The sequence below is a fragment of the Kitasatospora sp. NPDC089509 genome, assembly GCF_044749365.1.
Lineage (GTDB): Bacteria > Actinomycetota > Actinomycetes > Streptomycetales > Streptomycetaceae > Kitasatospora.
Genome location: NZ_JBIVHS010000004.1, coordinates 311,953 through 369,623, shown reverse-complemented (window position 1 = coordinate 369,623; position 57,671 = coordinate 311,953). Strand labels below are relative to the sequence as shown.

At 74.3% G+C, this 57,671-nt stretch carries 40 protein-coding genes and 1 pseudogene (1 of these 41 running past the window's edge); 12 read left to right on the top strand and 29 right to left on the bottom strand.

Annotation, left to right across the window (positions count from 1 at the left end):
• The first annotated feature begins 70 nt into the window (after window positions 1-70).
• Together ACIP4P_RS11355 and ACIP4P_RS11350 are read left to right on the top strand one after the other, a co-directional pair.
• Complete coding sequence (locus ACIP4P_RS11355; protein ID WP_400916923.1) at window positions 71-3,643, top strand: CDP-glycerol glycerophosphotransferase family protein; 3,573 nt, start codon at window positions 71-73, stop codon at window positions 3,641-3,643.
• A gap of 302 nt (window positions 3,644-3,945) precedes the next feature.
• Window positions 3,946-6,468 (top strand): CDP-glycerol glycerophosphotransferase family protein, encoded by a 2,523-nt coding sequence (locus ACIP4P_RS11350; protein ID WP_400916922.1) that lies wholly within the window; start codon window positions 3,946-3,948, stop codon window positions 6,466-6,468.
• A gap of 52 nt (window positions 6,469-6,520) precedes the next feature.
• On the opposite strand, the gene ACIP4P_RS11345 is transcribed toward ACIP4P_RS11350, so the two are convergent.
• The 6 genes from ACIP4P_RS11345 to ACIP4P_RS11320 form a co-directional block, all read right to left on the bottom strand.
• Complete coding sequence (locus ACIP4P_RS11345; protein ID WP_400916920.1) at window positions 6,521-7,009, bottom strand: 2'-5' RNA ligase family protein; 489 nt, start codon at window positions 7,007-7,009, stop codon at window positions 6,521-6,523.
• Between the two features lie 62 nt (window positions 7,010-7,071).
• Window positions 7,072-8,067: a tryptophan--tRNA ligase gene (trpS, locus tag ACIP4P_RS11340; RefSeq protein WP_350511507.1), complete on the bottom strand. Its 996-nt coding sequence runs from the start codon at window positions 8,065-8,067 to the stop codon at window positions 7,072-7,074.
• A 75-nt stretch (window positions 8,068-8,142) separates the two neighbouring features.
• A complete protein-coding gene (locus ACIP4P_RS11335) occupies window positions 8,143-9,468 on the bottom strand; it encodes a hemolysin family protein (RefSeq protein WP_350511255.1) in 1,326 nt (441 codons plus the stop codon).
• 106 nt (window positions 9,469-9,574) lie between these two features.
• On the bottom strand, window positions 9,575-10,567 hold the full coding sequence (locus ACIP4P_RS11330) for a malate dehydrogenase (protein ID WP_350511256.1): 993 nt from the start codon (window positions 10,565-10,567) through the stop codon (window positions 9,575-9,577).
• A gap of 240 nt (window positions 10,568-10,807) precedes the next feature.
• The gene (locus tag ACIP4P_RS11325) at window positions 10,808-11,233 is read right to left on the bottom strand and encodes a DUF3017 domain-containing protein (protein WP_350511257.1); all 426 of its coding nucleotides are present in this window, start codon (window positions 11,231-11,233) and stop codon (window positions 10,808-10,810) included.
• Between the two features lie 19 nt (window positions 11,234-11,252).
• A complete protein-coding gene (locus ACIP4P_RS11320) occupies window positions 11,253-12,107 on the bottom strand; it encodes a bifunctional methylenetetrahydrofolate dehydrogenase/methenyltetrahydrofolate cyclohydrolase (RefSeq protein WP_350511258.1) in 855 nt (284 codons plus the stop codon).
• Between the two features lie 513 nt (window positions 12,108-12,620).
• On the opposite strand from ACIP4P_RS11320, the gene ACIP4P_RS11315 reads away from it, so the two are divergent.
• Entirely contained in the window at window positions 12,621-13,229 is a 609-nt protein-coding gene (locus tag ACIP4P_RS11315; protein ID WP_400916917.1) for a hypothetical protein, read from the top strand.
• A 93-nt stretch (window positions 13,230-13,322) separates the two neighbouring features.
• Here the strand turns inward: ACIP4P_RS11315 and purH are convergent, their stop codons facing one another.
• Entirely contained in the window at window positions 13,323-14,900 is a 1,578-nt protein-coding gene (gene purH / locus ACIP4P_RS11310) for a bifunctional phosphoribosylaminoimidazolecarboxamide formyltransferase/IMP cyclohydrolase (protein WP_400916915.1), read from the bottom strand.
• Complete coding sequence (gene purN, locus ACIP4P_RS11305; protein ID WP_400916913.1) at window positions 14,897-15,556, bottom strand: phosphoribosylglycinamide formyltransferase; 660 nt, start codon at window positions 15,554-15,556, stop codon at window positions 14,897-14,899. Before purN ends, purH begins: the two co-directional genes overlap by 4 nt.
• A gap of 380 nt (window positions 15,557-15,936) precedes the next feature.
• On the opposite strand from purN, the gene ACIP4P_RS11300 reads away from it, so the two are divergent.
• Window positions 15,937-16,581, top strand: a complete 645-nt coding sequence (locus ACIP4P_RS11300; protein WP_400916911.1) for a hypothetical protein — start codon at window positions 15,937-15,939, stop codon at window positions 16,579-16,581.
• A 58-nt stretch (window positions 16,582-16,639) separates the two neighbouring features.
• On the opposite strand, the gene ACIP4P_RS11295 is transcribed toward ACIP4P_RS11300, so the two are convergent.
• The gene (locus ACIP4P_RS11295; RefSeq protein ID WP_400916909.1) at window positions 16,640-18,064 is read right to left on the bottom strand and encodes a DUF6350 family protein; all 1,425 of its coding nucleotides are present in this window, start codon (window positions 18,062-18,064) and stop codon (window positions 16,640-16,642) included.
• 132 nt (window positions 18,065-18,196) lie between these two features.
• On the opposite strand from ACIP4P_RS11295, the gene ACIP4P_RS11290 reads away from it, so the two are divergent.
• The gene (locus tag ACIP4P_RS11290; RefSeq protein WP_400916907.1) at window positions 18,197-20,134 is read left to right on the top strand and encodes a LuxR C-terminal-related transcriptional regulator; all 1,938 of its coding nucleotides are present in this window, start codon (window positions 18,197-18,199) and stop codon (window positions 20,132-20,134) included.
• 119 nt (window positions 20,135-20,253) lie between these two features.
• Here ACIP4P_RS11290 and sucD read toward each other — a convergent pair whose 3' ends face one another.
• The 5 genes from sucD to ACIP4P_RS11265 form a co-directional block, all read right to left on the bottom strand.
• The gene (sucD, locus tag ACIP4P_RS11285; protein WP_350511265.1) at window positions 20,254-21,138 is read right to left on the bottom strand and encodes a succinate--CoA ligase subunit alpha; all 885 of its coding nucleotides are present in this window, start codon (window positions 21,136-21,138) and stop codon (window positions 20,254-20,256) included.
• An 18-nt stretch (window positions 21,139-21,156) separates the two neighbouring features.
• Window positions 21,157-22,329, bottom strand: coding sequence for an ADP-forming succinate--CoA ligase subunit beta (gene sucC, locus ACIP4P_RS11280; protein WP_350511266.1), 1,173 nt, complete (start codon window positions 22,327-22,329; stop codon window positions 21,157-21,159).
• Between the two features lie 293 nt (window positions 22,330-22,622).
• A complete protein-coding gene (locus tag ACIP4P_RS11275) occupies window positions 22,623-23,849 on the bottom strand; it encodes a VWA domain-containing protein (RefSeq protein ID WP_400916905.1) in 1,227 nt (408 codons plus the stop codon).
• Between the two features lie 23 nt (window positions 23,850-23,872).
• Window positions 23,873-26,227, bottom strand: coding sequence for a DUF5682 family protein (locus ACIP4P_RS11270; protein ID WP_400917155.1), 2,355 nt, complete (start codon window positions 26,225-26,227; stop codon window positions 23,873-23,875).
• Entirely contained in the window at window positions 26,185-27,267 is a 1,083-nt protein-coding gene (locus tag ACIP4P_RS11265) for an AAA family ATPase (protein WP_400916903.1), read from the bottom strand. The genes ACIP4P_RS11270 and ACIP4P_RS11265 overlap by 43 nt, the downstream gene beginning before the upstream one ends.
• Before the next feature lie 157 nt (window positions 27,268-27,424).
• Between ACIP4P_RS11265 and ACIP4P_RS11260 the strand changes: the two genes are divergently transcribed.
• Complete coding sequence (locus ACIP4P_RS11260; RefSeq protein ID WP_400916901.1) at window positions 27,425-28,723, top strand: SWIM zinc finger family protein; 1,299 nt, start codon at window positions 27,425-27,427, stop codon at window positions 28,721-28,723.
• 11 nt (window positions 28,724-28,734) lie between these two features.
• On the top strand, window positions 28,735-30,348 hold the full coding sequence (locus tag ACIP4P_RS11255; protein WP_400916899.1) for a DUF5691 domain-containing protein: 1,614 nt from the start codon (window positions 28,735-28,737) through the stop codon (window positions 30,346-30,348).
• An 89-nt stretch (window positions 30,349-30,437) separates the two neighbouring features.
• On the opposite strand, the gene ACIP4P_RS11250 is transcribed toward ACIP4P_RS11255, so the two are convergent.
• Window positions 30,438-30,845 carry a cobalamin B12-binding domain-containing protein gene (locus tag ACIP4P_RS11250; protein WP_350511272.1) on the bottom strand — a complete coding sequence of 136 codons (408 nt, stop codon included), beginning with the start codon at window positions 30,843-30,845 and terminating at the stop codon, window positions 30,438-30,440.
• 344 nt (window positions 30,846-31,189) lie between these two features.
• On the opposite strand from ACIP4P_RS11250, the gene ACIP4P_RS11245 reads away from it, so the two are divergent.
• Window positions 31,190-31,993: a M23 family metallopeptidase gene (locus tag ACIP4P_RS11245; RefSeq protein ID WP_400916896.1), complete on the top strand. Its 804-nt coding sequence runs from the start codon at window positions 31,190-31,192 to the stop codon at window positions 31,991-31,993.
• Between the two features lie 10 nt (window positions 31,994-32,003).
• Here the strand turns inward: ACIP4P_RS11245 and pcrA are convergent, their stop codons facing one another.
• The 3 genes from pcrA to ACIP4P_RS11230 all read right to left on the bottom strand — a co-directional run bounded on the left by pcrA (window position 32,004) and on the right by ACIP4P_RS11230 (window position 36,744).
• On the bottom strand, window positions 32,004-34,640 hold the full coding sequence (gene pcrA / locus ACIP4P_RS11240; RefSeq protein ID WP_350511274.1) for a DNA helicase PcrA: 2,637 nt from the start codon (window positions 34,638-34,640) through the stop codon (window positions 32,004-32,006).
• 84 nt (window positions 34,641-34,724) lie between these two features.
• On the bottom strand, window positions 34,725-35,402 hold the full coding sequence (locus tag ACIP4P_RS11235) for a response regulator transcription factor (RefSeq protein ID WP_350511275.1): 678 nt from the start codon (window positions 35,400-35,402) through the stop codon (window positions 34,725-34,727).
• Complete coding sequence (locus ACIP4P_RS11230) at window positions 35,395-36,744, bottom strand: PspC domain-containing protein (protein ID WP_400917153.1); 1,350 nt, start codon at window positions 36,742-36,744, stop codon at window positions 35,395-35,397. Before ACIP4P_RS11230 ends, ACIP4P_RS11235 begins: the two co-directional genes overlap by 8 nt.
• Window positions 36,745-37,007: 263 nt before the next feature.
• Between ACIP4P_RS11230 and ACIP4P_RS11225 the strand changes: the two genes are divergently transcribed.
• Complete coding sequence (locus ACIP4P_RS11225) at window positions 37,008-38,444, top strand: PspC domain-containing protein (protein ID WP_400916894.1); 1,437 nt, start codon at window positions 37,008-37,010, stop codon at window positions 38,442-38,444.
• Window positions 38,441-38,650, top strand: a complete 210-nt coding sequence (locus ACIP4P_RS11220) for a hypothetical protein (RefSeq protein ID WP_350511277.1) — start codon at window positions 38,441-38,443, stop codon at window positions 38,648-38,650. Before ACIP4P_RS11225 ends, ACIP4P_RS11220 begins: the two co-directional genes overlap by 4 nt.
• An 83-nt stretch (window positions 38,651-38,733) precedes the next feature.
• On the opposite strand, the gene ACIP4P_RS11215 is transcribed toward ACIP4P_RS11220, so the two are convergent.
• The 8 genes and pseudogenes from ACIP4P_RS11215 to ACIP4P_RS11180 all read right to left on the bottom strand — a co-directional run bounded on the left by ACIP4P_RS11215 (window position 38,734) and on the right by ACIP4P_RS11180 (window position 51,310).
• Window positions 38,734-39,174 carry a Rieske (2Fe-2S) protein gene (locus ACIP4P_RS11215; protein WP_400917151.1) on the bottom strand — a complete coding sequence of 147 codons (441 nt, stop codon included), beginning with the start codon at window positions 39,172-39,174 and terminating at the stop codon, window positions 38,734-38,736.
• A gap of 42 nt (window positions 39,175-39,216) precedes the next feature.
• Window positions 39,217-39,750, bottom strand: a pseudogene (locus ACIP4P_RS11210) (DoxX family membrane protein); the annotation flags it as partial.
• Window positions 39,751-39,922: 172 nt separating this feature from the next.
• Window positions 39,923-41,518 carry a glutamine-hydrolyzing GMP synthase gene (guaA, locus tag ACIP4P_RS11205; RefSeq protein ID WP_350511279.1) on the bottom strand — a complete coding sequence of 532 codons (1,596 nt, stop codon included), beginning with the start codon at window positions 41,516-41,518 and terminating at the stop codon, window positions 39,923-39,925.
• A gap of 1,005 nt (window positions 41,519-42,523) precedes the next feature.
• Window positions 42,524-44,422, bottom strand: coding sequence for a DUF3824 domain-containing protein (locus ACIP4P_RS11200; protein ID WP_400916891.1), 1,899 nt, complete (start codon window positions 44,420-44,422; stop codon window positions 42,524-42,526).
• Between the two features lie 119 nt (window positions 44,423-44,541).
• Entirely contained in the window at window positions 44,542-46,347 is a 1,806-nt protein-coding gene (locus ACIP4P_RS11195) for a GMC oxidoreductase (RefSeq protein ID WP_400916889.1), read from the bottom strand.
• A gap of 56 nt (window positions 46,348-46,403) precedes the next feature.
• On the bottom strand, window positions 46,404-48,047 hold the full coding sequence (locus ACIP4P_RS11190) for a succinic semialdehyde dehydrogenase (RefSeq protein ID WP_400916887.1): 1,644 nt from the start codon (window positions 48,045-48,047) through the stop codon (window positions 46,404-46,406).
• Between the two features lie 146 nt (window positions 48,048-48,193).
• Window positions 48,194-50,026, bottom strand: coding sequence for a protein kinase (locus tag ACIP4P_RS11185; RefSeq protein WP_400916886.1), 1,833 nt, complete (start codon window positions 50,024-50,026; stop codon window positions 48,194-48,196).
• A 162-nt stretch (window positions 50,027-50,188) separates the two neighbouring features.
• Window positions 50,189-51,310, bottom strand: a complete 1,122-nt coding sequence (locus tag ACIP4P_RS11180) for a protein kinase (protein ID WP_400916884.1) — start codon at window positions 51,308-51,310, stop codon at window positions 50,189-50,191.
• Window positions 51,311-51,367: 57 nt separating this feature from the next.
• On the opposite strand from ACIP4P_RS11180, the gene ACIP4P_RS11175 reads away from it, so the two are divergent.
• Window positions 51,368-51,913 carry an SHOCT domain-containing protein gene (locus tag ACIP4P_RS11175; RefSeq protein ID WP_350511285.1) on the top strand — a complete coding sequence of 182 codons (546 nt, stop codon included), beginning with the start codon at window positions 51,368-51,370 and terminating at the stop codon, window positions 51,911-51,913.
• A 41-nt stretch (window positions 51,914-51,954) separates the two neighbouring features.
• On the opposite strand, the gene ACIP4P_RS11170 is transcribed toward ACIP4P_RS11175, so the two are convergent.
• A complete protein-coding gene (locus ACIP4P_RS11170; protein WP_400916882.1) occupies window positions 51,955-53,967 on the bottom strand; it encodes a protein kinase in 2,013 nt (670 codons plus the stop codon).
• A gap of 253 nt (window positions 53,968-54,220) precedes the next feature.
• Between ACIP4P_RS11170 and ACIP4P_RS11165 the strand changes: the two genes are divergently transcribed.
• Window positions 54,221-54,787, top strand: coding sequence for a hypothetical protein (locus ACIP4P_RS11165; RefSeq protein WP_350511287.1), 567 nt, complete (start codon window positions 54,221-54,223; stop codon window positions 54,785-54,787).
• A gap of 89 nt (window positions 54,788-54,876) precedes the next feature.
• Here the strand turns inward: ACIP4P_RS11165 and ACIP4P_RS11160 are convergent, their stop codons facing one another.
• Both ACIP4P_RS11160 and guaB read right to left on the bottom strand, forming a co-directional pair.
• A complete protein-coding gene (locus ACIP4P_RS11160; RefSeq protein ID WP_350511288.1) occupies window positions 54,877-56,004 on the bottom strand; it encodes a GuaB3 family IMP dehydrogenase-related protein in 1,128 nt (375 codons plus the stop codon).
• Window positions 56,005-56,175: 171 nt separating this feature from the next.
• A protein-coding gene (guaB, locus tag ACIP4P_RS11155) for an IMP dehydrogenase (protein ID WP_350511289.1) crosses the window boundary here: on the bottom strand, window positions 56,176-57,671 show its 3' portion. It continues 7 nt past the right edge of the window; the window shows 1,496 of its 1,503 coding nt (coding positions 8-1,503); the start codon falls outside the window, past its right edge — the gene reads right to left on this strand; it ends in the stop codon at window positions 56,176-56,178.

Here is a 57,671-nt window from a genome sequence, read left to right as displayed (position 1 = left end):
GCACCGATCCAAGTGCGGTCAGACCCCCAGCGGGCTGCCACGCTCCTCCCGAGAAAGGCCTGCGTAGCCGATGGCTCCCCGCCTCTCCATCGTCGTTCCGATCTACAACGTCGAGCGCTATCTCGTCGAATGCCTGGACTCGATCGCCGCCCAGACCTTCACGGACTTCGAGTGCGTCATGGTCGATGACGGTTCGAAGGACGACAGCGCGGCGCTCGCCGAGGCGTACGCGGCCAAGGACTCTCGGTTCCGGCTGGTCCGGCAGGTGAACAAGGGCCTCGGCGCGGCCCGCAACACCGGCATCCGGCACATCGACCCGGACGCCGAGTTCCTGTGCTTCGTGGACAGCGACGACTCGATGCCGCCGAGTGCGTACGAGCTGATGATCAACACGCTGGACGAGACCGGCTCGGACTTCTGCACCGGCAACGTGCTGCGCTTCCGCGCCGTGGGCTACTACCAGTCCGGCGGGCACGTGAAGCCGTTCAAGGAGACCAAGCTCAAGACCCACATCACCGAGATCCCGGCGCTGGTCACCGACCGCACCGCGTGGAACAAGGTGTACCGCCGGTCCTTCTTCGACGCCGCGGGCCTGCTCTACCCCGAGGGCATCCTGTACGAGGACGCGCCGGTCAGCGTGCCGCACCACTACCTCGCCAAGAGCGTGGACGTGCTCTCCGAGCCGATCTACCACTGGCGCGAGCGCGAGGTCGGCGAGATGTCGATCACCCAGATGCGCACCAACCCCAAGGGCCTGGTCGACCGGGTCACCTCGGTCGAGCTGGTCCGCGGCTGGCTGAAGAAGCAGACCGAGCCGCGCTTCGCCGAGTACCTGCGCTCCTACGACGAGAACACCCTCGTCGAGGAGATCCCGATGTTCTTCTGGTCCGTCGTGGACGGTGACCAGGAGTACCGGGCCGCCTACGTCCAGAGCGTCAGCCGGCTGCTCCGGTCGATCGGCCAGGAGCAGGTCCGCAAGCTGCGCGCGCCGCTGCGGCTGAAGTACCACCTGACCCTGCAGAACCGGGTCGACGAGCTGGTCGAGCAGATCAAGTACGAGGGCGAGAGCGGCGGCGGCGTGCAGGCCCGCGGCCTGCTGCGGCCGTACGCGGACTACCCGTTCCTGCGCGGCGGGCGCAAGAGCGTGCCCGCCGGCGTGCTCAAGCTGGACAACTCGCTGGTCATCCGCAGTCGGCTGTACGAGAGCGCCTGGGTGGGCGGCAAGCTGGAGCTGACCGGCCACGCGTACCCGGAGCAGCTGGGCTCGGCGAACAAGCACGACATGGTCCGCACCCTGGTGCTGCGCGAGACCAAGGGCCGCCGGGTGATCGCGGTGCCGATGAAGACCCAGTACAGCCCCGAGGCCACCGCGAGCTGCAACCACGACCTGTACAGCTGCGACTGGTCCGGCTTCAACGTCGCCCTGGACCCGAAGAAGCTCAAGCACCGCGGTCAGTGGAAGGACGGCCACTGGCGCCTCCTGGTGGCCGGCGCGGGCAAGGGCGGGGTCTACAAGGGCCGGATCTCGGCGGGCTGGAGCGACACCGCCGAGTACGTCCCGGCGCACTGGGTCGAGCCGGACGTGCGGATAGTGCCGTGGGTCCGGGACAACTTCCTCTACCTGCACGTGGAGGTCGTCAAGGCCCGGGTGACCGGCCTGGCCGCGCACGGCGGCCGGGTGGAGGTCTCCGGTGCGGCCCGCTCCGGGGTGAGCTTCGCCGGGGCCCGGCTGCGGCTCACCCACATCGAGTCGGACCGCGAGCTGTCCTTCCCGGTCGAGCTGGGCACGCCGGTCGGCACCCTGCAGCCGTTCAGCGCGTCCTTCCCGGTGGCCGAGCTGACCGCCGTCCGCGAGTCCTGGGCGGAGCTGGACCCGGTGGCCGCCGAGCGCAGCCGCGACCGCTGGAACAGCGCGCTGGTGCTGGCCGACGGCAGCGTCGTCAAGCTGGTCTGGGACGACCGCAACGCGCCCGAGCAGCTGCACCTGCCGATCGACCGGCCGTCCGCGGACGCACCGCACCGGGCGCTCTACTCCAAGCCCTCCACCGGCGGCCACCTGCAGTTCTGCGACCAGCTGCTGCAGCCGCTGGTGGACGAGGTGTCCGCGCGCGGCGCCGACGGCTTCCAGATCGCCGGCACCTTCCCGCTGCCGGGCACCCACCGCTGGGAGCTGGTGGTCCGGCACAACTGGCGCGAGGAGGAGCACGTCTACCCGGTGGAGATCTCGGACGGCCGGTTCCGCGCCGCCCTGCCCACCGTGCCGACCGCCTCCTTCGCCGGGTCGGTGCCGCTCGTCGCCGGCACCTGGAGCGTCTTCTTCCGCCCGGTCGGGACCCCGGTGGGGGCCCTGCCGGACTCCACCGTGCTGGTCACCCCGGACTGCTTCGGCGCCCTGCCGCTGGAGGTGGAGTCCCGCGGCAAGCGGATCGTGCTGGAGCGCCGCCACCACGACGGGCTGTCGCTGGAGTCGCACTCGGCGCTGCTCCCCGAGGAGCGGTCCGGTTACCGCCAGCGCCTGCTGCGCACCGAGCGCTACCCGGCCGCCCGCCGCGAGCCGCTGCGCGACACGGTGCTCTACAACGCCGGGCAGGGCAGCGTGTACGCCGGCTCCCCGAAGGCGGTGCACGAGGAGCTGGTCCGCCGCGGCCTGCCGCTGGAGCACCTCTGGGGCAGCGACGACCTCCAGGCCGAGCTGCCGCGCACCGCGCGGGCGCTCCGGCTCTGGAGCCCGGAGTGGTTCGAGGCGCTGGCGACCGCCAAGTACGTCGTCACCAGCACCCACCTGCCCGACTTCTTCGTCCGCCGCCCCGGCCAGGTGGTCGTGCAGACCTGGCAGGGCAGCCCGCTGAAGCAGATCGGCTTCGACTTCGAGAAGGTCTGGTTCACCGACTCCAACTACCTCAAGAGCCTGGCCCGCGAGGTCCCGAACTGGAGCCTGCTGGTCGCCGGCAACAGCTGGTCGGCCCCGGTGCTGCGGCGCGCCTTCGACTACCAGGGCGAGATCCTGGAGAGCGGTTCGCCGCGCAACGACCTGCTGTTCGCGGCCGACCGGGAGAAGACCGCCGAGCAGGTCCGCGAGCGGCTCGGCCTGCCCGAGGGCAAGAAGGTCGTGCTCTACGCGCCGACCTGGCGCGAGGACCGGCGCCGTCCCAACGGCGGCTACCAGATGGACCTGCGGCTCGACCTCGCGGCGGCCAAGGAGGCGCTCGGCGGCGACCAGGTGCTGCTGGTGCGCCGGCACACCCTGATGTGCGGCCAGATCCCGGGCGCCGGCAACGGCTACATCTGGGACGTCGGCAGCTACCCCGACATGGCGGAGCTGCTGCTGATCGCGGACGTGCTGGTCACCGACTACTCGTCGAGCATCTTCGACTTCGCCGGCACCGGGAAGCCGATGCTGTTCTTCACCCACGACCTGGAGCACTACCGCGACAACCTGCGCGGCTTCAGCCTGAACTTCGAGGCCGAGGCCCCGGGCCCGCTGCTGGCCACCTCCGGTGAACTGGTCGACGCGCTCGGCCGGGTGGACGAGGTGGCGGCCGAGTACGCGGACAAGGCGGCCGCCTTCCGCGAGGCGTACTGCGACCTGGACGACGGCAAGGCCGCCGGCCGGGTGGTCGACGCGATGCTCCGCAAGGAGTAGCCACCGGCCCGCACCGAGGCGCCCGACGCGATCCGCGTCGGGCGCCTCGGCGTTTTCCGGGGGCCTCCAGGGGGACTCCGGAGGCCCACATGCGGGCCCCCGGGTGGAGCAGCGGTGCTCGAACCCGCGCTCGACTCACGAATTCCTGATGAATTTCCCACGGACAGCACAGGTGACATCTGGTGTCATTTCGGCACCGGACGCCCGGACGGCCCCGAGCCCGTCGTTATCGGTTCGGCGTCCTCTCCCGTCCGCCGCGTCCACCGCCCCGGCCGGGATCCCGTCCCCGAAAGGGCCCCGCCTTGCCCGCGCTGACCCGGTTCGTCCTGCCGCACGCCACCCCCCGTACGGCCCCCGGCCGTCCCGTCGCCGACGAGGACGTGCGGTTCGGACTGCTGCGCGCCCGCTGGCAGCGCCGCGGCCTGGAACTCACCGGCTTCGCCCGGCCGCTGGACCTGGACACCGGCCGCCCCGGCTCGGCCTGGACCTGGCTGACCCTGCGCCACCAGGACCCGGCCCGGCCGCCGCTGCACCTGCCCTCCCGCCCCCGCCGGACGCCCGAGGTCACCGACGACAGCGCCCAGTCCGCGTTCAACCACGACTGGTCCGGCTTCACCGCCCTGATCCGGCCCGCCCGGCTGCGCCGCCACGGCCGCTGGCTGCTCGGCGACTGGCGGATCGACGCCACCCTGTTCACCCTCCCCCGCCCCGGCCGGCCGCGCCGCCGGTACGGCGCCCTCGCCCCCCACTGGTGCGGCTCCGGCGAGTACCCGCCGGCCCGCTGGGTGGACCGCGACGTGCGCCTCCAGCCGTACTTCGCGGACGGCCGGCTGCACCTGCGGCTGGAACGCCCCGCCGTCCGGCTCGACCGCGCCGAACCCGCCGCCGACGGCATCCGGCTGGACGGGACCGCCGACCACTGCCCCGCCGGCACCGTGCTGCGCCTGCGGCACCGGCAGAGCGACACGGTGATCCGGCGGCCGCTCACCCGGAGCGGCAACACCTTCACCGTCGAGCTGCCGTACCGGCCGTTCACCGCCGAGGGCCGTGGCCGCGGCGAACTGGAGCACTGGGACGCCGAGTTGGTGCGCCCCGACGGCGGAGCCGAACCGCTCTGGCCGGACCGGCGCGGCGGCCCGGTGACCGGCCAGCACCCGCTGCCGGACGCCCCGGGCCGGGTGCTCTACCTCAAGCAGCTCGCCGACGGGCGGCTGCAGCTCTGCGTCCAGCCCGCGGCCGGGCTGGTCGACCGGGTCCTCGTCCGGGCCGACGGCTTCGAGCTGTCCGGCCACTGCCCCGCCCCGGCCGTCGACCGGCTGGAGCTGGTGCTGCGGCACGGCGGCACCGCCGATGCCGTCCGCACCCCGGTCGAGGCCGGACCGGACGGCCGCTTCCGGGCCCGGGTGCCCGCCACCCGGACCGGCTCGGACGGCGTCCCGCTGCCGCTGCGCAAGGGCGTCTGGACGGCCGCCCTGGAGCCCGCCGACGGCACCGGCCCGGCCCGGCCGCTGCTCGCCGCCCCCGCCGTCCTGCCCGACCTGCCGGCCGCCACCACGGCCGGCACCGCCCCCGGCGGCAAGCGGGTGCTGCTGGAGCGCCGCTGGCACGACACCCTGCTGGTGGACTCCACCCCGGTGCTGGACGCCGCCGAACGCAGCGCCTGGACCCAGGCCCGGCTGCGCGCCGAGCACTACCCGGCCGCCCGCCGCGAACCGCTGCGCGAGGCGGTGCTGTACGACGTGTTCGGCGGCCGCGGCTACGCCGACTCACCGCGCGCGGTGCACGCCGAACTCGCCCGTCGGGGAACGGCGTTGGAGCACCTCTGGGTGGTCGACGACGCCCAGGCCGCACTGCCGGCCGGGGTCCGCCCGGTGCGGGTCTGGAGCCCGGAGTGGTACCGCGCGCTGGCCACCTGCCGGTACCTGGTCGGCAACACCCACTTCCCGGACTTCCTGGAGCGCCGCCCCGGCCAGGTCGTCGTGCAGACCTGGCACGGCGCGCCGCTCAAGCGGATCGCCCACGACGTCGACAACCCCTGGCTGGCCGACCGCGGCTACCTGGCGGCGCTCGACCGGGAGACCCCGCAGTGGAGCCTGCTGCTCTCCCCCAGCCCGTTCGCCACCCCGATCCTGCGGCGCGCCTTCCGCTACCGCGGCGAGGTGCTGGAGTCCGGCTACCCGCGCGGCGACGCGCTGGCCCGACCCGACCCGCGGCTCGCCGCGGCCGTCCGCCGCCGGCTCGGCGTCCCCGCCGGCAAGCGGGTCGTGCTGTACGCGCCGACCTGGCGGGAGGACCAGCAGCGCGGCGACGGCGAGGGCTTCCGGCTCGACCTGCGGCTGGACCTCGACCACGCCCGCCGGCTGCTCGGCCCCGACCACGTGCTGCTGGTCCGCCCGCACGCCCACGTCCGGGAGCCGCTGCCGGGCGACGGCGACGGCTTCCTGTTCGACTGCGGGGACTACCCCGACCCGCAGGAACTGCTGCTGGTCGCGGACGTCCTGGTGACCGACTACTCCTCGATCATGTTCGACTTCGCGATCACCGGCCGTCCGATGTACTTCTTCACCTACGACCTGGAGCACTACCGCGACACCCTGCGCGGCTTCTCCTTCGACTTCGAGTCGGACGCCCCCGGCCCGCTGCTGCCGGACTCGGCCGAGCTGCTCGACGCGCTGCGCGCACTCGCCGACAGCGGCGCGCAGTCTCCCCCCGGGTACGCCGGGCGCCTTCGCCGCTTCCGGGCCGAGCACTGCGTCCTGGACGACGGCGGCGCGGCCCGCCGGGCGGTCGACCGGATGCTCGAACTCGGCCTGCCCGCAGGCTAGTTCAGGAGCCGTGCCGGTTCAGGAGCTGTGCCGATTCAGGAGCTGTGTTGATTCAGGAGAAGCGGTAGGCCCGCCAGGGCCGCCAGACCTGGTCCGCGTCGAACCGGGAGAGCGAGAAGCCCGGCACCGGGAACTCCGCCCGGAATCCGCGCGCCTGCTCGTACGCCTGGTCCAGCACGTCCTCCGACAGGCCGTGGGCGACCGTGACGTGCGGGTGGTACGGGAAGGCCAGCTCGCGGGCCAGCGGGCCGGAGCGGACGTCCGCCTCCAGCAGCCGGCACTCCTGGGCGCCCTCCTCGACCCGGACGAACACCACCGGGGAGACCGGGCGGAAGGTGCCGCCGCCGCGCAGCACCATCCGGAACGGCCGGTGCGCGGCCGCCACCGCCGCCAGGTGCTCCTCGATCTTCGGCAGCGCCTCGGCGGGCACCTCGGTCGGCGGCAGCAGGGTCACGTGCGTCGGTATCGACCGGGCCTGCGGGTCGCCGTGGCCGGCCCGGGCGTCCTGGATCCGCGCGCCGTGCGGCTCCGGAACGCTCACGGACACGCCGATGGTGAGGAGGTCCGGGACCTCCTCACCATCGGGCAGGCGCGTGAGCGGATTCACCGCTTGGCGGCCGGGAGGAAGCCGATCCGGTCGTACACCGTCGCCAGCGTCTCGGAGGCGACCGCGCGGGCCTTCTCCGCGCCGATCGCCAGCACCCGGTCCAGCTCGGCCGGGTCGTCCAGGAAGCTGCTGGTGCGCTCCTGGAAGGGGGTCACCCACTCGGTGAACAGCTCGGCCAGCTCGGTCTTCAGGGCGCCGTACATCTTGCCCTCGAAGTGCTCGACCAGCTGCTCGACCGACTGGCCGCTGAGCGCGGAGTGGATCCGCAGCAGGTTGGAGACGCCCGGCTTCTGCTCCTCGTCGTAGGAGACCACGGTGCCGGTGTCGGTGACGGCGCTCTTGAACTTCTTGGCGCTGACCTTCGACTCGTCCAGCAGGCTGACCAGGCCCTTGGGCGAGGAGGCCGACTTGCTCATCTTGATGCCCGGGTCCTGGAGGTCCATGATCTTCGCCGTCTCCTTGAGGATGTACGGCTTGGGGATCGTGAAGACCGGCGCGTAGCGCGAGTTGAAGCGCTCGGCGATGTCCCGGGTGATCTCGACGTGCTGGCGCTGGTCCTCGCCGACCGGGACGGCGTCCGCCTGGTAGAGCAGGATGTCCGCGATCTGCAGGATCGGGTAGGTGAACAGGCCGACGGTGGTGCTGTCGGCGCCGTACCGGGACGACTTGTCCTTGAACTGGGTCATCCGGGAGGCCTCGCCGAAGCCGGTGAGGCAGTTCATCACCCAGGCGAGCTGCGCGTGCTCGGGCACGTGCGACTGGACGAACAGGGTGCAGTGCTCCGGGTCCAGGCCGGCCCCGAGCAGCTGGGCGGCGGAGACCCGGGTGTTCTGGCGCAGGATCACCGGGTCCTGCGGCACGGTGATCGCGTGCAGGTCGACGACCATGTAGAAGGCGTCGTTCTCCTTCTGCAGGTCGACCCACTGGCGCACCGCGCCCAGGTAGTTGCCGAGGTGGAACGAACCGGAGGTGGGCTGGATCCCGGAGAGCACCCGGGGACGGTCCTTGACCGGACCAGTGACCGCTGCGTTGACCATGCGGGTCATTCTTCCAGTTCCCCCGGTCGCTCAGGAAACCTCCGCCCCCGCAGCCCCGTCCGGTGTGACCGCACTCACCCTCACCCGGGCGATCCGCCGGCCCTCCACCTTGGCCACCGTCAGCAGCACCGTCGTGCCGCCCTCGACCGGGACCCGGGCGTGGTCGCCGTCCCGGGGCAGCCGGCCGAGCGCGGCGACCAGACAGCCGGCCACCGTCTCGTACGGGCCCTCGGGCAGGGCGACGCCGGTCTCCTCCTCGAAGTCGCCGAGGTTGAGCAGGCCGTCCAGCTCGATCCCGCCGCCGGCCAGCCGGCGGGTCGGGGCGGACTCCGGGCGGTCGTACTCGTCCCGGATCTCGCCGATCACCTCCTCGACCAGGTCCTCCAGGGTGACGATGCCGGCGGTGCCGCCGTACTCGTCGATCACGATGGCCAGGTGGTGGCCCTCCCGCCGCATCTCGCCCATCGCCTCCAGCACCCGCTTGGTGCCGGGCAGCAGCTTGACCGGGCGGGCCAGGTCGCGGACCTTGGCGGCCTGCTCGCCGCGGGCGCCGTACAGGTCCCGGACGTGGACGAAGCCGACCACCGCGTCGGCGCTGCCCTCGACCACCGGGTAGCGCGAGTGCGGCGAGGTCTCCGCCTGGTGCCGGACGGCGGCCAGCGGGCGCTCCGCGTCCAGGAAGGTCACCTCGGTGCGCGGGACCATCACCTCGCGCAGCTGGCGCTCCCCGGCGGCGAACACGTCCGCGATCAACGCCCGCTCGTCGCTGCCCAGTTCGGTGTTGGAGGCGACCAGCCCGCGCAGTTCCTCGGAGCTCATCGAGCCGCGCCCGGCGGCCGGATCGCCGCCGAACAGCCGGACCATCAGGTTGGTGGAGTGGCCGAGCAGCCAGATCACCGGGCGCAGCGCCACCGACATCACGTCCACCACCGGGGCGGCCACCACCGCGATGGACTCGGCGCGCTGCAGGCCGATCCGCTTGGGAGTGAGCTCGCCGAGCACCAGCGAGACGTAGCTGATCACCAGGGTCAGGCCGACCAGGGCGCCGGCGTCCGCCACCCCCTGGGAGAGCCCGGCCCGGACGAACAGCGGCGCGACCTTGCCTGCCAGGGTGTCCGCGCCGAAGGCGGCGGACAGGAAGCCCATGCAGGTCACGCCGACCTGGACGGCGGCCAGGAAGCGGTTGGGGTCGGCGGCCAGGTGCGCCGCCCGGGCCGAACGCCGGGTGCCGCGGGCCTCCAGCGTCCGGATCTGGCCCTCGCGCAGCGAGATCAGCGAGATCTCGGCGACGTTGAACAGCCCGCCCAGCAGGATGAAGACGAGGACGAGCGCGGCGTCCCCGAGGGTTTCGTTCACAGCGGGCCAGTGTAGGCGCCGCGGACGAACCGCTCCGGGAACGGCGGCGGCCCGCCGCCTCCCGGAGGTGGGAGGGGCGGGCCGTCGGAAGGCCGTGCGGCGGGGCTCAGATGAGGCCCAGCTCCTGCACCGCGTCGCGCTCCTCGGTCAGCTCCTTGACCGAGGCGTCGATGCGGGCGCGGGAGAAGTCGGAGATCTCCAGGCCCTGGACGATCTCGAACTTGCCGTCCTTGGTGGTGACCGGGAAGGAGGAGATCAGGCCGGCCGGGACGCCGTAGGAGCCGTCGGAGACGACGCCCATGGAGGTCCAGTCGCCCTCGGCGGTGCCGTTGACCCAGGTGAAGACGTGGTCGATGGCGGCGTTGGCGGCCGAGGCGGCCGAGGAGGCGCCACGGGCCTCGATGATGGCCGCGCCGCGCTTGGCGACGGTCGGGATGAAGTCGTTCTCCAGCCAGGCCTGGTCGCTGCCGACGGCCTCGAAGGCCGGCTTGCCGGCGACCTCGGCCTGGAAGATGTCCGGGTACTGGGTCGCGGAGTGGTTGCCCCAGATGGTGACGCGCTTGATGTCGGAGACCAGGGCGCCGGTCTTGGCGGACAGCTGGCCGACGGCGCGGTTGTGGTCCAGGCGGGTCATCGCGGTGAAGCGCTCGGCCGGGACGTCCGGGGCGTTGCGCTGGGCGATCAGGGCGTTGGTGTTGGCCGGGTTGCCGACGACCAGGATCTTGACGTCGTCCGCGGCGTTGTCGTTGATGGCCTTGCCCTGCGGGCCGAAGATGCCGCCGTTGGCCTGCAGCAGGTCACCGCGCTCCATGCCCGCGGTGCGCGGACGGGCGCCGACCAGCAGGCCGACGTTGGTGCCGTCGAAGGCCTTGTTCGGGTCGTCGGTGATGGTGATGTCCCGCAGCAGCGGGAAGGCGCAGTCGACGAGCTCCATGGCGGTGCCCTCGGCGGCCTTGAGGCCCTGCGGGATCTCCAGGAGGCGCAGGTTCACCGGCACGTCGGCACCGAGCAGGTGGCCCGAGGCGATGCGGAAGAGCAGCGCGTAGCCGATCTGGCCGGCCGCTCCGGTGATGGTGACGTTGACGGGGGTGCGGGTCATTTCTACCTTCTCCAGCAAATCGCCAGGTGCCCCAGGCACACCGGCGCACTGGAGCCGAGGATGATCTCTCGACGTCGAGAGACCGGCGTCAGGTTATCGCAAAGGGAAGCGTACGCCGCGTGTGCGGGCGTGGCTGATGCGTCACAGGCGCAGCGCGGCCCCGCCCGGGAATCCGGACGGGGCCGCGGTCGGCACGGTGCGGCGGCTCAGTGCTCGGGCCGGCTCGGTGCTCGGGCCGGCTCAGTGCTTGGGCCGGCCGATCAGCTGGCCGATGTTGTCCAGCAGTGGGAACTCCAGCCACGGGTTCGGCTGAGCGACCAGGGTCAGCAGCACGATCGAGGCGCCCAGGAAGGCCAGCACGATCACATCGGTGAACCGGCTGCGCACCGCCAGCATCCCGACCTCGGGCAGCACCAGTCGCAGCACGGCGCCGAGCAGCACCCCGCAGCCGAGGATCAGCAGCCCGTACTTGAAGCCGTCCTTGAAGTCGGCGAACCAGGTGACCGCGAGGCCTGCGCCGACCACCGACAGGACCAGCGTTATCGGCCACTGCCGGACCGGCAGGGCGTGGTCGCGCCCGAGGGCCGGGGAAGCCCCCTCGGGCGGCAGGGTGCCGGTGGTCTTGACCGGCCGTTGCCGGGACCGCGCCGGTCGCGGTTCAGTCATCCTCGCCGTCCCTCGGGGGTCAGACGCCGGCGCGGCGCTCGGCCGCCTCGACGATGTTGTTGAGCAGCATCGCGCGGGTCATCGGGCCCACCCCGCCGGGGTTCGGGGAGATCCAGCCGGCCACCTCGGCCACACCCGGGTGCACGTCGCCGACGATCTTGCCCTCGCTGCGGCTGACACCGACGTCCAGCACCGCGGCGCCCGGCTTGACGTCCTCCGGCTTGACCAGGTGCGGCACGCCCGCGGCGGCCACGATGATGTCGGCCTTGCGCAGGTGCGCGCCGAGGTCCCGGGTGCCGGTGTGGCACAGGGTGACGGTGGCGTTCTCGCTGCGGCGGGTCAGCAGCAGGCCGATCGAGCGGCCGACGGTGATGCCGCGGCCGACCACGACCACCTCGGCGCCGTCGATCTCGACGTCGTGCCGGCGCAGCAGCTCGACGATGCCCAGCGGGGTGCACGGCAGCGGGCCGTCGATGCCCAGCGCGAGGCGGCCGAGCGAGGTCGGGTGCAGGCCGTCGGCGTCCTTGTCCGGGTCCATCAGCTCCAGGACCGGGTTCTGGTCCAGGCCCTTGGGCAGCGGCAGCTGGACGATGTAACCCGTGCAGGACGGGTCGGCGTTGAGCTCGCGGACGACGTTCTCGACGTCCTCCTGGGTGGCGGTCGCGGGCAGCTCGCGCTGGATCGAGGCGATGCCGACCTCGGCGCAGTCCTTGTGCTTCCCGTTGACGTACCAGCGGCTGCCCGGGTCGTCGCCGACCAGGACGGTGCCGAGGCCGGGCGTGACGCCCTTCGCCTTGAGGACCGCCACGCGGGCGGCGAGTTCGGACTTGATCGCGGCGGCGGTGGCCTTGCCATCGAGAATCTGGGCAGTCATGACCCCATTCTCCCGGATCGCGGCCGCCTCCCGTACCGGCCTCCCGTAGCGGGGTCCTCCCCGTCGGCCGCGGCGCTCCTCGGCGCGACCGGACGGGTACGGAAGGTCCGCACCACGTTGCGGTTGCGCCACAGTCTTGACCAGGCGACCGGAACCGGCTGGACAGCGCGCCGCCGTCCGGTGACGATATGCGGGCATCCCCTGCCGCGACCAGGCCCGGTGACGGGCCGACGGATCCCGCGGCGGGGCGTACCCGGGGGAAAGAGCCAGTGATCCGACCACAGCACACCGAGCAGCCCGACCGTCTCGGCGCCGACCTCACCGCGCCGTGTCCGTCCCGGCGTCCGATCACCCGCTCGTCACCACGGTTCTGAGCCGGCCGCGGCCGTCACCGCCGCCGGATTGTCACTGTGCTCCGATACCGTCCCGTTCCGTCGACGAACCGATGCGTCGACCGCAACCGGGTCCTCCGCCGTCCCGTCCCCGCGTCCCCGTAACTGCCCGGAGGCATCCATGAGTTACCCGCCCGACCCGAACAACCCGTACGGCCAGCAGCCGCCCGCCCCGGGCTACGGCTACCCGCAGCAGGCCCCGCCGCAGCCCGCCCCGGGCTACGGTTACCCGCCGCCGGCCGCGCCGGGCTACGGCTACGCGCCGGCCGTGCCGCAGACCATGCCGGGCCTGGTGACCACCGCCCGGGTGCTGCTGTTCATCGTGGGCGGCACCCAGGTGCTGCTCGCGCTCGGCTGCCTGATCGGGGCGGCGGCCACCAAGGACGCCGTCAACAAGAGCGGCGCCAGCAGCGACAACTTCATCTCGTCGATCGGCAACGCCGCCGCGGGCATCCTGGTCGTCGTCGGCATCGTGTTCGCGCTGGCCGCCGCGCTCTCCATCACGCTGGGCGCGAAGTACGGCAAGGGCGGCAACGCCACCCGGATCACCACCATCGTCTACGGCTCGATCGCCTCGCTGTTCGGCCTGGTCGACCTGGTCGGCGGGGTGTCCCAGGGCGTCACGGTGAACATCGTCTTCGGTGTGATCTGGGTGGCGATCTGCGTCATCTGGATCACCGCCATGTGCACCCAGGACGGCGTCAACTGGTTCAACCGGCCGCGCTACTGACCGCACGGCACGGACCACGACGAAGCGGCCCGGCTCCCTCCTCGGAGGGGGCCGGGCCGCTTCGTGTCACCCGGTCACCCGGTCACCGGCGGCTCAGTGGAAGAAGTGCCGCGCACCGGTGAAGTACATCGTGACGCCGGCCGCCCGGGCCGCCTCGACGACCTGCTCGTCGCGGATCGAACCGCCGGGCTGGACGATCGCCCGCACCCCGGCGGCGATCAGGATCTCCGGGCCGTCCGGGAACGGGAAGAAGGCGTCCGAGGCCGCGTACGAGCCCTTGGCCCGCTCGCCGGCCCGCTCGACCGCGAGCTTGCAGGAGTCGACCCGGTTGACCTGGCCCATGCCGACGCCGACCGAGGCACCGTCCTTGGCCAGCAGGATCGCGTTGGACTTGACGGCCCGGCAGGCCCGCCAGGCGAAGGCCAGCTCGGCCAGCTCGGCCGCGGGGAGCGCCTCACCGGTGGCCAGCGTCCAGTTCGCCGGGTCGTCGCCCTCGGCCTGCACCCGGTCGGCGTCCTGGAGCAGCACGCCGCCGGAGATCGGGCGGACCTCCTGGCGGTTGGCCGGGGCGCCGGGGGCGACCAGCACCCGCAGGTTCTTCTTGCGGGCCAGCACCTCGACCGCGCCGTCCTCGTAGCCGGGGGCCACCACGACCTCGGTGAAGATCGGGGCGATCTGCTCGGCCAGCTCGACGGTGACCGGGCGGTTGACCGCGATCACGCCGCCGTACGCGGAGACCGGGTCGCACTCGTGGGCCTTGCGGTGCGCCTCGACGACGTCGGCGCCGGTCGCGATGCCGCACGGGTTGGCGTGCTTGATGATCGCGACGGCCGGCTCGGCGTGGTCGTACGCGGCGCGGCGGGCGGCGTCGGTGTCGACGTAGTTGTTGTACGACATCTCCTTGCCGTGCAGCTGCTCGGCGCCGGCCAGGCCGCCCGTGCCGTCGCTGTACAGCGCGGCGCCCTGGTGCGGGTTCTCGCCGTAGCGCAGCACGTTCTGCCGCTCCCAGGTGGCGCCGAGGAACTCGGGGAACCGCTCGTCACTGGGGGCGTAGCCGGCCTCGAACCAGGAGGCGACGGCCACGTCGTAGGCGGCGGTGTGGGCGAACGCGGCACCGGCCAGGCGCTTGCGGGTGGCCAGGTCGAAGCCGCCCTCGCGGGCCGCCGTCAGCACGTCGGCGTAGCGGGCCGGGTCGACCACCACGGCCACCGAGGGGTGGTTCTTGGCGGCGGCGCGGACCATGCTCGGGCCGCCGATGTCGATCTGCTCGACGCACTCGTCCGGGGTGGCGCCCGAGGCGACGGTGGCCTTGAACGGGTAGAGGTTCACCACGACCAGGTCGAAGGGCTCGACGCCGAGCTCGGCCAGCTGGGCGCGGTGCGACTCCAGCCGCAGGTCGGCGAGCACGCCGGCGTGCACCCGGGGGTGCAGCGTCTTCACGCGCCCGTCCAGGCACTCCGGGAAGCCGGTCAGCTCGGAGACCTCGGTCACCGGGACGCCGGCGGCGGCGATCCGGCCGGCGGTGGAGCCGGTGGAGACGATGGCGACCCCGGCGGCGTGCAGGCCCTGGGCCAGCTCCTCCAGACCGGTCTTGTCGTACACGCTGATCAGCGCGCGACGGATCGGACGGACGTTCTCCGAAACGGGCGTGGTGGTGGAGCTGGCACTCATGCCGGGATCCATACCTTTCGGTCCTCGATGCGGTGACCTTCGCGGGCCAGCCGGCCCACGACGTCGACGAGCAGCTTGCGCTCGACAGTCTTGATGCGCTCGTGCAGAGCTTCGCCGCCATCGGCGTGGTCGGCGTCGACGACCTCGACGACGCCCTGCGCGATGATCGGCCCGGTGTCCACGCCGGCGTCGACCAGGTGGACGGTGCAGCCGGTGACCTTCACCCCGTACGCGAGCGCGTCGGTGACGCCGTGGGCGCCGGGGAAGGACGGCAGCAGTGCGGGGTGGGTGTTGACGATCCGCCCCGCGAAGGCCGCGATGAACTCGGGGCCGAGGATCTTCATGAAGCCGGCCGAGACCACCAGGTCCGGCCGGTGGGCGGCGACGGTGGCGGTCAGCGCGCGGTCCCAGTCGGCCCGGTCCGGGAAGTCCTTCACCCGGTGGACGAAGCCCGGCAGGCCCGCCTTCTCCGCGCGCTCCAGGCCGGCGATCCCGTCCCGGTCCGCACCCACGGCGACGATCTCGGCGCCGAAGGCCGGGTCGGCGACGGCGTCGATCAGGGCCTGGAGGTTGGTGCCGGAGCCGGAGACCAGCACCACCAGGCGGGCCGGTCCGGGCGTACGGGGCGGGAAGAGCTGGGCGGGGGCGGCGGCCACTGCGCGATTCTCCGTAGGTCGGGCGCCGCCCGCTGGTACGTCCACCGGGCGGTGGGGCCACTACGAACGGCAGGTCGAGCGAAGGGGAACACCAGGGGAACCCGCCACGACACGGGCCCCGGGGAACCTATCTGAGCTGCTGACCGTCACCACGATAACGGCTGGTCGGAAGGCCTCCGCACCCTCCCCGCGGCGCTACGCGCGTAGTTGAGACGGGGATCTCCTCGGGCCCCCCGCACCGGAGTCGCCCGCCCGCCGCACGGCCGCGGGCAGGCCCCCGCCGGACCCTCGAACGCTTGCGGGATCATTGGGGGCGGAGGAGACCGCTCCCAGGCGCGACCTCCGGCACGAGCCCCGACCGAGAAGGAACGGCTGAACCCATGAGCAGCGGCGACGACACCGACGAGCGCAACCCCTTCGCGCCGCCGCCCACGGACGCCCCGGACCAGCCGTGGCGGCCGCGCAGCCCCTGGCCCGGCCAGGGCGCGGAGGGCGACGGCGGCCAGGGCGGTGGCGGCCAGAACGGCGACCGTCCGCCGTACCCGCCGCCGTGGGGACCGGGCCTCGGCGACGGCGGCCCCGGCCGACGTCCGCAGGCCCCGCCGCCGCCCCGGCTCGACCCGACCGACCCGGCCCACCGCAAGGCCCGCAACGCCGCGCTGGCCGGACCGTTCGCGCTGGTCTGCCTGTTCCTGGGCTTCCAGTGGATCGCGCTGCTGGTCGGGGTGCTCGGCATCGCCTGGGGCATCGGCGCGCTGCGCGCCAAGCGGCCCGCCGCCGCGGCTCCCGCCCCCCTGGGCGGTCCGGCCGGGATCCCGGCGCCCAACCCGCTCACCCCGGCCGCGCTCGCCGGGATCCTCACCGGTGCGATGACCGTCGTGGTCGCCACCTCGGTGATCGGGCTCAGCGTCTACTACCAGGACTACATGACCTGCGTCCGGGACTCGCTGACCAACGTCGGCGCCGAGAACTGCGACCGGTACGCGCCGCAGTGGTACGTGGACTTCACCGGCAACTCGGAGTAGTCGCCGGGTCGGACGGGACGCCCGGGTCGGACGGCCGGTTCGGACGTGGCCGTCCGGCTCAGTCGTGGTCCGGGTCGGCCGGACGCTGACCGGACAGCCGCAGCACCAGGGCGTACGCACCGGCGCGCAGCTCCAGTGCGCTCCGGCGCACCCGGACCGCGAGCCGGGCGCGGGCGCCGGCCCCGGCCGCCGGGGCCACCGGCACGGCGTCCGGCCCCTCCACCTCGTCCGCGCTCCCGACCGCCGTCGGGCCGAGCACCCGGTGGCGGACCAGCAGGGCACCCGGCACCGCCACCACGGCCAGCCAGCCCGCCGCCGCCAGGCCCGTCCACCACGGCACCGGCCCCAGCCACGCCATCCGCCCGGCCGCCAGCGCCCCGCCCGCCGACCAGCCCAGCAGCGCCGCGCCGGCCCCCAGCAGCAGCGCCGCCGCCAGCGCCGCCACCACCGTCGCCGCGGGCGGCCAGGGCGCCGAGCCGCCCGGCTCCCCCCGACGGCCCGCCGCCGCCCGACCGAGCAGCACCGCCGGCACCAGCCCGGCCAGCAGCGGCAGCAGCAGCACGGCCAGCCGCCAGCCCCCCGGCCCGTCCTGCGGCAACAGGGCGAACAGCGGGAACTCCGGCACCGCGCCGAGCCCCGTACCGCCCGGCGACACCAGCGCCCCGGCACCGACCTCGAACCCCGGGCCCAACGCGTACGCCGCACCCCACAGCACCGCGTTCGGCAGCAGCGCCACGGTGAGCAGCAGCAGCCCGACCACCGCGGCCGGCCCGCCGCCGAGCAGCGCCATCCCGCGGCCGCCGCCGACCAGCGCGTCCAGCACCGCCGACCCCGCCACCAGCAGCGCGCCCGCCGCGACCAGCCCCGCCCCCGCCGCCACGACCGCCCGGCCCACCGCGGAGCCGCCACCGGTCGGCCGCCAGCCCGCCGGGAGCCGCTCCCACAGCCGCTCGGCACCGGCCCCGGCCGGCTCGACCGACCGGACGCCCGCGGCCGTCGACAGCCCCGCGAGCAGACCCACCACCAGCAGGTCCGGCAGCACCCGGCTGCGGAACAGCCCGGCCCCCGCGCTGTGCAGCGCCACCCCGGCCGCCACTGCGCAGTACCCCGTCCAGAGCGCCACCGGGCCGCCCCAGCGCGAGCGCAGCCCGCGCCGCGAGGCCACCCCGGCCCCCGCCCGGTAGAGCCGCACCACCACCAGCAGGCCGAGCAGCAGCGGACTGACCGTCACCGGGGCGTCCGCGGCACCGCGCAGCACCGGCGCGCCGTGCCCGAGCAACCAGAGCGAGCCCGCCAACCGGGTGGCACCGGCCGCGTCGGAATCCGCGTACGGCGTCGCCACCCAGAGGCCCAGCACCGGCACTCCGACCGCCGCCAGACCGACCAGCGCCGTCCGCACGCCCGCCAACAGGTCGGCCAGTACGGGCCGTCCACCCAGTTCGTCCGGCACTTCCAGGATCGGACGACCCATCAGCTGCGTCATGCGCCTCATGGTGCCAAGGCGACTCGCCATGCTCCGTGAACCGGCAAACCGCCGCCGTGTCCCAGATTATTGGCTTATGCGCCTTTTCAGACCGTGCCCCCAAGCCGCCGCCGCCCCGGCCCGGAGCGTCTGATGACCACGCCGCCCACCCGTGCCACCGACCCGCTGCGGAAACTGACCCCCCGTGAGGCCGAGGCCCTCGCCCACCTCGCCGCCGGCCACGGCGTCGACCACACCGCCGCCGCACTCGGCGTCACCCCCACGACCGCCCGCAGTTATCTCCACCGGGCCATGCGGAAACTCGGCTGTCCCACCGAGGCCGCCGCCATCGCCCTCCTCCGCACCGCACCCCCCACCGGCCCGGGCCGGCGCCGCCCGGCCGCCCCCACCGACGCCGACCGCACGCGCACGGCCCCCACCGCCCCGGGAGAACGCAGCGGCATGACACAGACCACCCCGACCCCCGGCGACCACCACCGCTCCCCCACCCCCGGCCGTCCCACGACCGGCGCCCCGGCCACCGGCGGCGAGCAGCGGCCGACGGCACGGCACGACGGCCCCCCGGCCGCCCCCGACGGACGGACGGCCCGGGGCCGGGGCCGGGACAAGGGGGGTCGCCCCGCGCCCCCGGTCGCCGGATCCGGCACCGCATCCGGCACCGCGGCGGACCGGGCCAGGAGCAAACCCGACGGACGGACGGCCCGGGGGCGGAACAAGGGCCGGCCCCTCGCACCGCCCGCCACCGACTCCACCCCCGGTGCCGTGTCCGGTGCCGCGTCCGGTCGGGCGAAGAGCGGCCCGGACGGACGACGGGCGGCCCGGGGCCGGGACGCCGGCCACCGCCCCGCGACACCGTCCGCCGGTCCCACCGGTCCTGCCGCGGCCGCCGGCCGGACCGGGGGCGAGCGGGCCGTCCCGGAGTCCGCCGCCGGGCGGCCGGAACCGGGCGGAGCCGACGCGCGGGAGCGGATCAGCCTGGCGCTCTCCGAGGCGGGCAGCGGGCGCGACCTGACGGAGAGCTTCGAGGAGCTGTACGAGGACGCCCACACCCGGCTGGTGCAGCAGGTGTTCCTGTTGACGGCCTGTCGGCACCGGGCGGTGCACTGCGTGCGGCGCGCGTTCGGGGAGGCCCGGCAGGACTGGGGCGGGGTGGTCGGGTCGGGTGACCCGGAGGGCTGGGTGCGGGTGCGGGCGTCCGAGCTGGCGCTGTCGCCGTGGCGCCGGGGCGGGCCCCGGCAGGCGCACGCGTGGGCGCTGCCGCACCGGCGGATCCGGGTGCGGCCGGCCGACGAGGCGCAGTCGGTGCTGCCGGACCACGACCGGCTGACCGACCGGGACAAGGCCCTGCTGAAGGCACTGCGACGGCTGTCGCGGCCGCAGCGGCGGGCCCTGGTGCTGCACGACGGGCTGGGGCTGCCGGCGGGGGCGATCGCGGTGGAGGTGGAGTCGACCCGGCGGGCGGCCGAGGGGCGGGTGTGGGCGGCGCGGGAGGCGCTGGCGCAGTGGGTGCCGGAGCTGGTGGGGCCGGATCCGGCGGCCCCGGGGTTCGCCGACGGGTTGAGCGCACTGCTGCACCGGGCGGCGGTACGGGGTTGTCCGGAGCCGCACCGGGCGCCGGTGCCGGTGCTGCGGGCCCGGCACCGGCTGTGGACGGCGAGCCGGACCGGCGCGGCCGCGCTGCTGACGGCGGCGGTGGCCGGGGCGGCGGTGGCGACGCTGGCGGGGCTGCGTCCGGCGGTGCTGTTCCACGAGCCCGATCCGCCGGTCCCCGCGCTCTGCGTGCCGGCCCCGACCGCGGAGGTGGCGGAGCCGGGGGTGCCGCTGCGGCCGGACGGTGCGCCGAACGGCATCACCAGTCTGTGGTGCAGTCCGACCCCGGGGCTGGAGGCGGTGGTGGCGGATCCGCAGGCGCGGGCGGTGGCGCGCTGGGAGCTGCCGGTGGCGGCCCGGGGCGCGGCCCCGCCGCCGCAGCAGGACCCGGCGGCCTGTCCGGCCTGGTCCCCGCTGCCCTGCGGCACGGGGCCGGGCACCGAGAAGGCGCCCGCCCCGGACGCCGAGATCGGGCACTGAACCGGCGGGGCACCGAGTCGCCGGGCACCGCGCCGGCGGCCGCCGGGAGCCCGGTGCCGGAAACGGCGAGCGCCCCCGCCCGGGAAGGGCGGGGGCGCTCACCGCGCGGGTGACCGGGGTCAGCCGGCGATGATCTCGCGGGCCAGGCGGGCGGTCTCGGACGGCGTCTTGCCGACCTTGACACCGGCGGCCTCAAGGGCCTCCTTCTTCGCCTGGGCGGTGCCCGAGGAGCCGGAGACGATGGCGCCGGCGTGGCCCATGGTCTTGCCCTCGGGGGCGGTGAAGCCCGCGACGTAGCCGACGACCGGCTTGGTGACGTGCTCGGCGATGTAGGCCGCGGCACGCTCCTCGGCGTCGCCACCGATCTCACCGATCATGACGATGATCTCGGTCTCCGGGTCCTCCTGGAAGGCCTTGAGGGCGTCGATGTGGGTGGTCCCGATGATCGGGTCACCGCCGATGCCCACGGCCGAGGAGAAGCCGATGTCGCGCAGCTCGTACATGAGCTGGTAGGTCAGGGTGCCGGACTTCGACACCAGACCGATCTTGCCCGAGGTGGTGATGTCGGCCGGGATGATGCCGGCGTTCGACTGGCCGGGGCTGATCAGGCCGGGGCAGTTCGGGCCGATGATCCGGGTCTTGTTGCCCTTGGAACCGGCGTACGCCCAGAAGGCGGCGGTGTCGTGCACCGGGACGCCCTCGGTGATGACGATGGCCAGCGGGATCTCGGCGTCGATGGCCTCGATGACGGCGGCCTTGGTGAAGGCCGGCGGCACGAAGAGGACGGAGACGTCCGCGCCGGTCTTCTCCATGGCCTCGGCGACGGAGCCGAAGACCGGGATCTCGGTGCCGTCGACGTCGACCGTGGTACCGGCCTTGCGCGGGTTGACACCGCCGACGATCTCGGTGCCGGAGGCGAGCATGCGGCGGGTGTGCTTCATGCCCTCGGCGCCGGTCATGCCCTGGACGATGACCTTGCTGTCCTTGGTAAGGAAGATAGCCATGGTGTTAAGTCCCCTTCCTTACTTGTTGGCCAGCTCGGCGGCGCGGTCGGCCGCACCGTCCATGGTGTCCACGCGCTGGACCAGCGGGTGGTTGGCGTCGTCCAGGATCTTGCGACCCAGCTCCGCGTTGTTGCCGTCCAGGCGGACGACCAGCGGCTTGGAGACGTTCTCGCCCTTGCTCTCCAGGAGCGCCAGGGCCTGCACGATGCCGTTGGCGACCGCGTCACAGGCGGTGATGCCGCCGAAGACGTTGACGAACACCGACTTGACGTCGGGGTCGCCGAGGATGATCTCCAGGCCGTTCGCCATGACCTCGGCGGACGCGCCGCCGCCGATGTCCAGGAAGTTGGCGGGCTTGACGCCGCCGTGGTTCTCACCGGCGTAGGCGACCACGTCGAGGGTGCTCATGACGAGGCCCGCGCCGTTGCCGATGATGCCGACCTGGCCGTCGAGCTTGACGTAGTTCAGGCCCTTGGCCTTGGCGGCGGCCTCCAGCGGGTTGGCCGCGGCCTTGTCCTCCAGCGCCTCGTGCTCCGGCTGACGGAACTCGGCGTTCTCGTCCAGGGAGACCTTGCCGTCGAGCGCGATGATCTTGCCGTCACCGGACTTGATCAGCGGGTTGACCTCGACGAGGAGGGCGTCCTCCTTGATGAAGACGGTCCACAGCTTCTGCAGGACCTCGGCGACCTGGTCGGCGACCTCGGCCGGGAACTTCGCCGCGGCGACGATCTCGGCGGCCTTCTCCGGGGTGCAGCCCTCGTTGGCGTCGACCGGGATCTTGGCGAGCGCGTCGGGGTTCTCCTCGGCGACGACCTCGATCTCCACGCCGCCCTCGACGCTGGCCATGGCCAGGAAGGTGCGGTTGGTGCGGTCCAGCAGGAACGAGACGTAGTACTCGTCCTTGATGTCCGCGGTCTGGGCCAGCATCACCTTGTGAACGGTGTGGCCCTTGATGTCCATACCGAGGATCGCCTCGGCCTTGGCGACGGCGTCGGCCGGGTCGGCGGCGAGCTTGACGCCACCGGCCTTGCCACGGCCACCGACCTTCACCTGAGCCTTGACGACGGCGCGTCCGCCGAAGCGCTCGGCGATGGCGCGAGCCGCTTCGGGGGTCTCGATGACATCACCGTCAAGCACGGGCACACCGTGCTTGGCGAAGAGGTCCCTCGCCTGGTACTCGAACAGGTCCACGTGTGTTCGTCCTTGTTCGTGGTCGCGGATTGTGTCTCTACGAGCGTGCCACGGCAGGATCTTCGCTGCGGGTCGTCGGGGCGGTGCGGGTACGCAGAGGTACGGCCTTGCGGCCCACACAGCCACGGGCGCACACGTCAATCAACACGCGCGTCACGTCCGTCTGGCAGGTTATCCCCGTGGGACGGGCCTGTTCCGCCCGGGGCCCTGTCCGGCTTGGGTGAGAACCGTCACAGATCGGCCCGGACCCGCCACCCGCGGATCGGGCGGGTTCACCCGCCCGGGTGATGTCGTCACTCCCCCCGGTCGGCCCCCTCCCCGGTGCCGCCCGCCGTCAGGTGCCGGGGGATCGGACGCTTCTCGATCGCCGCCGCCATGATCTCCGGGAAGGCGTCCGGGGTGCAGGCGAAGGCCGGGGCGCCGAGTGCGGCCAGGGCGGCGGCGTGGGCGTGGTCGTACGCCGGGGCGCCCTCGTCGGAGAGCGCGAGCAGCGCGATGAACTGGACGCCGGCCGCCTTCATCGCGGCGACCCGCCGCAGCATGCCGTCCCGGATGCCGCCCTCGTACAGGTCGCTGATCAGCACCACGACGGTCTCGGAGGGCCGGGTGATCCTCGACTGGCAGTAGGCGAGCGCCCGGTTGATGTCGGTGCCGCCGCCGAGCTGGGTGGCGAACAGGACGTCCACCGGGTCGGTGAGCTGTTCGGTGAGGTCGACCACCGAGGTGTCGAAGACGACCAGCCGGGTGTCCAGGCTGCGCATCGAGGAGAGCACCGCGCCGAACACCGCCGAGTGGACGACCGAGGGCGCCATCGAACCGGACTGGTCGACGCAGAGGATGACGTCTTTGCGCACCGCGCGCTGGGCGCGGGCGTAGCCGACCAGCCGCTCGGGCACCACGGTGCCGTGCTCGGGCAGGTAGTTCCTCAGGTTGGCCCGGATCGTCCGGTCCCAGTCGATGTCCCGGTGGCGCGGCCGGTTGACCCGGGCGCTGCGGTCCAGGGCGCCGCCCACGGTGGCCCTGGTCCGGTCGGCCAGCCGGCGCTCCAGGTCGGCGACCACCTTGCCGACCACGGCCCGGGCGGACTCCCGGGTGGTCTCGGGCAGCGCGTGCTTGAGCGACAGCAGGGTGCCGACCAGGTGCACGTCCGGTTCGACGGCCTCCAGCATCTCCGGCTCCAGCAGCAGCCGCTCCAGGCCGAGCCGGGTGATCGCGTCCTGCTGCATCAGCTGGACGACGGTGGACGGGAAGTACCTGCGGATGTCGCCCAGCCAGCGGGCCACCTGCGGGGCCGAGCCGCCCAGCCCGGCGCTGCGGCGGCCGCCGCGGGCCGGGCGGGCGCCCTCCTCGGGGGCGCCCCGGTAGAGCGCGGCGAGCGCGCCGTCCATCGCGGCGTCGCGGCCGCGCAGGGTGCGGCCGGTGCCGTCGGCCTCGCCGCCGAGCACCAGGCGCCAGCGGCGCAGCCGTTCGTCGGCCGGGGTCGCCGGCATCGGGGTCGCCGCCATCGGGGTCGCTGCCATCGGGGTCCTCCTCGTACGACGGGTCAGGTGTTGCGGTCGGTGGGCTGGCGGGGGATCGTCGGGCGGACGCCGAGCAGCAGCGCCAGCACCGGGGTCGCGGCGTCGGCGCGCGCCCGGTCGAGCTCGCCGACCTCCTCGGGGGCCGCCGGGCCGGCACCGAGCGGGCCGGCCGCGACCCGGCCGCCGATGGTGCCGCGCACGCCCGCCTCCAGTCCGGCGAAGGTGCGCCGCAGCAGCGGCAGGACGTCGGTGAACACCTCGGCGCCCACCCCGCAGAGCCACTCGTCCAGCAGGGCCAGCAGCCGGGGGTCGTGCAGCAGCAGGGCGCCGCCGCCGGTGAGGAAGCCCTCGACCCAACCGGCCGCGTCCGCCGGGGCGTTGGCCACGGACAGCACCAGGCGCAGCCGTCGGCCGGCCTCCTCGGAGTCCAGCCGGCCGTCGTCCAGCAGCAGCCGGACGGCGCGGCCGCGGAGCAGCCCGGGGGCGCCGGTGGCCGGTCCGCCGGCGGGTTCCCGGCGGGAGAGCGAGTGCAGGGCGGCGGCCCAGCGGGCGGGCAGGCCGTCCGGATCGGCCGGGTCCCCGGGGTCGAGCAGGGCGATCGCGCCGTGCACCTCGTCGATCCGGGCCCGCATCGCGGCCGCGCCCGCGTCGTCCAACCCGACGCAGGCGGGCGGCAGTCCGACGCAGACCCGCTCGGCCAGGCCGGCCGCGGCCCCGGCGAGCGCGCCGTGGTCGGTACCGCGCACGTCGCCGTAGCGCAGCGCGCGGACCAGCGCGGGCAGCGCGCCCGCCAGGTGTGCGACGTCGGTGTCCAGGGCCGCGCAGTCAGCGAGCACCCGCATCACCGCGGGCAGCGCACCGGACAGCCCGGCCAGCAGGCAGGTCTCCACCAGGCCGGTCAGCTCGGCGAGTTCGACGGCGGCCCGGGCGGTACCGACCGCCTTGTTGACGGCGGCCTCCTCGACCGTGGTGCCCCACTGGGCGGCCTCGGCGATCCGGACCGCGAACTCGGGTTGCCAGCACACCCGCCAGCTCTCCCGGAAGGTGCCGGTGGAGTTGACCGTCGACCGGGCCGGCACGCCCCAGTCGACGCCCAACAGCCGCAGCCGGTGCAGCAGTCGGGAGCGGGCCGCGTCGGTGGACTTGCGCAGGTCGAGGTCGAGGTCCCGGGGCGCGGCCTCGGGCTTGAGCCGCAGCGAGCGCTGCAGCCGGGCGAGGTCGCGCTGCAGCGGTACGGCCGGGGCGGCGTCCGGCACCTCGCCGAGCGCGTCGCCGACCACCAGGCGGTCCCGGACGAGTTCCAGGGCGACGTCCGAGCCCTCGCAGAGCACCGCGCGGACGGCGTCCAGGGTCTCGGTCAGCCCGGCCAGCGGGCGCCCGCGCAGCACGGCCAGGGTCTCGGCCAGCCGGACCGCCTCGATGACGTGGGCGGAGGAGACCGGGTGGTCCTCGGCGCGCAGCAGTTCGGCGGCCCGGGTGAGCCAGCGCGGCACCGGATCGCCCTCGGCGGTGAACAGGTGGTGGTACCAGCCGGGCGACTGCACGCCCGCGCCGTAACCGGCCGCCTGGGAGAGCCGGCGGTGCGTCCACGGGATCCAGGTGATGTCCGTGCGCACCTTCTTCGGCAGGGCGGCGAGCAGCGCCCGGTCGTGGGCGACGGTCGGCATCACGGCCAGCGCGGGCACGTGGAAGGCGCCGCAGACCACGGCGATCCGGTCGTGACCGGCGCGCCGGGCGGCCCGGATCCGCTGGCGCATGTGGGCCTCGCGCAGCTGGTCCCGGCGGGACTCGCCGAGGCCCTCGGCGCGCAGCGCGGCCATCGCCTCGGCGACGGCGGCGAACGGCGCCAGCGCGTCCGCGCCGGGGGCGCGGTGCTCGACCACGTCCTCCCACCAGCGTTCCGGGTCGTCGTGGCCGGCCGCCTCGGCGAGCAGCGCCAGCGGGTCGGCGGGCAGGCCGTCGTCGGCCCCCTCGGCGTCCGGCGCCTCCTCCTCTTGCTCCCCTTCCCCGGGCGCGGGCGCGAAGCCGTGCGCGGCGGGCAGGTCGATGAAGCGGACCGGCAGGTCGTGGTCCACGGCGTACCGGATCGCCACCCACTCCGGGGAGAACTCGGCGTACGGCCAGAACGCGGCCCGCGCCGGGTCGTCCACCGCGTGGGCGAGCAGGGCGACCGGGGGCACCAGGTCCTTCTCGGCGGCCAGGTGGACGATGTCGTCGGCCTCCGGGGGGCCCTCGATCAGTACCGCGTCCGGCTGCCACTGCGCCAGCGCGGCGGCCACCGCCCGGGCCGAGCCGGGCCCGTGGTGCCGGATGCCCAGCAGGGCGACCTCCGAGGTCACGCCGTCACCTCGCGGGCCGCGCGGTAGAAGTCCTTCCAGCCGTCGCGCTCGCGCACCACCCCTTCGACGTACTCGCGCCACACCGCCCGGTCCGCCACCGGGTCGCGGACGACCGCGCCGAGGATGCCGGCCGTGACGTCCCCGGCGCGCAGCACGCCGTCGCCGAAGTGGACGGCCAGGGCGAGGCCGTTGGTCACCACCGAGATCGCCTCGGCGGTGGAGAGGGTGCCGCTCGGGGTCTTGACCTTCGTCCGGCCGTCCACGGTGAGGCCGGCCCGCAGCTCGCGGAAGACCGTCACCACCCGCCGGATCTCCTCGGCGCCGCCGGGCAGTTCGGGCAGGTCGAGGGAGCGGCCGAGTTGGTTGACCCGACGGGCGACGATGTCGACCTCCTCGTCCAGCGAGCCGGGCAGCGGCAGCACCACGGTGTTGAAGCGGCGGCGCAGCGCACTGGACAGCTCGTTGACGCCGCGGTCGCGGTCGTTGGCGGTGGCGATCACGTTGAAGCCGCGCACGGCCTGGGTCTCGCCGCCCAACTCCGGGATCGGCAGGGTCTTCTCGGACAGGATGGTGATCAGACTGTCCTGCACGTCGGCCGGGATGCGGGTGAGCTCCTCGATCCGGGCGAGCTTGCCGTCCGCCATCGCCCGCATCAGCGGCGAGGGCACCAGGGCGTCCCGGCTGGGCCCGTGGGTGAGCAGCTGGGCGTAGTTCCAGCCGTACCGGACGGCCTCCTCGGGGGTGCCGGCGGTGCCCTGCACCAGCAGCGTGGAGTCGCCGCTGATCGCGGCGGCCAGGTGCTCGGACACCCAGGTCTTCGCGGTGCCGGGCACACCGAGCAGCAGCAGCGCCCGGTCCGTCGCCAGGGTGGTGACGGCGACCTCGACGATCCGGCGCGGGCCGATGTACTTGGGGGTGATCCGGGTGCCGTCGGGCAGCTCGCCGCCGAGCAGGTACGTCGCCACGGCCCACGGCGAGAGCTTCCAGCGCTCGGGGCGCGGACGGTCGTCCTGCGCGGCCAGCGCGGCCAGTTCACCGGCGAAGGCGTCCTCGGCGTGCTGCCGCAGAACGTCGGTCATCGGGGCTCCTTCGGGTCGGCCGCCCGGACACACGGGTGCCCCGGGCGGAAGGGTGAGCGGGGAGTCAGGACCTGTGGGACCCACCCTGCACCGCGGCACTGACAACCCCCGGACGGGCGGTCAGCCGCTGTCAGTGCCGCCGCCTACGGTCGGTCGCATGGAGGAACGCTGGAGCACCGAACACGTCCTGTCCCTGGCGCCTGACGCCGCGTCGCGGAAGTCCGCGGGCAAGCTGTCCTCGCCCGCGCCGTGGTCCGGGACGGGCACCGACGGCGCCGCGCTCTGGGGCGAGTGCCAGGGCAGCGGCCGCACCCCGTACCGCACCGTGATCGAACTCGCCACGCCCGCCTACCAGTGCAGCTGCCCCAGCCGGAAGTTCCCGTGCAAGCACGCGCTCGGGCTGCTCCTGCTGTGGAGCGGCACCCCGGAGGCGGTGCCGGCCGCCGAGCCCGCCGACTGGGCCGCCGACTGGCTCAAGTCCCGGCAGGAGCGGGCCGAGAAGCGCGCGGCGCCCCCGGCCGACCCGGAGGCCGCCCGCCGCCGGGCCGAGAAGCGCGGCGCCCGGGTCGCGGCCGGCGCGGCCGAACTGCGGCTGCGGCTGGCCGACCGGATCCGGCACGGCCTCGCCGACCAGTCCACGGCCGGCCCCTGGGAGGAGGTCGCGGCCCGGATGGTCGACGCCCAGGCCGGCGGACTGGCCACCCGGGTACGGGAGTTGGACACCCTGCCGGAGGAACGGCTGCTGGCGGAGTACGCGATGCTGCACCTGCTCGCCACCGCCGCCACCCGGCTCGACGAGCTGCCGCCCGACCTGGCCGCCACCGTCCGCGCCCGGGTCGGCTACACCGTGGACGCCGCCGAGGTGCTCGCCGGGCCGACGGTCCGGGACCGCTGGCTGGTCCTCGGCAGCAAGGACACTTCGGACGACCGGCTCACCACCCGGCGGGTCTGGCTGCGCGGCGCCAAGACCGGCCGCCCGGCCCTGCTGCTCGCCTTCGGCCGGCCCGGCCAGGCCCCCGACCTCGCCCTGCCCACCGGCCACCTGCTGGAGGCCGACCTCGGCTACCACCCCGGCGCCCGGCCGCTGCGCGCCGCGCTCGGCACCCGCTACGGCGCCCCCGAGCCCGGCCCGGCCGCCCCGCCCGCCGGGCTCACCGTCGCCGAGGCGGTCGCCGGGTACGGCACCGCGGTGGCCGACGACCCGTGGCTGGACAGCTGGCCGACCGTGCTCACCGGGGTCGTCCCGGTCCGCACCCCGGACGGCTGGTACCTGACGGACGGCCACCACACCGTCCCGGTCCGCCCCTCGGCCGTCCCGGAGGCGGCCCTGTGGCGGCTGACCGCGGTGTCCACCGGCCGCCCGCTGACGGTCTTCGGCGAGTACGGCCACCAGGGCTTCGCCCCGGTCACCGCCTGGACCGCCGAACACCGCCCGGTCGGCCTCACTTCCGCTTAGGAGAACCGACGATGACGATCACCCAGGACCCGTGGGAGACCCTGCGGACCAGCGCCCTGCTCGGCACCGACCGGCGCCCGCTGCCGGCCACCGCGCTGCCGCTCGCCGACACCGTGGACCGGTCCGACCCGGCCACCGCCCTGCTGGAGCTGGCCGCGCTGGCCACCGTCCGCCGCCGGGCCGGCGCCCTGCCCGTCCCGGCCACCGAACCACCCGGGCCGCCCGCGCCCGAGGACGGGCGCCCGGAGCTGCCCGAGGCCGCCGCCCGCCGACTGGCCGTCCTGCTCGCCGGGCGCACCGGCGGCAGCGGGGCCGGCGGCACCCTGGCCAACCTGGCCGAGCTGCTGCCGCAGTGGCTCGCCACCGCCCGGGCCGAGGGCCTGCGGCCGCCCGCCGCACTGATCCCCGGGCTGCTCGACGCGGCCCGGGCCCGCAGCGAACTGCGGTCGGACGTCGTCGCGTTGGCCGGTCCGCCGGGCCGCTGGCTGGCCGCGCAGAACCCCGACTGGCGGTTCGTGCTGCGCACCACCGGCACCGAGCCGGCCCGGCAGCCGGACACCCCGGACGACCACCGGCTGTGGCACGAGGGCCTGTTCGCCGAACGGGTCACCCATCTCACCCTGCTGCGCCGCCGCGACCCGGCCGCCGGGCTGGAGTTGCTGCGCGGCACCTGGTCCACCGAGCGCGCCGAGGACCGGCTGCTCTTCCTGGACGCCCTCCAGGACGGCCTCTCCCCCGCCGACGAACCCTTCCTGGAGGCCGCCCTGGGCGACCGCAGCAAGAACGTCCGGGCCACCGCCGCCGAACTGCTCTCCACCCTGCCCGGCTCGGCGCTGGCCGGGCGGATGGCCCAGCGGGCCCGGGCCGCCGTGACGCTCGCCGGCAGCGGCACCCATCTGCTGGTCACCCCGCCCGCCGAGTGCGACGAGCGGATGCAGCGCGACGGCATCGCCCCCAAGTCCCCCACCGGGCGCGGCGAACGGGCCTGGTGGTTCGGCGAGGTGGTGGCGGCCGCGCCGCTGGCGCTCTGGTCGGAGAGCACCGGGCTCACGCCCGAGCGGCTGCTCGCCCTGCGGGTCGGCGACAGCGTGGACGAGACCAGCAGCAGCTGGGCCGACGACCTGCGCGAGGCCTGGGCGCGCGCCGCCGTGCGCCAGCACGACGCCGACTGGGCCCGGGCGCTGCTCGGTCCGGCCCCCGCCCCGCCGGGACGCGGCGCCGGACGGGCCCGCGGCGCGCGCGCCACCGGCGCCCCGGCCAAACTGCTGGCCGTCCTCCCGCCGGAGGAACGGGCCGCCTGGACGGCCGCCTTCATCGAGGTGCACGGCCTGGGCGAGGCCTTCCAGCTGCTCGGCGCCTGCGCCACCCCGTGGACCCCGCCACTGTCCACCGCCGTGGTGGCGGCGCTGGCCCGGGCGGCCGCCTCCGGTGCGTACCCGTGGAGCCACAGCGGGGTGCTCGGGATGACGGAACGGGCGCTCGCCCCCGGGGCGGCCGCCTCGGTGGAGGAGCTGGCCGCCGGGGCCGCCCCGGACTCGGCCTGGTCGGAGACCTTCGCCCGGCTGGCCGGGACGCTGCGGTTCCGGGCCGCGATGCTGAACGAGCTGACGGTGCCGCCGCGTTGAGCGCACCGGCACCCTGAGGACGCCCCGGTGTCGAGCCCGCGGGGCGGGTCGGTCCGTGCGGTGGACCGACTCGCCCCGCGGGCGCGGGCTCAGCCCGCCGTGCGCAGGTTGGCCTCGACCCAGGCCACCACGTCCCGGGTGGGCGTGCCCGGGGTGAAGATGTCCGCGACGCCCATCGCCTTGAGCTCGGCGATGTCCTCGTCCGGGATGATCCCGCCGCAGAAGACCTTGATGTCCTCCGCGTCACGCTCCTTCAGCAGCTCCAGCACCCGCGCGCACAGCGTCATGTGGGCACCGGAGAGGATCGACAGCCCGATGCCGTCCGCGTCCTCCTGGATCGCGGTGTCGACCACCTGCTCGGGGGTCTGGTGCAGCCCGGTGTAGATGACCTCCATGCCGGCGTCGCGCAGGGCCCGCGCGATCACCTTGGCGCCCCGGTCGTGACCGTCGAGCCCCGGCTTGGCGACCACCACACGGATCGGCCCCGACACACTCATCACTGCCTCCTGGACCTCGTCGTCCATCATCCGCCCGGACCTTGTGGGTCCACGGGTGCGGTCAACACGGTTAACGCTCGATAACCAACCAACCTGAGGGGAGATTAGCGCCACCCGCCCCGGTTGGCCGAGCCGCCTCCCAAGAGGAGGGCAAAGTCACAGCCCCGGGGCCCGCTACCAGTGAGTACGCCGGTGGCGGGCCCTCCGTACCGGCACGGCGCGGCCCCCCGTGCGCCCCCTTGACAACCGACGGTTTTTCCGGGGCGTCGACCGTGGGACTACAGTCTCGGCTGTTTACCCTCGCCCGACGACGCGCCCGAGGCCCACCGAGGAGGCAGCCCCCGATGGCTCCCGAAGCAGCCGCCCGCCCGACCCGTGCGGAGCTGCGCCTCGCCGCCCGCGAGCAGTCCCGTGAGCAGTCCCGCGCCCAGCGGCGCGGCGCCGCCAGGGCGACCCGGGCGGCGCTGTTCCGGGTCGCGGTGCCGTCGGTGGCCGCGCTCGGAGTGGCCAGTGCGGCGGGTGCGGTGGTGGCCCAGGAGCAGCCCGACCGGGTGCCGGCGCAGGCCTCGGCGGCCGACGCCCCGGCCACCGCGGCCGCGCACCAGGCCGTCACACCGGCGGCCGCGCACACCGACCAGGCCCAGGCCTCGCGCGGCGACGCCCGCCAGCCGCTGTCCGGTGCCCTGCCCGGTGACGGCCAGCCCACCGCGACCGCCACGCCGACCGCCGAGCCGACCCCGGAGCCGGTCAAGCCCAAGGTGGTCATGCCGGTCGCCAGGCACGGCCTGGGCGAACTGTTCGGCGAGGCCGGCACCCACTGGGCCAACCGGCACACCGGCATCGACTTCCCGGTGGACGGCGGCTCGGAGGTGTACGCCGTCCAGGACGGCACGATCCGGACCCAGTGGAACCCGTTCTACGGCTACATGTCGATACTGAAGATGTCCGACGGCACCGAGGCCTGGATGTGCCACCTGCGGGCGTACAAGATCCGCAAGGGCCCGGTGAAGCAGGGCGACGTGATCGCGTTCGTCGGCAGCAGCGGCAACAGCACCGGGCCGCACCTGCACTTCGAGATCAGGCCGGCGGGCAGCGGGCCGGTCGACCCGCTGCCCTGGTTCCTCGCGAACGGGCTGGACCCGCGCTAGGACCCGTCGGCTACAGCTTCTCCACCGGCGCGTACCGCAGCACCAGCCGCTTGCGGCCGCTGGCGCCGAAGTCCACCTCGGCCTGGGCGTTGTCGCCCAGGCCCGTCACGCCCACCACCGTGCCCAGCCCGAAGGTGTCGTGGGTGACCCGGTCGCCGACCGCGAGCGAGACCACCTCGCGCTCCACGACCTTGCCGCCGCGCCGCACCGACTGCCCCCAGCCCGCCTTCGGCGAGGCCGCCCCGGCGGACGACGAGGAGCGCGAACTCCCGCCCCCGGACGAGGACTTGCCCCAGGACGAGCCCGACGATCCCGAGGAGAAGCCGCGCTGGACCGGCGCCTGCGCCGCCCCCTTGCGCTTCCAGTCGACCAGGGTGTCCGGGATCTCCTCCAGGAACCGCGAGGCCGGGTTGTAGGACGGCTGCCCCCAGGCGCTGCGCAGCACCGAGCGGGTCAGGTAGAGCCGCTCGCGGGCCCGGGTCAGCCCCACGTACGCGAGCCGGCGCTCCTCCTCCAACTCCTTGACCTGGTTGAGCGCCCGCATGTGCGGGAAGATCCCGTCCTCCATGCCGGTCAGGAAGACCACCGGGAACTCCAGGCCCTTGGCGGTGTGCAGGGTCATCATCGTGATGACGCCCTGGCCCTCCTCGTCGTCGTCCGGGATCTGGTCGGAGTCGGCGACCAGCGCGACCCGCTCCAGGAAGTCGGCCAGCGAGCCGACCGGCGGCGCGCCGTCCTCCCCGGCGTCCGGCCGCTCGCCCGGGTCCTGCTCGTACTCCAGCGCCACCGAGGCGAGTTCCTGGAGGTTCTCCACCCGGGTCTCGTCCTGCGGGTCGGTGGAGGCCTGGAGTTCGGCCAGGTAGCCGGTCTCCTCCAGGACGGCCTCCAGCACCGCCGCCGGGCCCGCGCCCGACTCGACGACCTGGCGCAGCCCGGCCATCAGGGTGTTGAACTTCCTGACCGCGTTGGCCGAGCGCGCGGCCATCCCGTACGCCTCGTCCACCCGCACCAGCGCCTGGGCGAAGGAGATCCGCTCCCGCGCGGCCAGCGCGTCGACCATCGCCTCGGCCCGGTCGCCGATGCCGCGCTTGGGCACGTTGAGGATCCGGCGCAGCGGCACGGTGTCCTCCGGGTTGGAGAGCACCCGCAGGTACGCCAGGACGTCCCGGACCTCCTTGCGCTCGTAGAAGCGCACCCCGCCGACCACCTTGTACGGCAGGCCGACCCGGATGAACACCTCCTCGAACACCCGGGACTGGGCGTTGGTGCGGTAGAAGATCGCGACGTCGCCGGGCTTGGCCTCGCTCCGGTCGGTGAGCCGGTCGATCTCGTCGGCGATGAACTGGGCCTCGCCGTGCTCGTCGTCCGCGACGTAGCCGACGACCTTCTCGCCGTGCTCGCCGGCCGTCCAGAGCTTCTTCTCGCGCCGGTTGGCGTTGCGCTCGATGACGGCGTTGGCGGCGCTCAGGATCGTCTGGGTGGAGCGGTAGTTCTGCTCCAGCAGGATCGTGGTCGCGTTCGGGTAGTCCTCCTCGAACTGGAGGATGTTGCGGATGGTCGCGCCGCGGAAGGCGTAGATCGACTGGTCCGCGTCACCGACCACGCACAGCTCGGCGGGCGGCACCTCGGCCAGCCGCCCGGCCGCCGGGTTCACCAACTCGCCGTCCACGGTGCGCTTCGGGGCGTCGGCCGCGGAGCCGCCGGACAGCTCGCGGACCAGGGTGTACTGGGCGTGGTTGGTGTCCTGGTACTCGTCGACCAGGATGTGCCGGAACCGGCGGCGGTAGTGCTCGGCGACGTCCGGGAAGGCCTGCAGCAGGTTCACCGTCGTCATGATGATGTCGTCGAAGTCGAGGGCGTTGGCCTCGCGCAGCCGCCGCTGGTAGAGCGCGTACGCCTCGGCGAGCTTCTTCTCCATCGGGTTGGCGGCCTGGTCGGCGAAGGTCTCCTCGTCGATCAGCTCGTTCTTGAGGTTGCTGACCTTCGCGGTGAAGGACTTCGGCGGGAACTGCTTCGGGTCCAGGTCGAGGTCGCGGCAGACCAGCGACATCAGCCGCTGGGAGTCCGCCGAGTCGTAGATCGAGAAGCTGGAGGTGAAGCCCAGCTGCTTGGACTCCCGGCGCAGGATCCGCACGCAGGCGCTGTGGAAGGTGGACACCCACATCGCCCGGGCACGCGGGCCGACCAGCGCCTCGACGCGCTCGCGCATCTCGCCGGCCGCCTTGTTGGTGAAGGTGATCGCCAGGATCTCGCCCGGCTGCACCCCGCGGGCGCCCAGCAGGTAAGCGATCCGGTGGGTCAGCACCCGGGTCTTGCCGGAGCCGGCGCCGGCCACGATCAGCAGCGGCGAGCCGGCGTGCAGCACCGCCTCGCGCTGCGGGTCGTTCATCCCCTCCAGCAGCTGCGCCGGGTCGACCACCGTCCGGGCGGCACCGTTGCGGTGCCAGGCGTCCCGCGCGCTCTCGGCGGCATGGTCGGTCTGGAACAGCCCGTCCGGGATCGCCTCCTCGTACGCGTCGTACGGCTGGTCGTCCTCGTACGGCGGGGGCTCCTCGTCGATCGCGTCGACGGGCGCGGCGGGCTGCTTCGACCCGGCGGCGGGTGCCTCGAAACCGGGGAGCGGGAGGTCGTCAAAGAGGCTACTCATGGCACATCGAGTCTATGGCCACCCACCGACAAGCCCGCCCGGTCCGCAGGATCCGGACCGGGCGGGCTCGATCGACCCGCGGCCTCAGACCAGGCGGCGGGCGGTGGCCCAGCGGGTGAGCTCGTGCCGGTTGCTGAGCTGGAGCTTGCGCAGCACGGCGGAGACGTGGCTCTCCACGGTCTTCACCGAGATGAACAGCTGCTTGGCGATCTCCTTGTAGGCGTAGCCGCGGGCGATCAGCCGCAGCACCTCGCGCTCGCGCTGGGTGAGCCGGTCCAGGTCCTCGTCCACCGGCGGGGTGTCGGTGGCGGCGAAGGCGTCCAGCACGAAGCCGGCCAGCCGCGGCGAGAAGACCGCGTCGCCGTCGCCGATCCGGAAGATCGCGTCGACCAGGTCGGTGCCGGTGATGGTCTTGGTGACGTAGCCGCGGGCACCGCCGCGGATCACGCCGATGACGTCCTCGGCGGCGTCCGAGACGGACAGCGCCAGGAACTTCACTCCCCCCTGCTCGCCCATCACGCCGGCCGAGCGGCGCAGCACCTCGACGCCGCCGCCGCCGGGCAGGTGGACGTCGAGCAGCACCACGTCGGGGCGGGTCTCGGCGACCACGCGGACCGCCGAGTCCACGTCGTCGGCCTCCCCCACCACGTCGATGCCGGTCACGTCGGTGCGGCCGATCTCGGCCCGGACCCCGGTCCGGAACATCCGGTGGTCGTCCACCAGGACGACCCTGGCCGTGCGCTGCGGCGCTGCCTCAGTCATTCGTTCTCTCCATCTCCAGCTCGACCTCGGTCCCGCCGCCCGCCGCCGGCCGCACCCGAGCGGTGCCGCCGTTGCGCTTCATCCGGCCGATGATCGACTCCCGTACGCCCATCCGGTCCTCGGGCACCGTGTCGGGGTCGAAGCCGGGTCCGTGGTCGCGGACGAACACCGACACCGTCCTCCCCTCCACCTCGGCGTAGACCTGGACCGGTCCCCCGCCACCGTACTTGGCCGCGTTGACGGTCGCCTCCCTCGCGGCCTGCATCTGTGCCGCGATCTTGTCGTCCATCGGGCAGTCGCCGACGATCACCAGCTCGACCGGGACCCCGTGCCGGTCCTCGACCTCGGCGACGGCGGCCCGCAGGGTCTCCGCCATGGTGTCCGGCGCGGCCTCGGCGGCGGCCTCCGGGCGGTACAGCCACAGCCGCAGCTCGCGCTCCTGGGAGCGGGCCAGCCGCAGCACCTCCTTGGGGTCCTCGGCCCGGCGCTGGATCAGGGTCAGGGTGTGCAGCACCGAGTCGTGGATGTGCGCGGCGATCTCGGCCCGCTCCTGGGCCCGGATGCGGGCGGTCCGCTCGGCGCCGAGGTCCTGCCACAGCCGCAGGCCGTACGGGCCGAGCAGCACCAGCACCCCGGCCAGCACCGCGAGCGAGGCCTCGACCACCGAGCCGAGGGTGGAGCCGCTGCCCTGCATGGCGAGCAGCGCGATGGTGCCGGCCACCGCGAGCAGCACGCCCGCGCCGACCCGGGTGTAGGCGCCGCGCCGCTTCTCGCCCTCCTCGATGCCGAACCAGCGCTGCCAGCGCGAGTCGTCCGCCTGCCGCCAGACCAGCGCCACACCGACGCCGATCGCCAGCAGCGGCCAGGTGTACGGCTTGGCGGTCTGCCAGCCGAGCACGTTCAGCAGGGCGATCAGCCCGATCACGACCATGACCAGGGCGGCGAGCTGGCCGATGCCGCCCTGCCCCACCTTGCCGCCGGACCGGGTGCCGGCCTCGCCCTCGCCCTCGGCGGCGGCGGGCGCGGTGACCGGCTCGCCCTGCAGCGTGTGCTGGAGCAGTTCGCGCAGCCGGCCGACCCAGCCACCGCCGCCGGACTTGGTCACCGGCGTGCCCGGCCGCAGCCAGGGCGAGGTCGGCACGTAGACGCCGTTGACGTTCACCCAGTGCGCGCCGCCGCGCTGCGAGGGCTCGCCGATCCCGATCGGCACCACGAACCAGAACGCCGCGTACAGCAGCGCGCCGATCCCCTGCGCGAAGAACAGCAGCACGAAGGCCAGCCGCACCCAGCGGACCGGCAGCCCGAGGTGCACCGCCAGACCGTGCGCGACGCCGCCCAGCATCCGCCCCTGCGGGCTGCGGTACAGCCGCCGGTAGGGCGGCCGCCCGTCGGCGGGCGCGTTCGGGTCGGCGCCGGCCGACGCCGCGGCGTCGGGGGCGAGGGGTCGGGGATCGGTACCGGGTGCTGCCACGCCACCGATGGTTCCACGCGGGCGTGTCCGCGCGCATCAGGGTGGGGCCCCCACGCTTATCAGGGACAAGTCAGGGTACGGGCAGGGCCGTACCCGGTTGGGCCGGCCCGCCCCCTGCCGGAAGGATGGTGCCCATGACCGAGGACCACCGCATCCAGGAGGCCGGGCCCACCGCCCCGCCGGAACCGGAACGCCCCCCGCTGACCAGGGCCGAGCACCACCGCGTGGTGGCCGGCGTCTGCGGCGGCCTGGGGCGGCACCTGGACATCGACCCGGTGGTCTTCCGGGTGGTCACCGTGGTGCTCTGCCTCTCCGGCGGCCTCGGGCTCTTCCTGTACGGCCTGGCCTGGCTGATCGTCCCGACCGAGGACTCCGCCGACGGCCGCCGCGGCGGGCGCACCGAACTCCAGCGGGTGCTGACCGGCCGGGTCGACGGCCAGTCGATCGGCGCGGTCCTGCTGACCGTGATCGGCACCGGGGTGTTCTTCTCCTCGATGGGCGACGGCGACCAGCTGTTCCCGCTGCTGCTGCTCGGCGGTCTGGTCTTCCTCGCGGTGCGCTACGACCCGGAGCGCCGCCGCGGCGGCCGGTTCCGCGGCCGTCGGCGCGGCGGCCCGTACGACCGCCACTTCCCCGAGCCGGACGGCTACGGCTGGCCGCAGGACGAGGAGGCCGCCCGGGCCCGGCACGCCGCCGGCCAGGCCGCCGGGACCGTGCCCGCCGACGCCCCCGCACCCGGCCCGAGCGGCTACCTGTGGGACCCCCGCCACCCCGAGCGCAACCCGTACGACGCCACCGACCCGGGCACCACCACGCCCGCCTACGGCACCAAGCTGCCGCCGCCCGGCGGCCCGACCCAGGCCTGGTGGCAGCGCACCGACCTGCCGGAGGGCGACCCGCTGCGCAAGGAGCGCCCGGAGCGCCCGGAGCGCCGCCGCGAGCCGGCCGCCGTCCGGCACCCCAGGGAGCGCTCGCCGCTCGGCTTCTTCGGCTTCCTGCTGGCGATCGGCGCGGCCACCGCGGTCTGGTCCGCCTCGGTCGGCCACACCGACGTCACCCGGCTGAGCACCGTCGTGCTGGCCACCGGACTGCTGGTGATCGGTCTGACCCTGCTGCTGGCCGCGAAGTTCGGCAAGGCCCGCAAGCTCGCCGTGCTGGGCCTGCTGACCACCCTGGCGCTGGCCTTCGCCGGCCACTCGCCGCACACCGTGCAGGACGCCATCGGCGACCGCACCTGGACGGTCGCCACGCCCGCCGAGCTGAAGGACCGCTACAACCTCGGCGCCGGCGACGCCCGGCTGGACCTCTCCCGGCTCGACCCGGCCGGGGCCACCCTCACCACCAAGGCCGACCTCGGCGCCGGCGAGCTGGTCGTCATGCTGCCGCCGGACGTCGACGTGAACCTGGTGGCCCGGGTCGGCCTGGGCAGCGTCAACGTCCCCGGCGACCGCAACGACGGCACCGGCCGGCACGTCTACCAGCTCGGCCCGGTGGGCGGTCAGCCGTCCAAGGGCACCATCGATCTCCAACTCGGCCTCGGCATCGGCGACATCAAGGTGGTCCAGCAGTGAGGAAGCACCGGCTCGACCTGTTCTCGCTGATCGCGGGCGCGCTGTTCACCGTGCTCGCGGTGCTCTACCTGGTCGCGGCGCTCAACGACCGGTCGGTGAACGGACGGATCGTCGTCCCGGTCACCTTCATCGTGCTCGGCGTCGGCGGCCTGGCCGGCGCGGTCGCCGCGGTGGCCCGCCGGGGCCGGGCCGACCGCGACGAATGACCACGACGAATGACCGCGACGAATGACCGCGGCGTCCGCTGCGGAGAACCGCGACGGACGAGAACGACGGACGAGCGCGGACGTCAGCTCTGCAGCGGGCCCAGGGTCAGCTGGTCGCCGTCCTTGGTGACGCCGTACCTGGGCAGCGGCTTCACCGCCGGCCCGTTGACCACCGCGCCGGTCGCGGCGTCGAACCGGGAACCGTGGCAGGGGCAGTACAGCTGGCCGTTCCTGGGCGCGTCCACCGCGCAGCCGGAGTGGGTGCACACCGAGGAGAAGGCGCAGTACTGACCGGCCTTGGGCTGCACGATGTAGACGGCGTCCCCGGTGGCCGGGTCCTTGACCTGGGCCGAGCCGCCGACCGGCACGCTCGCCGCGGCCACCGCGGGGGCGGGCGCGGCGACGGGGTCCGGGGCCGCGGACTGCTTGGGCGCCGCCGTCCGGTTCCGGCCGAAGGTGCGGGTGAGCGAGCCGCTCAGCAGCCCGGCACCGCCGATCGCGACGGCCGCGATCCCGCCGTCCATCAGCGTCCGGCGCCGGACGTGGTCCTCGGTCAGCCCGCGCTCGCGGTCCCGCCCGGCCCGGCGGGCCAGGTAGCCGTCCACCGACAGGTACGGCGTGCCGGCCAGCAGCAGCGGGGTCCAGGCCATCAGGTAGCCGAGGTCGTTGCCGAGGTAGTACGGCGAGACGTTCCAGCTGACGGTCAGCCACAGGCTCAGGTTGATCAACGCGCCGCCGAGCGCCGCGACCCGGCCCCACAGGCCGAGCAGGGTGCCGAGGCCGACGGCGAGCTCACCGAAGGCGATGGCCAGCGCGAACAGCGTGGGTGCGTCCAGGGCGGGGCCGAGCAGGAAGGCGATCGGACTGCCGCCGGCCTTGGCGGCCTGGGTCTGCGAGACGAAGGAGGCCGGATCGCCCGCACCGGCCAGGTAGTGGGCGTCGGAGAGCTTGTCCAGGGCGGCGTAGACGAAGGTGACGCCGAGGAACAGCCGCAGCGGCAGCAGGGCGTACCGGGATGCCAGGGCCCGCCGCTGCGCCGCCCGCTCGGCCCGGCCGGCCGCTCCGCCGTCGCCCGCCTCGGAGTTGCTGACCTCCGGCATCCGTCTCACCTTCCCTCACGGCCCGCCACTCCCTGACAGGTCCGGTCCGCATTCTGCCCGCTCCTGCACGCTTTCGGTGGGACGTGCCGGTGCGGGGGCCGGGAACGGCCGCGCCGCCGTTCCCTGCACTACGGGAACGACGGCGCGGCTGTTCAGGCTTCGCGGGGAGTGCTCACTCCCACTCGATGGTGCCCGGCGGCTTGCTGGTGACGTCGACGACGACGCGGTTGACGTCGCGGACCTCGTTGGTGATCCGGGTGGAGATCTTCGCCAGCACGTCGTACGGCAGGCGCGACCAGTCGGCGGTCATGGCGTCCTCGGAGGAGACCGGACGCAGCACGATCGGGTGACCGTAGGTGCGGCCGTCGCCCTGCACGCCCACGCTGCGCACGTCGGCGAGCAGCACGACCGGGCACTGCCAGATCTCGCGGTCCAGACCGGCCGCGGTCAGCTCCTCGCGGGCGATCGCGTCGGCGTCGCGGAGCAGGTTCAGGCGCTCCTCGGTGACCTCGCCGACGATCCGGATGCCCAGGCCCGGGCCCGGGAACGGCTGGCGCTGGACGATCTCCTCCGGGAGGCCCAGCTCCTGGCCGACCATCCGGACCTCGTCCTTGAACAGCTTGCGCAGCGGCTCGACCAGCTGGAACTGGAGGTCCTCGGGCAGGCCGCCGACGTTGTGGTGGGACTTGATGTTGGCGGTGCCGGTACCGCCGCCGGACTCCACCACGTCCGGGTACAGGGTGCCCTGGACCAGGAAGTCGACCGACTCGCCGTGCGCGCCGGCCTCGGCCACGATCTCGGCCTGGGCCTGCTCGAAGACCCGGATGAACTCCCGGCCGATGATCTTGCGCTTCTCCTCGGGGTCGGTGACCCCCTTCAGCGCGTTCAGGAAGCGCTCGGAGGCGTCGACGACCTTCAGCTGGACGCCGGTGGCGGCCACGAAGTCCTTCTCGACCTGCTCGGTCTCGCCCTTGCGCATCAGACCGTGGTCGACGTACACGCAGGTCAGCCGGTCGCCGATGGCCTTGTTGACCAGGGCGGCGGCGACCGCGGAGTCCACGCCGCCGGACAGGCCGCAGATCGCGCGCTTGGTGCCGACCTGCTCACGGATCAGGGCGATCTGCTCCTCGACCACGCTGCCGGTGGTCCAGGTGGGGGCGATGCCGGCGCCGCGGTAGAGGAAGTGCTCCAGGATCTGCTGGCCGTGGTCGGAGTGCAGCACCTCGGGGTGGTACTGGACGCCGTACAGCCGGGCCTCGTCGTTCTCGAAGGCCGCGACCGGGACCAGGTCGGTGGAGGCGGTGACGGTGAAGCCCGCCGGGGCGGCGGAGCAGGCGTCGCCGTGCGACATCCACACCGAGTGCTCCGCCGGGACGCCCTCGAACAGGGTGGAGCCGGTGCGGGAGACGACCAGCGGGGTGCGGCCGTACTCGCGGGCGCCGTTGTTGTCGACGGTGCCGCCCAGCGTCTTGGCCATCAGCTGGAAGCCGTAGCACATGCCGAAGACCGGGACACCGGCCTCGAAGATCGCACGGTCGAGCTGCGGTGCGCCCTCTTCGTAGACCGACGACGGACCACCGGAGAGGATGATCGCCTTGGGGTTCTTGGCGAGCATCTCGGCGACCGGCATGCTGCTCGGCACGATCTCGCTGTAGACCCGCGCCTCACGCACCCGACGGGCGATGAGCTGGGCGTACTGGGCACCGAAGTCGACCACCAGGACGGTGTCGTTGTCCGGCGCGGACTGGACGGGAATTGCAGAGGACACAGACGGCCTTCCGGCAGCGGTATCGAGGTGTCGCGCTGAACCACCTCCCCGGCGGGGGCGGCGGCGGCGGACGGGTGTGGGGTGTCTGGACACCGATTCTACCGGGCTGTCCGGTTTCACTCGTCTGCACGTCCAAAGGACCGTGACCGGGCGGGGCCGCGGTTCGTTGCTTCTGACGACCGGACGGCCGGCCGCGTCCGCCAGACGCGCCGCCGCCGCCCCCGACCGGGGGCACCGCCGTACCGGCTGCAGGACCACGCGTGGAGCTTCACCCCAGTCCACCGGCGCATGTGGCGCCGCCGCCCCGGCCCGCCGGGGCACGCGGCTCCGTGGGACCGTGCGCGGGTGCCGCGGCCGGCCAGCAGGGGACAGCGACCCCGGCCGCGACTGGGCCGAGAGGTGGGACGGCCGGCTTCCCGGGGACGCCCGGAGCCGGCCGTCGCACCGCCCTGCGATCCGGGGCACGCCCCGGGCGCACACACCCACCGTCCCGCGCCGCTACGCGCGTCCCCGTGCGCCGCAACCGGCCGAACCACTACGCACCGTGATCATTCGACGCAGCGCCCTCGGCAAACGGACTGTACTGAACTGCGCCGAACCGGTTGCAGAGAAACCCCTCCGTCCACCACCATGCTCGGTGTGAACGGTTCTCCCGGCCGCCGCAAGGCGCACCGTGGGGGTCCGGACCGCTGTCTCCACGGCCGCCGCGCAACCGGGCGACAGCGGTTGTCACCTCACGCTCCGTGAGCGCGGGACCGGCGCAGACCTGTCCGCCGACCCGCCGCCGCACGGAGCCGCGCGCCCGCTCCGCCGGCCACCCATGCCGGCCCGGACAGGCGCGTCCACGAGCCGACCGACCCGACGGCGCTCCTCCCCCGGCGCCGTCACCCCCAGCACCGGCGCAGCCCTGACGCCGCGTGCTGAGCGACAAAGGGCCCCGTTCCCCCGCGGGGCCCTTTGCCCTTTCTGCCCCTTCCCGACCTTCCCGAACGGTCTTGGAGGTTCCTACGGGTGGTCCCGCCAGACCGTCGGGTCGACCGGCTCCTCCGGCGGCCGCGGCGGGACCGGCGGCAGCGGCGTCCCGGCGGCGGGGGTCGGCGGAGCCCCGTGCGACTCGATCACCTCGCTCACCCCGACTCCGGGCGCCCCGGGCGTCACGTCCTGCGGCGGGACGTACGGCGCGGCCTGCGGCGGAACGCCGTACGGGGGCACGCCGTGGCCCGGAACGCCGTACGGCGGCACGCCCTGCGGCGGGACGTACGGCCCTGCCTGCGGCGGCACCGCGCCGTATCCGCCGTACGGGGCGGTGCCGTACCCGGCCCCGGCCCCCCGGCCGCCGAGCGCGGCCAGCAGCGCGGGCACCAGCACCGCGCCGACCACCGCCCAGACCGCGCTCGCCACCAGCACGCCGGGGAACACCAGGCCCGCCGAGACCTCCTGGGTGGTGGCCGAGGGTCCCACGCCGCCCCAGCTCCCCGAGCCCGGCACCCGGAAGGTCATCGCGGTGCTGCTCAGCAGGCCGGAGGCGGCCGTCAGTCCGGTGAGCAGCGCGGTGTACACCACGGCCAGCCGCAGCCGGTCGGCCCCGTCCAGCCGCCGCCGGTAGGCGCTCCAGCCGAGCAGGCCCGCTGCGGCGAGCGCCAGCAGCCCGGCCCAGCGCCAGTCGGCCGTCTGGTCGCGCAGGTCGAAGAAGGAGAACTCCGTGTGCGTGTCGCGGTACTCGCTCCAGCCCCCGACCCCGCCCATCTCCCGCCCGGTGCGGAAGGTCGCGCCCGACCCCAGGCCGAGCAGCATCAGGCCGAGGTTGGGCAGGAAGGCCACCGAGAGCGCGGTCTGCCAGCCCTGGTCGCTGGTGGCCGCGACCAGCACGAAGGCCGTCAGCGAGGCCAGGCCCAGGGTCAGCGCCAGCGCCTGACCCGCGGTCAGTGCAGCCACCGCCCAGCCGCGCACCGCACGGCTGCGCCAGGCGGCCCAGCGCAGCGCGTCGGTGCCGTGGACGGTGAAGGCCAGCAGCCCGGCCAGCAGCACGGTCCAGCCGACCGCCCACAGCCAGCCGGAGTCCGTGCTGAAGGAGGGCGCCCCGAGGCCCGGGCGGGAGCCGTAGTCGTAGTCGCCGTCGCCCACGGCGCCGCTCGGCCGCCAGTCGCTGCCGGCCACCAGCCCGAGCAGCACCGTCACCAGTCCGAGCACCACCGCCGTGCGCAGCGCCTCGCCGGCCGCCTGCCCCCGGGTCAGCTGGGAACCGTCCGCCTTGCGCCGCCGCCGGCCGGCCCGCAGGCCGAGCCAGAGGGCCACGCCCCACAAGACGGTGACCGTCATCGGCACCAGCCAGAAGGTGTTGTCCAGGCCCTCGGAGCGGGTCCCGGTGATCGTGCTGCGGAAGCCGAGCCGGAACGGCGCGCCGAGCGCGTTCAGCGCCATCGCCAGGGTGGAGAGGAAGCGGTCGCCGAACTCGGGGGTCCGGAAGGCCCGGTCGTAGGTGTAGTCGCTCGGGATCGCCGCGATCAGCGCCGCCAGCAGCAGCACGGCGGTCGGCGCGACGGCCGCCCGCAGCGCCGGACGCCAGTCGGCCCCGGCCAGCAGGCGCCGGGCGGGCGAGGAGGGCTGGTACGGCCGGCCGGCACCCCAGTGGCCCAGCGCGGGCGGGCCGCCCACCGGCGGATACCCGGGCGGCGGGTAGCCGGGCGGCGGGTACCCGGGGCCGGGCGGCGGGTAGCCGGGACCGGGCGGCGGCGGGTGGTACCCGGCCGGCCCGGCGGGCGGCGGCGGGTAGCCGGGGCCCGGCGGCGGAACGGCGGGCAGGCCGACGGCCGTCGGGGGCGGGGGTGCCGTCGGCCGCCCGCACGAACCGCAGGCGGGCACCCCCTCCACCCGAGTCGCGCCGCACGATGCGCAGTTGGCCATGACCCGCATTCCCCCCGCTCGACGAGTTCCTGGTCCCCCAGGGAGCCCGTTTATCCCATCGGACCCGAACGGATGTCAACCGGGAAGCGGACCGGGCGAGTTGGCCCTCCGGGTCGGGCTCAGCCGCGCTTCTTCGGGACCTCCGGGACGGGCAGCAGCGGCAGTCGCAGTGCGCCGAACGCGCCCTCCGGCACGGCCGGCCGCACCGGCGCGACCGGGTCGACCCGCCGGTAGTCGTCGCCCTGGGCCGGACGCCGGTCCGCCTCGCCCTTGTTGGGCCACAGCGACATCGCCCGCTCGGCCTGCGCGGTGATGGTGAGCGAGGGGTTCACGCCGAGGTTGGCGGAGACCGCCGAGCCGTCCACCACGCTGATCCCGGGGTGCCCGTACAGCCGGTGGTACGGGTCGACCACACCGGTCTCGGGGGTGTCCCCGATCGGGCAGCCGCCGAGGAAGTGCGCGGTCATCGGGATGTCGAAGATCTCGCCGACGGAGCTGCCCGCGAAGCCGTTGATCTCGTCGGCCAGCGCCTGGGCGCCCTTCTCGGCGGCCGGGATCCAGGTCGGGTTGGGCTCGCCGTGGCCCTGGCGGGAGGTGAGCCGGGGCTTGCCGAGCGGGCCCTTCCTGAGCGAGACGGTGATCGAGTTGTCCAGCGACTGCATCACCAGGCCGATGATCGTCTTCTCGGACCAGCCACGCTGGTTCATCGAGCGGCCGAAGGTCACCGGGTGGAGCACCGAGTTGCCCAGGTAGCGCAGCCAGCGCGGGGCCTTCCCGCCCCCCTTGACCTGCGCTATCGACAGCGCGCCCATCGCGTTGGAGCCCTTGCCGTAGCGGACCGGCTCGATGTGGGTGTTCGCGTCCGGGTGGATCGAGGAGGTGATCGCCACGCCCTTGGTGAAGTCCGCCTTGCTGCCGTAGCGCCGGTCGGTGGTCTGGGCGCCCACCAGTGCCTCGGAGTTGGTGCGGGTCAGCTCGCCCAGCCGCTCGGAGATCCGGGGCAGGTGGCCGGCGTCGCGCATCCGGTGCAGCAGCGACTGGGTGCCGTAGGTGCCGGCCGCGACCACCACCCGGGCGGCGGTGACGGTCCGGGCACCCGCCTTGACCCGGTCGGTCCTGGACCGGGAGTCGGTGCGCCGCACGTCCACCGCGTAGCCGCTGGTCCCGTCGGCACCGGTGTGCTCCCGGATCCGGGCCACCGTGGTGAGCGGGTGGATCTCCGCACCGCCCCGCTCGGCCAGGTACAGGTAGTTCTCGGTGAGCATGTTCTTGGCGCCGTGCCGGCAGCCGGTCATGCACTCGCCGCACTCCACGCAGGCCTTGCGGGCCGGGCCGGCACCGCCGAAGTACGGGTCGGCGACCTCATCGCCGGGCGCCGCCTTGGTGGTCCCGTCGGTGTCCTTGCCGTCCCCGAAGAAGACCCCGACCGGCGCCATGTGGAAGGTGTCCGCGACGCCCATCCGCTCGGCCGCCGCCTTGAGGTGGACGTCGGACGGCGTGACGGTCGGGTTCAGCCGGACCCCGAGCATCCGCTGCGCCTGGTCGTAGAACGGCGCCAACTCCTGCTGCCAGTCGGTGATGTGGCTCCACTGACGGTCCTCGAAGAACGCCTTCGGCGGCACGTAGAGGGTGTTGGCGTAGTTCAGCGAGCCGCCGCCGACCCCGGCGCCGGCCAGGATCAGCACATTGGCCAGCAGATGGATCCGCTGGATGCCGTACAGCCCGAGCTGCGGCGCCCACAGGTAGTTCGGCAGGTCCCAGGAGGTGCGGGGCAGCTCGTCCCGCTCGAACCGCCGCCCGGCCTCCAGGACGGCGACCCGGTAGCCCTTCTCGGTCAGCCGCAGCGCCGCGACCGAACCGCCGAAGCCGGAGCCGACCACGACCACGTCGTAGTCGAACTCCGCCGCACCACCGGACTCCACCATCTGCCTCTGCTCCTCGGGGGTCGAACCTGACGGGGGGAAAACGGGGGGAAAGCGGGTTACTTGAAGCGGAGCGCCTTGAGCACCCGCAGCCCGCCGGTCATCACCGCGGCGAACTGCTTGTCGTCCAGCCCGAACGAGGGCGCGATCGGCATCATCCGCTGGGTCGCGACGGTCTGCGCCTCGGTGAACCGCAGGATGCCCTCGGCGCCGTGCCGCCGGCCCAGCCCGGAGTCGCCCATGCCACCCATCGGCGCGGCGACCGAGCCGTACGCGGCCGCGTAGGCCTCGTTGACGTTGACCGTGCCGGTGCGCAGCCGGGCCGCGACCGCCCGGCCGCGCCGCAGGTCCCTGGTCCAGACGCTGGAGTTCAGGCCGTACGGCGTGGAGTTGGCGGCGGCCACCGCCTCCTCCTCGGTGTCGAAGCGGTAGACCGAGACGACCGGGCCGAAGGTCTCCTCGCCGCAGACCGCCATCTCCGGGGTGACCCCGTCCAGCACGGTCGGCTCGTAGAAGTACGGGCCGAGGTCGGGCCGGGCCCGCCCGCCGGTCAGCACGGTGGCGCCGGCCTTGACCGCCTCGTCCACGTGCCGGGTGGTGGTGTCCAGCTGCCGGACGGAGACCAGCGAGCCCATGTCGGCGCCGTACGCCAGGCCGCCGCCCAGGCGCAGCGCCCGGGTGCGGGCGACGAAGAGCTCCAGGAAGCGGTCGGCCACCGAGCGGTGCACCAGCAGTCGCTCGATCGAGATGCACAGCTGCCCGGCGGAGGAGAAGCAGGCCCGGACGGCGCCCGCGGCGGCGGCCTCCAGGTCGGCGTCGGAGAGCACCAACATGGCGTTCTTGCCGCCGAGTTCGAGTGAGGCGCCGACCAGCCGGGCGGCGGCGCGCTGGGCGACCTCGCGGCCGGTGCGGGTGGAGCCGGTGAAGGAGACGTAGTCGGCGTGCTCGACCACGGCGGGGCCGATCACCGGTCCGTCGCCGATCACCACCTGCCACAGGTCGGCCGGCAGCCCGGCCTCGATCAGCAGCTCGCGGGCCCACAGCCCGGTCAGCGCGGTCTGGGTGTCGGGCTTGTTGACCACCGCGTTGCCGGCCACGAAGGCGGGCAGCAGGTCGCCGACGCACAGCTCCAGCGGGTAGTTCCACGGCGAGATGTGGCCGATCACGCCCTTGGGGCGGCGGGCCTCCACGGCGTGGGTGAGCACCGGCAGCGCACCGCCGCGGCGGCGGTCCTTCAGGTAGCCCTGGGCGGCGCGCCCGTAGTGCCGGGCGGCCATCGCGACGGCCAGCAGCTCCTCGAAGGCGTGCAGCCGGGCCTTGCCGGTCTCGGCCTGGACCAGGTCCAGCACCTCGTCCTGCCGCTTGAGCAGCAGGTCGTGGAAGCGCAGCAGCACGCCCGCCCGGCGGCGCACCGGCAGCGCGGCCCAGGCCGCCTGGGCGCGGCGGGCCAGCTGGAAGGCGACCTCGACGTCGGCCGGGGTGGACTGCGGCAGGGCGGCCAGCCGCTCGCCGGTCAGCGGGGCGACGGTCTCCACCACGCTGGGCACGCCGGTGGCGGTGATCCCGGCGGCCAGCCGGTCGACCAGGGAGCGGGGGACGGCGGTCCCGACGGTCCGCCCGCCGCCGGGGGCGGCCGGGTTGCCGTCCGCGGGGACGGCGCCGGGGTGTTCGGTGGCCACTGCGTCTGCTGAGAGGTCCGACATACGGCGCAGCCTAGGCCTTCGGCGCCCGGCGCGGTACCCGTCGGTAACAAGAATCTGCCGCAGTCGGGCGAAAGCGGGGCGCTCCGCCCGCACCGGCCGCCGAACCCGCCGAACCCGCGGGATCAGCGGGTCGGCGGGCGCAGCGCTCAGCGGGTCGGCGTGAAGTGGTTGAGCACCGTGGTGAACCGCTGCTCGGTCTGCTGCCAGTCGTCGCCCTTGTCCGGGCTGGACGCGTAGATCGCGTAGGAGGTGCCGTCCTCGTCGAGGAACTCGGTCTCGATCGCCCGCCGGCGACCGCCCTCCTTGGCCGCGTAGCTGAACTCCCAGGTGGCCGCCTCGTGGCCGTTCACCACGGCGCCGGCCATCCGGAGCTGCTTGTAGTCCTTGAGCGACTTGGAGACGTTGGTCTCCATCTGCCGCATGTGCTCCAGCGGCTTGACCGACTGTCCGACGGTGACCGCGAACTGCAGGTAGTGCACCCGGTTGTCGGGGCTGTAGAAGATCTGGTTGGCGTCCGTCCCGGTGCTGCGCTGCCAGGCCGGGGTCGCGACCGGCATCGGGAAGCGGAAGCCGGCCGGGTCGTCGGCCCAGCGGTAGCCGGCGGGCGCGGGCGCCCCCGGGGCGGGGGTGCCGGTCTGGTCCGTTCCGGTGGGCTCGGTCGTGTCCGGCTGCCCGGTCGAGCCGGGGCCGGCGTCCGAGCCGCCGGTCATGTGCCGGGTGGCGAAGAAGGTCGCCGCGGCCACCAGCACGCCGACGGCCGCCACGACGGCGACCAGCTTGACCCGGTTGCGACGCTTGGCCGGACCGCGTGCGGGCGCACTGGAGTGCGCGACCGGCGCGTCGGCGGAGGTACGCGCCTGCCCGGCCGTGGCCACGCCCCCGGCGGTGTCGGCGACCACCGCGCCGACCGGGACCACCGGCACGACCGGAACCGGCTGGGAGGAGCGCACGGCCGTCACCGCCGTCGAGGCCGTCCCGGCCGGACGCGGATCCGTCGGGTCCTCCGATCCCTCGGCGCCCTCCGGCGCGGAGGCCACGGTCCCGTCCTGCCCCACGCTGCGGTCCACCACCGGCACCGACTGGGTGGGCGTGCGCACCGGCGCGGCCGACGGCCCGACCGACTTCAGCCCCATGGTGTGCCCGGAGTGCACCTCGGCCAGCATCCGGGCCGCCTCGTCCGCGCTGGGCCGGTCGGCCGGGTCCTTGGCCATCAGCGCGGCCAGCACCGGCCCGAGCGGCCCGGCCCGGCGCGACTCCGGCAGCGGCTCGTCGACCACGGCGGCCAGCGTGCTGATCGGCGAGTCCCGGCGGAACGGCGACTGCCCCTCGACCGCCGCGTACAGCGTCGCCCCGAGGCCCCACAGGTCGGAGGCCGGTCCGGGCCGCTCGCCCTGGGCGCGCTCGGGGGCCAGGTAGTCCGGCGAGCCGACCAGGTCGCCGGGCCGGGTCAGCTCGGTCGAGCCCTCGTACTTCGCGATGCCGAAGTCCAGCAGCACCACCCGCCCGGTGCCGCGCTCCAGCAGCACGTTGGCCGGCTTGACGTCCCGGTGCAGCACCCCGAGCTGGTGGCCGCGGTGCAGCGCGGCGAGCACCTGGCTGCCGACCTCGGCCGCGGCGCGCGGCGGCAGGGTGCCGTCCTGGCTGATCACGTCGGCCAGCGAGCGGCCGTCGACCAGCTCCATCACGATCCAGGGCCGGCCGTCCTGCTCCAGCACGTCGTGCACGGTGATCACACCGGGGTGCTTGATCCTGGCGGCGGCGCTGGCCTCGCGCTTCATCCGGGTGTGCAGGATCTGCAGATCCTCCTCCGGCAGGTGGTTGACGGTCAGCTCCTTGACCGCGACCTCGCGGTCCAGCATCCGGTCCCAGGCCCGCCAGACCGTCCCCATCCCGCCCCGGCCGAGCCGCTCACCGAGCTCGTACCGCCCGGCCAGCAACCGCTCCGCCTCAGCCGCCTCCGGCCGGTCCTGCACGCCCATCGGCGACCGCTCCCCCTCTCGATTCCACCTGCCGTCACCGCGACCGAAAGCCCGCTGCGGACCGCTGTTCGAACTAATCCCACGGACACCCTAGGCGCACCGTGCCACGCTCGGTAATCTCGCCCACCCACCGGACCCGCAGGACGGCGGACTTCGGGGCCGTCAGCCTGCGAACAGCACCACGGCGACCATTCCCACCACCAGCAGCGCGAACACCCCGCCCACCAGCAACGGGCCCAGCAGGGCCGGGGGTATCCGCGAGGTCCTCCCCCCGTCCGCACCGCCCTCCGGCGTCACCCGATCCGCACCACCCTCCGGCACCACCCGCGCCGCGCCGCCGCCCCGCCCGCGCCGTCGCGGCCGCAACGGCACCAGCGGCGCCTCCGGCTTCAGCTCCAGCTCCCGCGCCGCCCGCTCCCCGTCCGCCGGTTCCGGGGCGCCCGCCAGCAGCGCCGCCAGCTCCGCCCGCACCGTCTGCGCGGTGGGCCGCAGGCCCGGGTCGGGCTGCAGCAGGCGCTCGGCCAGCGGCGCCAAGGGCCCGCAGAGCGCCGCCGGTTCGCGCCGCCCGTCCCGTACGGCCGTCACCAGCTCCGGCACCCCGCCCTCCGGGAACGGCGCGCGGCCGGTGACCATCCGCTGCAGCAGCACCCCGAGCGCCCAGCAGTCCCCCGCCGGGCCGCCGTCCAGCGGCCAGCGCTCGGCCACCGCGCCGACCAGGGTGGCCCGCACCTCGTACCGGCGCCGTCCGCCCGGCCCGCCGAGGTCCTCGGCCAGTGCCTCCTGCGCCACCCCGTCGAGCAGCCCGCCGAGCATCGCCGCGCCGTCCTCGCAGACCAGCACCGACTCGGCGGTCAGATTGCCGTGCGAGAGCCCGGCCTCGTGCAGCGCCCGCAGCGCACCGGCCAGGTCCGCCGCCAACTCGGCCGCCCGGTACGGCGGGAGCGGCCCACCGGCGAGCTGGTCGGCCAGCGTCCAGCCGGCCGGCCGCTCCTCCACCGTCCACAGCAGCTCGCCCTCGACGAAGGCGCCGACCCCGCGCAGCAGCCGGGGGTGCCAGGCGGGCGCGGCCGAGCCGACCGTCGCCACCCGCCGCACCAGCCGGTCCCCGTGGCCGGGGTTGGGCTCGTCCGGATCCTGACCCGCGGTCAGCAGCGCGGGCAGTTCGACGGCGCGCAGCTGCACGGCCTCGCCGGTCCGCTCGTCCACCGCGAGGGCACGCAGCAGCTCGGGACGGTCCGTCAGCCGGTACCGACCCGCCAACACCTGGCCGGGGCCGCCTCGCATGGCAGTTCCTCTCGCTCGCCGAGCAGCCTACTGAGCGGCTCCTTTACGCTCGGTCCCATGGAATGGACCGACCTGATCGACACCGCCTTCAAGGTGGCGGGCAACAGTAACCAAGCCAATCGGGCCGAGGCCGTCCGCACGGTCGAAGCGGCCGTCATCGACGGCGAGGAGCCCGTCGCCTCCACGGCCGGACGCCATCCCGACCACTTCCGCAAGGGCGTGCTCGTGCTCACCACCCACCGGCTGCTCTTCCTGAAGGACGGAAAGCCTCCGGTACCGGTTCCGCTCACCGCCGTCACCGACGCCACCGTGGCCCGTACCAAGTTCAACGGCGAGGTGCTGACGGTCGTCGCACTGACCGGCTCGCACCGCTTCGAGGAGGTGGTCAAGGCCGAGGTCTTCGCCGAACGGATCCGCGAGGCGGCCCGAACCGCACGCAGCGCCACCCCGCCGCCGGTCCCGGCCCCCGTCGACGCCACCCCCACCGAGCCCTCGGCCGGCGAGCAACTCCTCGGCCAGCTGGAGCGGTTGGCCGCCCTGCGGACCGCCGGCGCCCTCACCGACGAGGAGTTCACCCGGGCCAAGCAGCTCCTGCTCGGCTGACCTCCCACCGAGCCGGCGCCCCGGGGCGTGCCGGACACGCCCTACGGGGCCGGCTGGAAGCTGTTGAACACGACGTCCCGGGCCTGGGCCTGCGCGCCCCACTGCGCGTCCGGGACGATCCAGTAGATCGAGTAGCCGTACTTGGCCGGACTGCCGGTCACGAAGCCCCGGTTGAGCGAGTGGGTCTTGGGCGTGCCGTTGGTCCACTCCCAGTCCGCCGCGTTCGTCCACTGCCGGTAGGTGATCGCCGCCAGGTTGATCCGCTGGTAATTGGTCACCTGGCCACGGACGTTGGGCTCCGAATCCTGCCAGTCGGCGACGGCGCTGGCCCCCGGCGACGTGGTCCACTCGATCCGCAGCTGGCTGCCGTCGGCGGAGTTCTTGAAGATCCGCCGGTTGCCGTCCGACCCGGCCGGCTGCAGCCAGTCCGGCAGGACGACGGAGAAGCCGCTCGGGTCCTGGTACGCGTGGTACCCGGCCGGCACCGGAGCGCCGGACGGAGTCGGCGAGGGGGTCTGGGCCGTCGAGGGGGTCTGGGCCGTCGTCTGGGCCGGCGGTGGGGCGGCCGCCGAGGACGCGGCCGGCGGCTCGTCGGGCGTCCCGGCGGGCGCCCCGGCCGCGGCCGGTGACTCGTCGGGCGTCGCGGTCGGGACGGCCGACTCACCGGCCGGCGCCGACGCGTCCTGACCGGGCGCGGTCGCCGCGACCGGCGCACTGGCACCGGGGCTGTGGGTGCCCGCCCCGTTGGTGGAGCCGTCCCCGCTGCCCACGGCCTGGAGCAGCGCGACGATCCCGGCGATCAGCAGCAGCACGACCACCACGGTCGCGATGGCCAGCCTCCGCCGCCCCTTGCGCGGGTCGGCCCCGGCCGCCTGGGTGGCGCCCATCGTCCACTCGCTGGTGACCGGCCGGATCGACTCGGTGGCCGGCGCCGGTTCGGCGGGCTTCCCGCCCTCGGCCTCGACGGCGGGTTCCCCGTCCCGGGCCCGGCTCCCCACCCGGACCGTCCCCAGCAGCCCGCCGACGGTCCGCTTCGGCTTCTCCTCGGCCTTCGGCTTCGGGTCCGCCTCCGCCGCGGCGTCCGCCTCGGCCTTCGTCCCGGCCGTCTCCGAAGCCTTCTCCCCGGCCTTCTCCGAGGCCTTCTCCCCGGCCTGCTCGCCCGCCGCCGCGGCCACCGACTCCACCGGCATCGCGTGCTCGGTGGTCGACTCGGCCTTCACGGTCGCCTCCGCGACCACCCGCTTGAGCATCGACCGGGTCTGCGCCGCGTCCAGCCGCTTCGCCGGGTCCTTGTCCAGCAGCCCCTCGATCACCGTCAGCAGCGGCCCGGCGTTCGTCGGCGCGGTCAGCTCCTCGGTCATCACCGCGGTCAGGGTGGCCAGCGCCGAACCGCGGTCGTACGGCGGCCGCCCCTCGACCATCGCGTACAGCGTGCCGCCCAGCGACCACAGGTCGGCCGGCGGTCCGGGCTTCTGCCCGCGGGCCCGCTCCGGGGATATGTACGAGGGCGCGCCGACCAGCATGCCGGTGGAGGTGACCGAGGCATCGCCCTCGACGCTCGCGATCCCGAAGTCGGTGAGCACGACCCGGCCGTCATCGCCGATCAGCACGTTGGACGGCTTGACGTCCCGGTGCAGGATGCCCAGCGCGTGCGCCGCGCTCAGCACGCCCAGCACGTCGAGCGCGATCTCCGCCGCCCGGCCGGGCGCCAGCGGCCCGTCCTCCCGGACGACGTCGGCCAGCGAGCGGGACTCCACCAGCTCCATCACGATCCACGGCCGGTCGTCCTCGTCGACCACGTCGAAGACGGTCACCGCCGAGCTGTGCCGGATCCGCGCGGTCGCCTTGGCCTCGCGCAGCGTCCGGACGATCAGCCGGTGCTTCTCCTCCTCGTCGACGCTGGCGTTCATCCGCAGTTCCTTGACCGCGACGGTCCGGCCCAGCATCTCGTCCTCGGCGCGCCAGACGGTACCCATGCCACCGCGTCCGAGCACGCCGTTCAGCCGGTAGCGGCCGGCCAGGAGGCGGCCGGTGGAACCCTGCGCCTGGGTCATTCGGAACGTTCCCCCATGTGCTGCTGGCGGTCGTGGTGACGGCGCGTCGGCCCGGCCGGGCCCGAACGGCCAAGCCTCCATCATCTCCTGTCCGCGGGGGCGACGACCACCCGCCCCCCGGCCCAAGACGGGACGAACCGGAACGGGTGCGACGCTCTGTGCCCGATCTGTGATCGAAAACTCGCCAAGATCTGCCCGAGGCGCTGCTACCGTTCGGCAGCTCATCGTCTTTTCCCGGGGGGACTCGACGCCCATGACCGCACCCGCACCGGGCGCTGACGGCCCATCGCTCCGCTCCCGCACCGCCCAGCACTACTCGGTCGCCCCCGTGCTGGACACCCCCGAGGGCTACGTCGCCCCCGGCATGCCCGGCGTCCCCGTCACCGGCTACGCGCCCCACGCCCCCGCCGCCCACCGGCGCCCGCGCCGCCGCCGCACCGCCCTGGCCGTCGCCCTCGCCCTGCTCGCCGCCCTGCTCGGCGGCCTCGCCTACGGCTGCGCCCCGCTGCGCGCCGCCGACAGCCTCGGCTGGCTCACCATCGCCCAGGCCGGCCTGGTCGCCCTCCCGCTCGGCCGCCTCGGCGGCCGGAGCCGCTTACTCCCCGCACTGGCCGCCCTGCTCGCCGCCGGTGCCCTGTTCCTGGGCCAGCTCACCCAGCACCTGCGCCGGCTGCACGCCGCCGGCCCCGCCCCGCACGGCCTGCTGCACGACACCCTCACCACCTGGCGCGCCGAGCTGCGCCCCCTGGACCTGGCCTTCTACGCCATCGCCCTGGTCGGCGGCTTCCTCCTCACCCGCCGCACCGCGAACCGCGGCTGACCGCCCCACCGGCGAGGCCCCCGGAAAACCCGGAGGCCCCCGTCCGGCGGAACCGGACGGAGGCCTCCGTCAGCGCGTCAGCGAACCCCTCAGCGGTGGTCGAGCGCCGGGTTCACCGTCACCTCGACCCGCTGGAACTCCTTCAGCTCCGTGTAGCCCGTGGTGGCCATCGCCCGGCGCAGCGCCCCGAAGAGGTTCATGGTCCCGTCCGGCGTGTGCGAGGGCCCGGTCAGGATCTCCTCGGTGGTGCCGACGGTCCCGAGGTCCACCCGCTTGCCGCGCGGCAGCTCCTCGTGGACGGCCTCCATGCCCCAGTGGAAGCCCTTGCCCGGGGCGTCCGTGGCCCGCGCCAGCGCCGCACCGATCATCACCGCGTCGGCGCCGCAGGCGACCGCCTTCGGGATGTCGCCGCTGTAGCCGACGCCGCCGTCCGCGATCACGTGGACGTACCGGCCGCCCGACTCGTCCATGTAGTCACGGCGGGCCGCCGCCACGTCCGCGACCGCGGTCGCCATCGGCACCTGGATGCCCAGCACGTTGCGGGTGGTGTGGGCCGCGCCCCCACCGAACCCGACCAGCACGCCGGCCGCGCCGGTCCGCATCAGGTGCAGCGCCGCGGTGTAGGTGGCGCAGCCGCCGACGATCACCGGGACGTCGAGCTCGTAGATGAACTGCTTGAGGTTGAGCGGCTCGGCGGCGCTGGAGACGTGCTCGGCCGAGACGGTGGTGCCGCGGATGACGAAGACGTCGACCCCGGCGTCCACCACGGCCTTGGAGAACTCGGCGGTGCGCTGCGGCGAGAGCGCGGCGGCGGTGACCACACCGGAGTCGCGGACCTCCTGGATCCGCTGCTTGATCAGCTCGGCCCGGATCGGCGCGGCGTAGATCTCCTGCAGGCGGCGGGTCGCGGCGGACTCGTCGGTGATCGTGGCGATCTCGTCCAGCAGCGGCTGCGGGTCCTCGTAGCGGGTCCACAGGCCTTCGAGGTTCAGGACGCCCAGACCGCCCAGGCGGCCGATCGCGATGGCCTGCGCCGGCGAGACCACGCTGTCCATCGGGGCGGCCAGGAACGGCAGCTCGAAGCGGTAGGCGTCGATCTGCCAGGCGATCGAGACCTCCTTCGGGTCACGCGTACGCCGGCTGGGGACGACGGCGATGTCGTCGAAGGCGTACGCCCGGCGGCCGCGCTTGCCTCGCCCGATCTCGATCTCAGTCACTTCGAGCCCTTCTGGTTTGTTGCTCCATGCCCGCCGGGTCACCCCGGCCGCCCCCAGTATCCCGTACTACCGCTGGTCCCGCCCCGACGGCCCGGCTCCCCGCACGCCCCGAGGGGCCCGCGGCCGCAGTGCGGCCACGAGCCCCTCGGTGGTCGGATCCGGTCCCGTGCGTCAGCGCGACGAGTAGTTCGGCGCCTCGACGGTCATCTGGATGTCGTGCGGGTGGCTCTCCTTGAGGCCCGCCGAGGTGATCCGGACGAACCGGCCCTTGCTCTCCATCTCGGCGACGGTGGCGGCGCCCACGTAGCCCATGGTCTGCCGCAGGCCGCCGATCAGCTGGTACAGCACCGCGGACAGCGGGCCGCGGTACGGCACCTGGCCCTCGATGCCCTCGGCGATCAGCTTCTCGTCGGAAGTGACCTCGCCCTGGAAGTAGCGGTCCTTGGAGAAGGACTTCGCCTGGCCGCGGGACTGCATGGCGCCCAGCGAGCCCATGCCGCGGTAGGACTTGAACTGCTTGCCGTTGATGAACATCAGCTCGCCCGGCGACTCCTCGCAGCCGGCCAGCAGCGAGCCCAGCATCACGGTGTCGGCACCGGCGGCGAGCGCCTTGCCGATGTCGCCCGAGTACTGCAGGCCGCCGTCGCCGATGACCGGCACGCCGGCCGCCTGGCAGGCCGTGGCGGCCTCGTAGATGGCGGTGATCTGCGGCACGCCGATGCCGGCGACGACGCGGGTGGTGCAGATGGAACCGGGGCCGACGCCGACCTTGACGCCGTCCACGCCGGCGTCGATCAGCGCCTGGGCGCCGTCCCGGGTGGCGACGTTGCCGCCGACCACGTCGATCCCGACGGCCGACTTGATCTTCGCGATCCAGGCCAGCGCGTTGTGGCTGTGGCCGTGCGAGGTGTCGACGACCAGGAAGTCCGCGCCCGCCTCGACCAGGGCCTGGGCCCGGTCGAAGGCCTCGGCGCTGGCGCCGACCGCGGCACCGACCAGCAGCCGGCCCTCGGCGTCCTTGGCGGCGTTCGGGTACTGCTCGGCCTTGACGAAGTCCTTGACGGTGATCAGGCCCTTGATCCGGCCCTCGTCGTCGACCAGCGGCAGCTTCTCGATCTTGTGGCGGCGCAGCAGCGCCATCGCGTCCACGCCGGAGATGCCGACCTTGCCGGTGATCAGCGGCATCGGGGTCATGATCTCGCGGACCTGGCGGCTGCGGTCCGACTCGAAGGCCATGTCACGGTTGGTGACGATGCCGAGCAGCTTGCCGGACTCGTCGGCGATCGGCACGCCGGAGATCCGGAACTTGGCGCACAGCGCGTCGGCCTCGGCCAGCGTGGTGTCCGGGCCGACCGTGATCGGGTCGGTGACCATGCCGGACTCGGAGCGCTTCACCAGGTCGACCTGGTTGGCCTGGTCCTCGACCGACAGGTTGCGGTGCAGCACGCCGACGCCGCCCTGGCGGGCCATCGCGATGGCCATCCGCGCCTCGGTGACCTTGTCCATCGCCGCGGACAGCAGCGGGATGTTGACGCGGACGTTCCGGGAGACCCGCGAGGAGGTGTCGACCTGGTTCGGCAGCACCGCGGAGGCCCCGGGCAGCAGCAGGACGTCGTCGAACGTGAGCCCGAGCATGGCGAACTTCTCGGGTACGCCTGCGGCGTTGT

Bases quoted from the DNA above. Each gene is read 5' to 3' on its own strand.
- ACIP4P_RS11355 (WP_400916923.1), top strand. From the start codon at position 71: ATGGCTCCCCGCCTCTCCATCGTCGTTCCGATCTACAACGTCGAGCGC.
- ACIP4P_RS11330 (WP_350511256.1), bottom strand. From the start codon at position 10,567: ATGACCCGCACCCCCGTCAACGTCACCATCACCGGAGCGGCCGGCCAG.
- ACIP4P_RS11325 (WP_350511257.1), bottom strand. From the start codon at position 11,233: ATGACTGAACCGCGACCGGCGCGGTCCCGGCAACGGCCGGTCAAGACC.
- ACIP4P_RS11320 (WP_350511258.1), bottom strand. From the start codon at position 12,107: ATGACTGCCCAGATTCTCGATGGCAAGGCCACCGCCGCCGCGATCAAG.
- ACIP4P_RS11315 (WP_400916917.1), top strand. From the start codon at position 12,621: ATGAGTTACCCGCCCGACCCGAACAACCCGTACGGCCAGCAGCCGCCC.
- purH (WP_400916915.1), bottom strand. From the start codon at position 14,900: ATGAGTGCCAGCTCCACCACCACGCCCGTTTCGGAGAACGTCCGTCCG.
- ACIP4P_RS11300 (WP_400916911.1), top strand. From the start codon at position 15,937: ATGAGCAGCGGCGACGACACCGACGAGCGCAACCCCTTCGCGCCGCCG.
- ACIP4P_RS11295 (WP_400916909.1), bottom strand. From the start codon at position 18,064: ATGACGCAGCTGATGGGTCGTCCGATCCTGGAAGTGCCGGACGAACTG.
- ACIP4P_RS11290 (WP_400916907.1), top strand. From the start codon at position 18,197: ATGACCACGCCGCCCACCCGTGCCACCGACCCGCTGCGGAAACTGACC.
- sucD (WP_350511265.1), bottom strand. From the start codon at position 21,138: ATGGCTATCTTCCTTACCAAGGACAGCAAGGTCATCGTCCAGGGCATG.
- ACIP4P_RS11275 (WP_400916905.1), bottom strand. From the start codon at position 23,849: ATGGCAGCGACCCCGATGGCGGCGACCCCGATGCCGGCGACCCCGGCC.
- ACIP4P_RS11265 (WP_400916903.1), bottom strand. From the start codon at position 27,267: ATGACCGACGTTCTGCGGCAGCACGCCGAGGACGCCTTCGCCGGTGAA.
- ACIP4P_RS11260 (WP_400916901.1), top strand. From the start codon at position 27,425: ATGGAGGAACGCTGGAGCACCGAACACGTCCTGTCCCTGGCGCCTGAC.
- ACIP4P_RS11255 (WP_400916899.1), top strand. From the start codon at position 28,735: ATGACGATCACCCAGGACCCGTGGGAGACCCTGCGGACCAGCGCCCTG.
- ACIP4P_RS11250 (WP_350511272.1), bottom strand. From the start codon at position 30,845: ATGAGTGTGTCGGGGCCGATCCGTGTGGTGGTCGCCAAGCCGGGGCTC.
- ACIP4P_RS11245 (WP_400916896.1), top strand. From the start codon at position 31,190: ATGGCTCCCGAAGCAGCCGCCCGCCCGACCCGTGCGGAGCTGCGCCTC.
- pcrA (WP_350511274.1), bottom strand. From the start codon at position 34,640: ATGAGTAGCCTCTTTGACGACCTCCCGCTCCCCGGTTTCGAGGCACCC.
- ACIP4P_RS11235 (WP_350511275.1), bottom strand. From the start codon at position 35,402: ATGACTGAGGCAGCGCCGCAGCGCACGGCCAGGGTCGTCCTGGTGGAC.
- ACIP4P_RS11230 (WP_400917153.1), bottom strand. From the start codon at position 36,744: ATGCTGGGCGGCGTCGCGCACGGTCTGGCGGTGCACCTCGGGCTGCCG.
- ACIP4P_RS11225 (WP_400916894.1), top strand. From the start codon at position 37,008: ATGACCGAGGACCACCGCATCCAGGAGGCCGGGCCCACCGCCCCGCCG.
- ACIP4P_RS11215 (WP_400917151.1), bottom strand. From the start codon at position 39,174: ATGGACGGCGGGATCGCGGCCGTCGCGATCGGCGGTGCCGGGCTGCTG.
- ACIP4P_RS11200 (WP_400916891.1), bottom strand. From the start codon at position 44,422: ATGGCCAACTGCGCATCGTGCGGCGCGACTCGGGTGGAGGGGGTGCCC.
- ACIP4P_RS11195 (WP_400916889.1), bottom strand. From the start codon at position 46,347: ATGGTGGAGTCCGGTGGTGCGGCGGAGTTCGACTACGACGTGGTCGTG.
- ACIP4P_RS11190 (WP_400916887.1), bottom strand. From the start codon at position 48,047: ATGTCGGACCTCTCAGCAGACGCAGTGGCCACCGAACACCCCGGCGCC.
- ACIP4P_RS11185 (WP_400916886.1), bottom strand. From the start codon at position 50,026: ATGGGCGTGCAGGACCGGCCGGAGGCGGCTGAGGCGGAGCGGTTGCTG.
- ACIP4P_RS11180 (WP_400916884.1), bottom strand. From the start codon at position 51,310: ATGCGAGGCGGCCCCGGCCAGGTGTTGGCGGGTCGGTACCGGCTGACG.
- ACIP4P_RS11175 (WP_350511285.1), top strand. From the start codon at position 51,368: ATGGAATGGACCGACCTGATCGACACCGCCTTCAAGGTGGCGGGCAAC.
- ACIP4P_RS11170 (WP_400916882.1), bottom strand. From the start codon at position 53,967: ATGACCCAGGCGCAGGGTTCCACCGGCCGCCTCCTGGCCGGCCGCTAC.
- ACIP4P_RS11165 (WP_350511287.1), top strand. From the start codon at position 54,221: ATGACCGCACCCGCACCGGGCGCTGACGGCCCATCGCTCCGCTCCCGC.